The 57,671-nt window shown below is 39.3% G+C and carries 57 protein-coding genes (2 of these 57 running past the window's edge); 33 read left to right on the forward strand and 24 right to left on the reverse strand.

What is annotated here, in order from left to right:
- Positions 1–292, reverse strand: partial view of a CorC family transporter gene (locus AC5YD2_RS01890; protein ID WP_496124691.1) — the 5' portion only. 548 nt of this gene lie to the left of the window's left edge; 292 of the gene's 840 nt are visible here — the first part of the coding sequence; it begins with the start codon at positions 290–292; its stop codon lies beyond the left edge, outside the window.
- Between the two features lie 418 nt (positions 293–710).
- Here AC5YD2_RS01890 and tusA point away from each other — a divergent pair, with 418 nt between their 5' ends.
- From tusA to AC5YD2_RS01925, 7 genes are all read left to right on the forward strand, one after another.
- The gene (gene tusA, locus AC5YD2_RS01895; protein ID WP_496124692.1) at positions 711–968 is read left to right on the forward strand and encodes a sulfurtransferase TusA; all 258 of its coding nucleotides are present in this window, start codon (positions 711–713) and stop codon (positions 966–968) included.
- A 188-nt stretch (positions 969–1,156) separates the two neighbouring features.
- Positions 1,157–3,805, forward strand: a complete 2,649-nt coding sequence (locus tag AC5YD2_RS01900) for a type VI secretion system Vgr family protein (RefSeq protein WP_496124693.1) — start codon at positions 1,157–1,159, stop codon at positions 3,803–3,805.
- Between the two features lies 1 nt (position 3,806).
- A complete protein-coding gene (locus AC5YD2_RS01905; protein WP_496124694.1) occupies positions 3,807–4,511 on the forward strand; it encodes a hypothetical protein in 705 nt (234 codons plus the stop codon).
- A 4-nt stretch (positions 4,512–4,515) separates the two neighbouring features.
- Entirely contained in the window at positions 4,516–5,154 is a 639-nt protein-coding gene (locus AC5YD2_RS01910; protein WP_496124695.1) for a hypothetical protein, read from the forward strand.
- Position 5,155: 1 nt separating this feature from the next.
- On the forward strand, positions 5,156–5,632 hold the full coding sequence (locus tag AC5YD2_RS01915) for a hypothetical protein (RefSeq protein WP_496124696.1): 477 nt from the start codon (positions 5,156–5,158) through the stop codon (positions 5,630–5,632).
- 101 nt (positions 5,633–5,733) lie between these two features.
- Positions 5,734–6,099 carry a transposase family protein gene (locus AC5YD2_RS01920; RefSeq protein WP_496124697.1) on the forward strand — a complete coding sequence of 122 codons (366 nt, stop codon included), beginning with the start codon at positions 5,734–5,736 and terminating at the stop codon, positions 6,097–6,099.
- Positions 6,100–6,645: 546 nt separating this feature from the next.
- A complete protein-coding gene (locus AC5YD2_RS01925) occupies positions 6,646–7,023 on the forward strand; it encodes a hypothetical protein (protein ID WP_496124698.1) in 378 nt (125 codons plus the stop codon).
- Between the two features lie 226 nt (positions 7,024–7,249).
- Here the strand turns inward: AC5YD2_RS01925 and AC5YD2_RS01930 are convergent, their stop codons facing one another.
- Positions 7,250–8,962 carry an electron transfer flavoprotein-ubiquinone oxidoreductase gene (locus tag AC5YD2_RS01930; RefSeq protein ID WP_496124699.1) on the reverse strand — a complete coding sequence of 571 codons (1,713 nt, stop codon included), beginning with the start codon at positions 8,960–8,962 and terminating at the stop codon, positions 7,250–7,252.
- A gap of 202 nt (positions 8,963–9,164) precedes the next feature.
- Between AC5YD2_RS01930 and AC5YD2_RS01935 the strand changes: the two genes are divergently transcribed.
- The 5 genes from AC5YD2_RS01935 (at position 9,165) to AC5YD2_RS01955 (ending at position 13,604) form a co-directional block, all read left to right on the forward strand.
- Positions 9,165–9,776, forward strand: coding sequence for a DUF1285 domain-containing protein (locus AC5YD2_RS01935; protein ID WP_496124700.1), 612 nt, complete (start codon positions 9,165–9,167; stop codon positions 9,774–9,776).
- A 51-nt stretch (positions 9,777–9,827) separates the two neighbouring features.
- On the forward strand, positions 9,828–10,706 hold the full coding sequence (gene murI, locus AC5YD2_RS01940) for a glutamate racemase (RefSeq protein WP_496124701.1): 879 nt from the start codon (positions 9,828–9,830) through the stop codon (positions 10,704–10,706).
- 110 nt (positions 10,707–10,816) lie between these two features.
- Positions 10,817–11,833 (forward strand): DUF4062 domain-containing protein, encoded by a 1,017-nt coding sequence (locus AC5YD2_RS01945; RefSeq protein ID WP_496124702.1) that lies wholly within the window; start codon positions 10,817–10,819, stop codon positions 11,831–11,833.
- 76 nt (positions 11,834–11,909) lie between these two features.
- On the forward strand, positions 11,910–12,920 hold the full coding sequence (gene hemH / locus AC5YD2_RS01950) for a ferrochelatase (protein ID WP_496124703.1): 1,011 nt from the start codon (positions 11,910–11,912) through the stop codon (positions 12,918–12,920).
- A 39-nt stretch (positions 12,921–12,959) separates the two neighbouring features.
- The gene (locus tag AC5YD2_RS01955) at positions 12,960–13,604 is read left to right on the forward strand and encodes an MBL fold metallo-hydrolase (RefSeq protein ID WP_496124704.1); all 645 of its coding nucleotides are present in this window, start codon (positions 12,960–12,962) and stop codon (positions 13,602–13,604) included.
- Positions 13,605–13,630: 26 nt separating this feature from the next.
- Here AC5YD2_RS01955 and AC5YD2_RS01960 read toward each other — a convergent pair whose 3' ends face one another.
- Both AC5YD2_RS01960 and AC5YD2_RS01965 read right to left on the reverse strand, forming a co-directional pair.
- Entirely contained in the window at positions 13,631–13,816 is a 186-nt protein-coding gene (locus AC5YD2_RS01960; protein WP_496124705.1) for a hypothetical protein, read from the reverse strand.
- Between the two features lie 141 nt (positions 13,817–13,957).
- Positions 13,958–14,137 carry a DNA gyrase inhibitor YacG gene (locus tag AC5YD2_RS01965; RefSeq protein ID WP_496124706.1) on the reverse strand — a complete coding sequence of 60 codons (180 nt, stop codon included), beginning with the start codon at positions 14,135–14,137 and terminating at the stop codon, positions 13,958–13,960.
- Positions 14,138–14,226: 89 nt separating this feature from the next.
- On the opposite strand from AC5YD2_RS01965, the gene AC5YD2_RS01970 reads away from it, so the two are divergent.
- The 3 genes from AC5YD2_RS01970 (at position 14,227) to AC5YD2_RS01980 (ending at position 16,590) form a co-directional block, all read left to right on the forward strand.
- The gene (locus AC5YD2_RS01970) at positions 14,227–14,895 is read left to right on the forward strand and encodes a class I SAM-dependent methyltransferase (protein WP_496124807.1); all 669 of its coding nucleotides are present in this window, start codon (positions 14,227–14,229) and stop codon (positions 14,893–14,895) included.
- A complete protein-coding gene (locus AC5YD2_RS01975; protein ID WP_496124707.1) occupies positions 14,888–16,105 on the forward strand; it encodes a TIGR03862 family flavoprotein in 1,218 nt (405 codons plus the stop codon). Before AC5YD2_RS01970 ends, AC5YD2_RS01975 begins: the two co-directional genes overlap by 8 nt.
- Before the next feature lie 74 nt (positions 16,106–16,179).
- On the forward strand, positions 16,180–16,590 hold the full coding sequence (locus AC5YD2_RS01980) for a GFA family protein (protein WP_496124708.1): 411 nt from the start codon (positions 16,180–16,182) through the stop codon (positions 16,588–16,590).
- A gap of 108 nt (positions 16,591–16,698) precedes the next feature.
- On the opposite strand, the gene AC5YD2_RS01985 is transcribed toward AC5YD2_RS01980, so the two are convergent.
- Positions 16,699–17,031: a HopJ type III effector protein gene (locus AC5YD2_RS01985; protein ID WP_496124709.1), complete on the reverse strand. Its 333-nt coding sequence runs from the start codon at positions 17,029–17,031 to the stop codon at positions 16,699–16,701.
- A 181-nt stretch (positions 17,032–17,212) separates the two neighbouring features.
- Between AC5YD2_RS01985 and crcB the strand changes: the two genes are divergently transcribed.
- Positions 17,213–17,593: a fluoride efflux transporter CrcB gene (gene crcB, locus AC5YD2_RS01990; RefSeq protein WP_496124710.1), complete on the forward strand. Its 381-nt coding sequence runs from the start codon at positions 17,213–17,215 to the stop codon at positions 17,591–17,593.
- A gap of 78 nt (positions 17,594–17,671) precedes the next feature.
- On the opposite strand, the gene AC5YD2_RS01995 is transcribed toward crcB, so the two are convergent.
- Positions 17,672–17,920, reverse strand: coding sequence for a type B 50S ribosomal protein L31 (locus tag AC5YD2_RS01995; RefSeq protein ID WP_496124711.1), 249 nt, complete (start codon positions 17,918–17,920; stop codon positions 17,672–17,674).
- A 120-nt stretch (positions 17,921–18,040) separates the two neighbouring features.
- The gene (locus tag AC5YD2_RS02000; RefSeq protein WP_496124712.1) at positions 18,041–19,345 is read right to left on the reverse strand and encodes an ABC1 kinase family protein; all 1,305 of its coding nucleotides are present in this window, start codon (positions 19,343–19,345) and stop codon (positions 18,041–18,043) included.
- Positions 19,346–19,586: 241 nt separating this feature from the next.
- On the opposite strand from AC5YD2_RS02000, the gene AC5YD2_RS02005 reads away from it, so the two are divergent.
- Together AC5YD2_RS02005 and AC5YD2_RS02010 are read left to right on the forward strand one after the other, a co-directional pair.
- The gene (locus AC5YD2_RS02005; RefSeq protein WP_496124713.1) at positions 19,587–20,843 is read left to right on the forward strand and encodes an SfnB family sulfur acquisition oxidoreductase; all 1,257 of its coding nucleotides are present in this window, start codon (positions 19,587–19,589) and stop codon (positions 20,841–20,843) included.
- A 96-nt stretch (positions 20,844–20,939) separates the two neighbouring features.
- Positions 20,940–22,214: an acyl-CoA dehydrogenase family protein gene (locus AC5YD2_RS02010; RefSeq protein ID WP_496124714.1), complete on the forward strand. Its 1,275-nt coding sequence runs from the start codon at positions 20,940–20,942 to the stop codon at positions 22,212–22,214.
- Positions 22,215–22,483: 269 nt separating this feature from the next.
- Here AC5YD2_RS02010 and AC5YD2_RS02015 read toward each other — a convergent pair whose 3' ends face one another.
- The 9 genes from AC5YD2_RS02015 to AC5YD2_RS02055 form a co-directional block, all read right to left on the reverse strand.
- Positions 22,484–23,227 carry an ABC transporter ATP-binding protein gene (locus AC5YD2_RS02015; protein WP_496124715.1) on the reverse strand — a complete coding sequence of 248 codons (744 nt, stop codon included), beginning with the start codon at positions 23,225–23,227 and terminating at the stop codon, positions 22,484–22,486.
- An 11-nt stretch (positions 23,228–23,238) separates the two neighbouring features.
- Positions 23,239–24,663 carry an ABC transporter substrate-binding protein gene (locus AC5YD2_RS02020; protein ID WP_496124716.1) on the reverse strand — a complete coding sequence of 475 codons (1,425 nt, stop codon included), beginning with the start codon at positions 24,661–24,663 and terminating at the stop codon, positions 23,239–23,241.
- 26 nt (positions 24,664–24,689) lie between these two features.
- A complete protein-coding gene (locus tag AC5YD2_RS02025; protein ID WP_496124717.1) occupies positions 24,690–25,760 on the reverse strand; it encodes a branched-chain amino acid ABC transporter permease in 1,071 nt (356 codons plus the stop codon).
- Positions 25,761–25,762: 2 nt separating this feature from the next.
- Positions 25,763–26,644 (reverse strand): branched-chain amino acid ABC transporter permease, encoded by an 882-nt coding sequence (locus tag AC5YD2_RS02030; protein WP_496124718.1) that lies wholly within the window; start codon positions 26,642–26,644, stop codon positions 25,763–25,765.
- Positions 26,645–26,706: 62 nt separating this feature from the next.
- A complete protein-coding gene (locus AC5YD2_RS02035) occupies positions 26,707–27,504 on the reverse strand; it encodes an ABC transporter ATP-binding protein (protein WP_496124719.1) in 798 nt (265 codons plus the stop codon).
- Entirely contained in the window at positions 27,482–28,882 is a 1,401-nt protein-coding gene (locus tag AC5YD2_RS02040; protein ID WP_496124720.1) for a hypothetical protein, read from the reverse strand. The genes AC5YD2_RS02035 and AC5YD2_RS02040 overlap by 23 nt, the downstream gene beginning before the upstream one ends.
- A gap of 1,063 nt (positions 28,883–29,945) precedes the next feature.
- Positions 29,946–31,058, reverse strand: coding sequence for a sigma-54 interaction domain-containing protein (locus AC5YD2_RS02045; protein ID WP_496124721.1), 1,113 nt, complete (start codon positions 31,056–31,058; stop codon positions 29,946–29,948).
- Between the two features lie 224 nt (positions 31,059–31,282).
- Entirely contained in the window at positions 31,283–32,650 is a 1,368-nt protein-coding gene (locus tag AC5YD2_RS02050) for an MATE family efflux transporter (RefSeq protein WP_496124722.1), read from the reverse strand.
- A gap of 39 nt (positions 32,651–32,689) precedes the next feature.
- The gene (locus AC5YD2_RS02055; protein ID WP_496124723.1) at positions 32,690–33,151 is read right to left on the reverse strand and encodes a DMT family transporter; all 462 of its coding nucleotides are present in this window, start codon (positions 33,149–33,151) and stop codon (positions 32,690–32,692) included.
- Positions 33,152–33,265: 114 nt separating this feature from the next.
- On the opposite strand from AC5YD2_RS02055, the gene hemW reads away from it, so the two are divergent.
- Together hemW and AC5YD2_RS02065 are read left to right on the forward strand one after the other, a co-directional pair.
- Positions 33,266–34,420, forward strand: coding sequence for a radical SAM family heme chaperone HemW (gene hemW / locus AC5YD2_RS02060; RefSeq protein ID WP_496124724.1), 1,155 nt, complete (start codon positions 33,266–33,268; stop codon positions 34,418–34,420).
- Positions 34,421–34,562: 142 nt separating this feature from the next.
- A complete protein-coding gene (locus AC5YD2_RS02065) occupies positions 34,563–34,997 on the forward strand; it encodes a hypothetical protein (protein ID WP_496124725.1) in 435 nt (144 codons plus the stop codon).
- A 139-nt stretch (positions 34,998–35,136) separates the two neighbouring features.
- Here AC5YD2_RS02065 and yddG read toward each other — a convergent pair whose 3' ends face one another.
- The 3 genes from yddG to AC5YD2_RS02080 form a co-directional block, all read right to left on the reverse strand.
- Complete coding sequence (gene yddG / locus AC5YD2_RS02070; protein WP_496124726.1) at positions 35,137–36,054, reverse strand: aromatic amino acid DMT transporter YddG; 918 nt, start codon at positions 36,052–36,054, stop codon at positions 35,137–35,139.
- 90 nt (positions 36,055–36,144) lie between these two features.
- A complete protein-coding gene (locus AC5YD2_RS02075; RefSeq protein WP_496124727.1) occupies positions 36,145–36,765 on the reverse strand; it encodes an SRPBCC family protein in 621 nt (206 codons plus the stop codon).
- Between the two features lie 194 nt (positions 36,766–36,959).
- On the reverse strand, positions 36,960–38,783 hold the full coding sequence (locus AC5YD2_RS02080; protein ID WP_496124728.1) for an acyl-CoA dehydrogenase C-terminal domain-containing protein: 1,824 nt from the start codon (positions 38,781–38,783) through the stop codon (positions 36,960–36,962).
- 236 nt (positions 38,784–39,019) lie between these two features.
- Here AC5YD2_RS02080 and AC5YD2_RS02085 point away from each other — a divergent pair, with 236 nt between their 5' ends.
- Positions 39,020–39,247 (forward strand): hypothetical protein, encoded by a 228-nt coding sequence (locus AC5YD2_RS02085; RefSeq protein WP_496124729.1) that lies wholly within the window; start codon positions 39,020–39,022, stop codon positions 39,245–39,247.
- Positions 39,248–39,251: 4 nt separating this feature from the next.
- The gene (locus AC5YD2_RS02090) at positions 39,252–41,357 is read left to right on the forward strand and encodes a hypothetical protein (RefSeq protein ID WP_496124730.1); all 2,106 of its coding nucleotides are present in this window, start codon (positions 39,252–39,254) and stop codon (positions 41,355–41,357) included.
- Positions 41,358–41,423: 66 nt separating this feature from the next.
- Here AC5YD2_RS02090 and aroE read toward each other — a convergent pair whose 3' ends face one another.
- Both aroE and hemF read right to left on the reverse strand, forming a co-directional pair.
- Complete coding sequence (gene aroE / locus AC5YD2_RS02095) at positions 41,424–42,212, reverse strand: shikimate dehydrogenase (protein WP_496124731.1); 789 nt, start codon at positions 42,210–42,212, stop codon at positions 41,424–41,426.
- A 647-nt stretch (positions 42,213–42,859) separates the two neighbouring features.
- A complete protein-coding gene (gene hemF, locus AC5YD2_RS02100) occupies positions 42,860–43,804 on the reverse strand; it encodes an oxygen-dependent coproporphyrinogen oxidase (protein WP_496124732.1) in 945 nt (314 codons plus the stop codon).
- A gap of 246 nt (positions 43,805–44,050) precedes the next feature.
- Between hemF and hemN the strand changes: the two genes are divergently transcribed.
- Positions 44,051–45,424: an oxygen-independent coproporphyrinogen III oxidase gene (hemN, locus tag AC5YD2_RS02105; protein ID WP_496124733.1), complete on the forward strand. Its 1,374-nt coding sequence runs from the start codon at positions 44,051–44,053 to the stop codon at positions 45,422–45,424.
- A gap of 54 nt (positions 45,425–45,478) precedes the next feature.
- On the opposite strand, the gene ribA is transcribed toward hemN, so the two are convergent.
- Complete coding sequence (gene ribA / locus AC5YD2_RS02110) at positions 45,479–46,081, reverse strand: GTP cyclohydrolase II (protein WP_496124734.1); 603 nt, start codon at positions 46,079–46,081, stop codon at positions 45,479–45,481.
- A 329-nt stretch (positions 46,082–46,410) separates the two neighbouring features.
- Between ribA and dxs the strand changes: the two genes are divergently transcribed.
- The 8 genes from dxs (at position 46,411) to AC5YD2_RS02150 (ending at position 55,288) form a co-directional block, all read left to right on the forward strand.
- Positions 46,411–48,315 (forward strand): 1-deoxy-D-xylulose-5-phosphate synthase, encoded by a 1,905-nt coding sequence (gene dxs / locus AC5YD2_RS02115; RefSeq protein ID WP_496124735.1) that lies wholly within the window; start codon positions 46,411–46,413, stop codon positions 48,313–48,315.
- 119 nt (positions 48,316–48,434) lie between these two features.
- The gene (locus AC5YD2_RS02120; RefSeq protein WP_496124736.1) at positions 48,435–49,265 is read left to right on the forward strand and encodes an inositol monophosphatase family protein; all 831 of its coding nucleotides are present in this window, start codon (positions 48,435–48,437) and stop codon (positions 49,263–49,265) included.
- Between the two features lie 469 nt (positions 49,266–49,734).
- Entirely contained in the window at positions 49,735–51,642 is a 1,908-nt protein-coding gene (locus AC5YD2_RS02125) for a DEAD/DEAH box helicase (RefSeq protein WP_496124737.1), read from the forward strand.
- Between the two features lie 427 nt (positions 51,643–52,069).
- Positions 52,070–52,888 carry an ABC transporter ATP-binding protein gene (locus AC5YD2_RS02130; protein WP_496124738.1) on the forward strand — a complete coding sequence of 273 codons (819 nt, stop codon included), beginning with the start codon at positions 52,070–52,072 and terminating at the stop codon, positions 52,886–52,888.
- Complete coding sequence (gene mlaE, locus AC5YD2_RS02135) at positions 52,885–53,664, forward strand: lipid asymmetry maintenance ABC transporter permease subunit MlaE (RefSeq protein ID WP_496124739.1); 780 nt, start codon at positions 52,885–52,887, stop codon at positions 53,662–53,664. The genes AC5YD2_RS02130 and mlaE overlap by 4 nt, the downstream gene beginning before the upstream one ends.
- Positions 53,664–54,332: an outer membrane lipid asymmetry maintenance protein MlaD gene (gene mlaD / locus AC5YD2_RS02140; protein ID WP_496124740.1), complete on the forward strand. Its 669-nt coding sequence runs from the start codon at positions 53,664–53,666 to the stop codon at positions 54,330–54,332. Before mlaE ends, mlaD begins: the two co-directional genes overlap by 1 nt.
- A 17-nt stretch (positions 54,333–54,349) precedes the next feature.
- The gene (locus AC5YD2_RS02145; RefSeq protein WP_496124741.1) at positions 54,350–54,985 is read left to right on the forward strand and encodes an MlaC/ttg2D family ABC transporter substrate-binding protein; all 636 of its coding nucleotides are present in this window, start codon (positions 54,350–54,352) and stop codon (positions 54,983–54,985) included.
- Positions 54,986–55,000: 15 nt separating this feature from the next.
- On the forward strand, positions 55,001–55,288 hold the full coding sequence (locus tag AC5YD2_RS02150; protein WP_496124742.1) for a toluene tolerance protein: 288 nt from the start codon (positions 55,001–55,003) through the stop codon (positions 55,286–55,288).
- A 136-nt stretch (positions 55,289–55,424) separates the two neighbouring features.
- On the opposite strand, the gene AC5YD2_RS02155 is transcribed toward AC5YD2_RS02150, so the two are convergent.
- Positions 55,425–56,438 carry a CorA family divalent cation transporter gene (locus AC5YD2_RS02155; protein ID WP_496124743.1) on the reverse strand — a complete coding sequence of 338 codons (1,014 nt, stop codon included), beginning with the start codon at positions 56,436–56,438 and terminating at the stop codon, positions 55,425–55,427.
- A 156-nt stretch (positions 56,439–56,594) separates the two neighbouring features.
- Here AC5YD2_RS02155 and AC5YD2_RS02160 point away from each other — a divergent pair, with 156 nt between their 5' ends.
- Together AC5YD2_RS02160 and AC5YD2_RS02165 are read left to right on the forward strand one after the other, a co-directional pair.
- Positions 56,595–57,191, forward strand: coding sequence for an LOG family protein (locus AC5YD2_RS02160; RefSeq protein WP_496124744.1), 597 nt, complete (start codon positions 56,595–56,597; stop codon positions 57,189–57,191).
- Complete coding sequence (locus tag AC5YD2_RS02165) at positions 57,191–57,595, forward strand: NUDIX hydrolase (RefSeq protein WP_496124745.1); 405 nt, start codon at positions 57,191–57,193, stop codon at positions 57,593–57,595. Before AC5YD2_RS02160 ends, AC5YD2_RS02165 begins: the two co-directional genes overlap by 1 nt.
- Positions 57,596–57,637: 42 nt before the next feature.
- On the opposite strand, the gene AC5YD2_RS02170 is transcribed toward AC5YD2_RS02165, so the two are convergent.
- Positions 57,638–57,671, reverse strand: the end of a protein-coding gene (locus AC5YD2_RS02170; RefSeq protein ID WP_496124746.1) for a ComF family protein. The gene runs 611 nt beyond the window's last position; 34 of the gene's 645 nt are visible here — the last part of the coding sequence; its start codon lies beyond the right edge, outside the window; its stop codon occupies positions 57,638–57,640.

Genomic DNA, 57,671 nt, shown 5'->3' on the forward strand with positions numbered 1-57,671 from the left:
CTGTTGAGAAAACAGGGAAGCGTGAGTGAGCTGATTCAATTAAAACGGGCAATATATCAAGAAGATCATCATCTTCCTGTAAGCTGACCATTGAAGTGCGTGGAGTCATCACTTCACGAATTTTAGTTGCTGGAAGTTCAAAAATACCTTCAAGCATTGCAACGGTATCTGGCTCAAGTAATCGACGAGAATCTTGTACGATTTTTAATAGTTCATCTCGGGTTTCTGGCGCTGTACCTAACCATTTGCGTAAACCGCGCATACCCCATGATGTACCTGACTCATCTTGCATGATCTTTCCTGAAGACTCTTGAAATAAAAATAATATTTTTATCATACCTTAGAAAAAAAAGAAGTCTATGCATAAACTTCAACAGTAGTCGGAATGATTCAATTGCTTTGAAAAACAAGGTTCATTTCAAGTACACAATAAACTCATTTTAGAAAAGTACATGATTCATAATAAAAAATCTTTAGTTAAGTGGCTTAGGAAAGAAAGCATATCGAAATAAGTTTATCGATGAATATGTGGTTCATTCACTTAACAGTTTGCATGCTTTTATTGAATACTATGGAAATAGAAAATTTCATAATTCATTAAAATTTATTTTTAAACTCAATATTGCAGAAACTGATCAGCTGTAAATTGATGGAGTGGTTGTAGTGTTAGGCTATGTTAGAATAGTTTGATTTTTAATTTGAGTGAAACCATGACAGATTCAAATGCTACGCCTGCCATTCAAATCAATACACGTGGTTTACGTTGCCCTGAACCCGTGATGATGTTACATCAAGCGATTCGAAAATCTAAGTCGGGTGACATTGTTGAAGTTTTTGCTACAGATAATTCTACATCGTGGGATATCCCAAAATTTTGTATGCATTTGGGGCATGAATTGCTCCTTCAAGAAGAGCGTTTAGATGTTGATGGAAATAAGGAATTTCATTACCTGGTTAAGAAGGGATAATCAAATTATTTGTTATTGAGAAAAGGCACTCTTGAGATGAAAGAATAAGCCAATCAAAATCAGGATTGGTTGGCTTTTTGACTTTATTGATCTAATCAATTTACATAAAACTGTTAATTTTTAAGCTAATTCTCTTATTTTTTGTTTATACTAACCTCAAAATATTTCAATAATAATTAATTTGGCTAATGAATAGTTTTTTAAACAACATTAATAGCGTTTTAGATGGTTTGGGTATTGGCGTAAAAAAACGAGCAATACACGTACAATTTTCCAATCCAAGCTTAAATCAAGAAGTCTTTCTGCAACGCATAGATGGACAACACACGCTGAATGAAGGCATCCAAGCAGAACTGATCTGTCTATCGACTAATGCCACCATCTCCCTTAAAGCATTCATCGGATGCCAAGTCGCTGTGGACCAAGTTACCGACCAAGGCAAACTGTTCCGTACCACAGGCATTATCACCGAAGCAGCCCAAGGGCAAAGCGACGGTTCACTGACCCTCTACAAACTCAATTTAGCAGATGCAACCGCACTGTGGCACAAACGCCGCAACAGTCGCGTGTTTATGAACAAATCAGCCGTCGAAGTGATCGAAACCCTCTTCCAAGAATGGCAAAACAAAAGCCCACTGTTTGCCTCAAGTCTCAGTCTTGATTTGAGTGGACTGAAACAACAATACGACGTCCGTCCCTTCATCATGCAAAGCAACGAAACGGACTACGACTTCCTGACCCGCCTCATGCGCAGTGAAGGCATCAACTGGCTAGTGGACGAAGCACAACACCAAGTACCGGTATCCACAAGCCCGATCGAAGCCCAAAAACTCCGCCTGATTGACGACAACAGCCAATACCAAGCACTGGAACGCAGAAACATCCGCTTCCACCGCAGCAGTGCCACAGAAAAACAAGACAGCATCACCAGCTTTATCGGACAACGCAGCATCCAACCGACCGCAGTCCACGTACAACGCTGGCAAGCCGATGTACTCGAACAAGAAGAAGGTGCAGGTACAGTCCAAAGCAAACACCAACACAGCAGTAACCAAGACAATGCCAGTCTAGGTTTAGAACAAGCTTGGCACGTGAGTCCTGCCTGGATGCAAGACCTCAAAGGCGAAGACCAAGCCACAGCCTCAGGCAACAGCCAGATCGAAAAGCTGAACCAAAACCTCAGCAACTACTATGATGCCCAAAGCAAACAATTCATTGCCAGCTCCACCGTACGAGACACCCAAGTCGGTTACTGGTTTGAACTCAACGAACACCCAGAGATCGACCAACACAGCGGATCAGACAAAGAATTCCTGATCACAGGCAAACAATACTACAACCAGAACAACCTACCCAAAGACCTGACCGATCAAATCAACCAACTGCTCAAACAAAGCAATTGGAACAGCAACTTCAAACGCGAACACGACCAAGAAGAACGCCAAGGCAACAGCCTGATCTTGCAACGACGCAATATTCCCACAGTTCCAGAATACAACCCATTACAACACCGCCCAGCAGCCCACCCACAACGTGCCAAAGTGGTGGGACCAAGTGGTGAAGAAATCCATGTGGATGAATGGGGACGTATCAAAGTCCGCTTCCTGTTCAGCAGAGCCGAGGACAACCAAGCTAATGGTGGAGCAGGCTCCAACAACAACGACACCGACTCCGCATGGGTGGATGTACTGACCCCGTGGGCAGGTGAAGGCTACGGCGCACGCTTCCTACCCCGTATAGATGAAATCGTGGTGATTGACTTCTTTGATGGCAACATCGACCGACCCTTTGTGGTGGGACGCATCCACGAAGCCCAACGTAGTCCAACCAAATTCGACACCAAAGGACAACTGCCAGACACTAAGAAGCTGGCAGGCATCCGTTCCAAAGAAGTCGGGGGTGCAGGCTTTGGACAGCTCAGATTCGATGACACCACAGGGCAAATCAGCACCCAACTGCAAAGCAGTCATGGCACAAGTCAGCTTAATCTGGGGAACTTAAGTCATCCAAAAGAGGCAGAGACCAGTGAAGGACGCGGAGAAGGCTTTGAGCTGAGAACCGATCAATGGGGCGCATTAAGAGCAGGGCAAGGTTTATTGCTGAGCACACACGCCCAAGGCGAAGCCAGTGGCCATCATTTGGATGCCAATGAAGCCAAGAGTCAGCTTGAAAGTAGCTTAAACAACTCAAAAGCCTTAAGTGAAGTGGCGAAGAATCAGCAGACCGATCCTTTAGAGAACCTAGATCAACTAAAAGCCTTTGTTTCTCAGCTTGAATCTGATTCATCAGAGGGCGGTAAGAGCAAGGCTGATGCTTTTAAATCTGCGCTGATGTTATTGGCATCGCCAAATAGTATTGCACTGGCATCCAATGAAGATATTCATTTATCGGCAGAACGTTACTTAAATTTAAATGCGAGTGACAGTATTAATCTCAGTACGCAAAAGTCTTTGATTGGACATGCACAATCTAAAATTAGTTTATTTGCGGCGCAAGAAGGGGCAAGGCTTTATGCAGGTAAAGGGAAAATTGAGATTCAAGCACAAAGTGATGGTGCTGACTTGATCGCTCGTAAAGGCATTCAGATTATTTCGACTGAAGACAAAATTGAAATTAAAGCGAGTAAAAAAATTGTGTTAATTGCGGGTGGATCACAGATTGAGATTAGTAGTGCTGGCGTGCTACCAACGACTGCTGGTAAGTTTGAGGTGAAGGCGGGGCAGCATAATTTTGTTAAAGGTCAAAATATTGCGAATGAAATTAAGAGAATGCCAGATATATGCGTAGATTGTTTAATTAAATCAGCTAAGGAATTAAGTTTTTTTATACAAGGCTAAAATGAAATCATATGTAATTGTGGATATAATAAAGTATCCTAAAATAATTGAACAATTAGATGCATTTTGTGTCGAGTATCAAATGTTATTTGATGGTCTGAAAAATGAGTCAATCTTATCTAAGTCACCTATTGTATTTAATTATTTTGAAAATTTTCACTTAATTGATTGTGTAGTTGTTTATTCAAATCTGAATTTAAATGACTTTTGTATATCTTTCTTAGAAAGATGTTTTTTATTTGATTATTCTGAAAATTTGATGTGTAAACTATATGATCCATTTACTTTGTATAGTTTAATTTTTATTTTAGATTTTAGTCAAAAAAAAGTAATTTTTTCAAAATTTAAATATGTATTTGTTAGTTTTAAGGGGGAGTTTAGATTTTTTAAAAATCAATTTGAAGGTGATTTATTTAAATTAAGTATTAATGATTTTCAATTTAATTTGATTTTTGAAGCTAGACTGAATCTTTTAAAAATTAATATCTACGAAAAATATAGCTATCAGTATAAATACGATATTATTGCAGATTTGGTTGAATATGCAGTTGATTGTGACATAAGTGATTTTATTAAAATTCAGGAGTTTGTTGATTGTGGTTTGAGATTTGATTTAACTTATATTAAACAAAATCTTGGTGAAGTGTTAGAAGATAAATACACTCCTGATAGTATAAAAATATTAGAAATAAAAAACTTAGGATAGAAATATGTCAGATCCATTTGAACAGATTAGAAGAGAAATGGCTCAAAAGCAATCATCAATAACTAACTGTAAAAAAAATGAAGTTATTTTGGAGCTAGCGGCAAAACCATTGAGTAAGGAGTATATGTATATGTGGGCGTATCCTGAAGGTCCACGACATATTGCAATAAGAGTTCCATTATATAGGTTGCATATGTATACGAAGTGTCATACTGGGTATTATTTTAAAGTATGTAGATTCGGCCCAAGATGTCTATATGACAAAAATAATAATCCTATATTGTCGGTCGCTGGTTTAGCTGATCAACAAACCCATAAAATGAGATGGTATCCAGAATACAGATTACATAGTACTGATCAAGCTGAAAATGGAGCATGGATTGTTACTGGTAATTTTTTGATCCATGATGGTCCTGATTCTTTTTCTTTTGATGAAATGTATGGAACAGCTGGTTGTCTTGAAGTTTTTGGTAAGAATGGATTCTCTACATTTAATCAAAAAATGTTAGAACTTTCTGGGGAATCTAGCCTTAAGAAAGTTAAATCTAAAATTACATACCATAAATCCATCCGTCCAAAGTTTAATGATTACAGAATGATTGATGTTAGAACTAAGGAACTAGTAAATAAAGGGAGAATATAGAGTGTTAAAGTATTTATTATTATTTATTTTAATTATTGGTAATAAGTATGCGTATGCTGGATGTGGATTTAATTCAGAGGAGGTCAGATACTTAAATATATATAACTATACAATCTTGCAGAGCTATAGTGTTGGTCAAAATATTTCCAAATTAAATTATGGTAAATCAGATATAGAAAATAATTTTTTAAAAAGAATTTCATCCAAAACTTCCAATATTTGTCAAATAGATTATCGTTCATATTTATTCGAAAGTAATAATAAAGAAATAGGTGTGATTTCTATTAAATTTGAAAAATTAGCAGATAGAGATATTTTTTTAAGAGAAATGGAAAAAAGCCGAGGCCGTATAAATAATAAAATTATGATTTCTTTTGAAGTTGATGTTATTGATAAATCAGTATATATATATTATGGAACGTATAACTTTTTAAAAACTAATATTCAGCATAAAAATGCTAAGATGGTAGTTAATTAATTTTAATAATAGATTAGATCTCTTTCATAAATCAAAAAACGATCTTTCTTTTGCCGATTATTTGTACCAAAGAATTTTAAATAATCGAGCATAATTTGCGGATGAAATATATCGATTCAAAGAAGCTTTCTGAAACACAGTTTAAGCGATACACAGGCATCTCATGGTCAACATTTTATTTAATGGTTGAGCAATTACAGAAGCATATTCCTGCGAAAGGCAGACCCTCTAAATTGAGCATAGAGGATCAGATCCTTCTGTGCTTAAGTTATTGGCGTGAATACCGAACATTGTTCCATGTTGCAACAAGTTATGGTGTGTCAGAGCTTACTGGTTCAAGAATCGTCCACCTTGTAGATGATTACCTCATCAAGTCCAACTTATTTAATTTACCAAAGTATTTACCTGAAAGTAAAGGCACTCACTGGAATGTGGTGATCGTAGATGCCACAGAAATTCCAATATAAAGGCCTAAAAACAGAAGAAAAGCTAAAGTGGCAAGAAAAAGGTGCATACTTTCAAAGTACAAGCCATCATTCATTATCAAACTCAGCAAATTATGAGTTTATATATAGCTAAATATATTTCTATAGCTACATGATTAATTTATTTTAATTTTTAAATATCAATATCCTATGTCAATTAAAATGTAGTCTATAGTTTTACGCTAGCTATACGAATAGGGGTGCTGTACATGATTTTGAACTATTCAAACACAATTTAAAATAGGTTGCTGAAGGATCTTTTATCTTTGCAGATAAAGGCTATTAAGGAATTTATGCAGTGTATTCAAATAGCCTATTACCATGAAAAGCAAAAAGGCGCTGTAAACTGAATCCTGCGCTGAATTTTTATAATCAGGAAATTAATAAATGAAGAATCGGGATCCAGCATGTATTTGGCTGTTCGAAAACCTTCAAGATACTTGCTGAGCAATATCGTAAACGAGGAAAAAGACTAAGCTTAAGATTCAATTTAATTGCGGGAATCTATAACATGGAGCTGAGCAAAAAATGTATTATAAAAGAAATCTATTATTTATATTTTTAAGTGGCATTATTTTTATAAATATAGCTTGTAGTAATAAATTAGCTTTCAATAAAAATAATCTTAAGCAGGCAGAAGTAAATAAGTACTATGAGGATTCAATAAAAATTGAAGATATTAATATTATAGATATCAACTTTTTTACAAACTTGCCAAATAATTCTGGGCTTGATATTACGATAGAGGGAGAGCCTCCATTTGATAGAAATTTAATCAAGATACAAGGAACTCCTAAGGTTATCGGTAATTATCAAATTGAAATTAAAGGTGAGTTTAGAGGCGGGGTTATGGATGGTGTTACTGATTTTAATAAAAAATTTGATTTAGTGATTAGTGATAAATAGTTTTTCATACTATATAACCCGAATCGCGGATAAGGATTTTTCTTTAAAATCATAAGCTCAATGTAATTTTATGATTAGTTTTTAGTGTTATCAGACCAAAGAATAGACTTTTTTATGCTCAAAATGATGGATAAGTCTTAAGATTAATAATCTCATTTCTTTAAGCAGGATTCGGGTTATATAAACAAACCCGCACTAAGCGGGTTTATTTATATCTTAAAAGAGATTACATATTCGGATAGTTTGGACCACCCGCACCCTCAGGCACTACCCAGGTGATATTTTGTGATGGATCTTTAATATCGCAAGTCTTACAGTGCACGCAGTTCGCTGCGTTAATTTGGAAACGCTTCGAACCATCATCATTTTCCATGATCTCGTAAACACCCGCTGGGCAATAGCGCTGAGCAGGCTCATCCCATTTTGGTAAATTCACATTCACTGGAATCGATGGATCATTCAGTTTTAAATGCGCAGGCTGATTCTCTTCATGCACCGTATTCGATACAAACACTGAAGACAAACGGTCAAAAGTGAGCTTGCCATCTGGCTTTGGATAATTTGGTTTAAACGTTTCAGCATCTTGCGTTTTTAAAGCTTCATGGTCACGAACCAAGTCATGCAGTGTAAATGGCACTTTAAAGACATTTTGATCGATGAAGTTAAATGCACCACCCATCCATTGACCAAATTTATGCATCGCAGGGCCAAAGTTACGCGAGTTATATAACTCTTCTTTCAACCAGCTGTTGTTAAATTTGTCTTTATAAGCCGTGAGTTCTTTCACGAAGAAATCTTCGCCTTCAGTTACACGAGCAACAGCGATATCACCACCTTTCTCAGCACCTGCAGCAATGGCTTCAAATACCGCTTCACCCGCGAGCATTCCTGATTTCATTGCAGTATGAGAGCCTTTGATTTTTGCAAAGTTTAAGAAACCTGCATCATCACCAATTAAACAACCGCCCGGAAAGGTCAGTTTAGGTAAAGAGTTAAAACCACCTTTAACCACTGCACGTGCACCATAAGAAAGACGCTTACCGCCTTCAAGGAATTGCTTGATCAGTGGATGTGTTTTCCAACGTTGCATTTCCATGAAGGGATACATATGTGGATTTTGGTAAGAAAGATCTACGATCATTCCCAATGTCACTTGGTTATTCTCAGCATGGTATAACCACCAACCGCCAGAAGAACCTGTTTCACTTAAAGGCCAACCTGCACCGTGCATTACGGTCCCTGCTTTATGCTTCGCAGGATCAATTTCCCAAAGTTCTTTAATCCCAATACCGTAATGCTGTGGGTCAGCATCCTGGTCTAAGTTGAATTGAGAAATTAAGCGCTTACCTAAATGACCACGGCAGCCTTCAGCAAAGATCGTGTATTTTGCATGTAGTTCATAACCTGGGGTAAAGTTATGCGTCGGTTCGCCATCTTTCCCAATACCCATATCACCCGTTTGAATACCTTTCACCGTACCATCTGCATGGTAAAGGATTTCAGCAGCAGCAAAACCAGGGAAGATTGAAACTTCTAATTCTTCAGCTTTAGTCCCTAACCAACGAACCACGTTACCTAAAGAGATGACATAGTTACCCTCATTGTGCATGGTTTTAGGGACCATCCAATGCGGCGCTTCTTGAGATTTGGTATCAGATAGTAAGAAGAAGGTTTTGTCTTCAGTCACAGGTACATTTAAAGGTGCACCTTGTTCTTTCCAATCAGGGAAAAGTTCACTGATTGCACGCGGTTCAAGTACAGCACCCGACAGGATATGCGCACCCACTTCAGAGCCTTTTTCGACGACACACACGGACAAATCGTTTAGGTTATTTTCAATTGCAAGTTGACGAATTTTGATCGCAGCAGATAAACCCGCAGGGCCTGCACCTACAATTACGACGTCAAACTCCATCGATTCACGTTCGATGTGTTCCATAAAGGACTCCTCATACTGTTAGGGGTGGCAACCGCATTATCTGTTAACAAAAGTAACAAAATCGGTGCTGCCATGAGTGTTCTTAATTGCTAGATACGAATGAATAATCGAATCTTTAATATATTTTGCGCTAGTATAGTTTTAATCCTTGATCAAGCCAATTGGCTGAGTCGTTATATTTTTCGTCAGCAGGGCATAAACCATGGTAAAACAAAATGATTCTACAAAAGCAGTAACAGATACTCTTGTACCTGATGATAAAAATTTAAGCAATCTTTCACAATATTTAAAAAATGCACAGTCCAGTCACAAAAAGTCAATACCTCCATTGGATCAATGGCATCCAAAACATTGTGGTGTAATGGATTTAGAGGTTAAAGCCAACGGAGAATGGTGGCACGAAGGTCAACTGATTAAAAGACAAAGTCTAGTGGATTTATTTTCAACGGTGCTCTGGAAAGAAAATGATAAATTCTATCTAAAAACGCCCGTTGAGCAGATTGAAATTCAGGTTGAAGATGAACCTTTGTTTGTCAACCAAGTCGATCAAATTGAAATCGATGGTCTTCAATATTTGCAACTCAAAACAACCACACAAGATATTGTGATTGTCGATCAAGCGCATCCGATTTTTATGCGTGAATTTGCAGGTGAATTACGTCCTTATGTGCATGTGCGTTTTGGTATTAATGCATTAATTCAGCGCGCGAGTTTCTTTCATTTGATTGAAATGGGAGAGTTGATTGAAAATCAGCAGGGTGAATCGGTTTTATTGCTTAAAAGTGGTAATTTCAATTTGCAATTGGGCACTTGAGGTTTAAGCTTTGTTCTATCCAGTATATCTAATCAAAAAGTAGTCGCTAGCATGTCTGCAATATTCGCCCTTACTCAGATGAATGAACCAATGCCTCACGCAGACCCAAATGCGCCAATTGGTATTTTTGATTCGGGGATAGGTGGGTTATCAGTGGCTCTTGAGATCGCACGTTATTTGCCAAATGAGCGTCTTTTATACTATGCAGATACAGCAAACGTTCCCTATGGCCCACGAGATGATGAGAATATTCGTGAACTGACTGCAAATGCAGTTGAGTGGTTATATCGTCAGGGGTGTAAAGTTGCTGTGGTTGCGTGTAATACCGCCTCAGCATTTAGTTTGGATCATTTACGTGATCATTATGGGGATAAATTTCCGATTATTGGATTAGTTCCTGCGTTGAAACCTGCTGTATTACAGACCAAGTCAAAGTCTGTTGCTGTCTTGGCGACACCCGCAACTTTTCGTGGCAAGCTGATCAAAGACGTAATGAAAAACTTTGCTGAACCTTTAGGCGTGAATGTTTGTACGGTAACATGCTTAGATTTAGTCCCTTTAGTAGAGGCTGGACAGCAAAATTCACCCAAAAGCCATAAAATTCTTCAAGAACTATTAGATCCGATTGTGAATCATCGTGTGGATTTTTTAGTATTAGGCTGTACACATTATCCATTTCTAAAAGATGCGATTCAGCATGTCTATGGAAATAAATTAAGCTTGGTTGACTCTGGATTCGCGGTTGCAAGGCAGACAGCTCGAATATTGATAAAAAATGATTTAGTTGCTAATCAATTTGAAATCGATCAACCACGATTGGCTTGTTTTGTAAGTGGACAGAATGCAAAAGAATTAAAACCAATAATCAAATGCTTAATTGATTCAGAAATCTCATGGACAGTTGAAAATGTAGTTGAAAAATTCAACTAATTCGTTCAGCATACAAGGTGGAAAATAGAATAAAGAACAATTGGGTAGTGTAGCCTTTGAAAAGTCATGAAATGTTAGATATAAAGTTATACAAAGGAACGGGTTAAGCTATGCTCGACAAGCGTTACCAAGTTTTTATTATAACCTCTGGTAAAGAGATGCAGCCCGAGAGAATGGTCGTGTCTCAAACCCTGATCGGTATGGGGTATTTCTCTTGGGGATTAGAACAGAGGACGCCTTTGAGTACCGCTTTTGCACGACGTCAAATTGATGATTGTGACTATGTTCTATTGCTTTTGGGTAGCCAATACGGCGAGCAATCAGTTTCGGGTGTGAGTTATATGCATCTTGAATATATCTACGCAGTGACGAAACAAAAACCGATTATTGTTCTAATGCATGATAATCCAGATGCACGAGATCCTGAATTACAAGAAACACGTCAGGATTTGAAAGATCGTTTTAATGATTTTAGAAATCAGATTCAAAAAGAAATAGAACAAGTCATTCCTTATAAATCACTTCGTGAATTAGAGTTGGCCATTCGTTCACAGATGCCACAAATGCTTGAACGTTATCCTGTATTGGGGTGGGTACGTCCTCAAAGTATTCAATCTTTGCAAGATGAAATTGACCGTTTAAAATCTGAATTATCTCAAGCGAAAATGGGTAAAATTAATGGAGAGGTTGATCCATTTTTATCTTTGCCGCGCGTCAATATGAAGGATAGCTTTAGTTTTGATTACCGGATGCATGCTTATCAGGATGGTAATTTCAAAGATCTAAATGTTATTCGTGAAATGACTTGGGGTGAACTCTTCAAGGTTCTTTCTTCTTATTTTATTGAAGCAATGCCAGAAGAAAATTTCTCTAAGGTCATGAATCAGTATTTAAATGAGAGCGGATTAGCGGATGCACAAAAGCAGATGCCACGTACTCATGCCATATCTCGTGCTCAAATTAATGTGCGTTCCTTGCATATTATTAAACAGCAAATGCGTCAAAACGAATGGATCGTCCCTGTTGGACGTGACGACCGCCAAAGACTATTATGGAAAGTCACGGATAAATCGGCAATGATTTTAAAAAACAATGCTTTGATGGAAAGGCATTCCCGAATAATATAATTGGTTTTTTCATCCAACAGTTTTAAAGATTGTCTGCTAAAGTAACGCCATGAATTTTTGATTGCTGGTGTGGAAAATGACTCACTCTAAACCTAAAGTTACTGTGATTGTCGCCAACTTAGGAACGCCGGATGCGCCAACAGTCCCAGCAGTTCGTCAGTTTTTAAAAGAGTTCTTATCGGATCAGCGTGTTATTGAAATTCCATCATTTTTATGGAAAGTGATTTTACATGCTTTCATTCTGCCATTTCGTCCCAAGCGAGTGTCGGAAGCCTATGCATCAGTTTGGTCGTCTGATTCTCCTATGCGGGAAATCTTATTCGAGCAGGTCGAATTAATAAAAAAGCAGTTGTTGAAAAATAATCAAGATATTGAACTCGATATCATCCCAGCAATGACTTATGGCAATCCAAGTATCCACGAGGCTTTAAAAAAGATGAGCTTAGACCCTCAAGATCATCTGGTTTTATTTCCATTGTTTCCTCAGTATTCGGCAACGTCTTCAGCGCCCTTATATGATGCTGTTTCAAAATGGGTGCTTAAGCAAAGGAATTTACCTGGTCTAAGTATTATTCGAGATTATTATCAGCACCCTTTATTTATCGAAGCTCTTGCAAATAGTGTATTGGATTACCAAAAACTGCATGGTCAACCTGAAAAGCTGTTAATGTCATTTCATGGGATTCCACAACCTTATGCAGATAAAGGTGACCCATATGCGGATCGTTGTCGTTTAACGGCTCAAAAAGTTGCAGAAAAATTAGGATTGAATCAGCAACAGTGGGCAATTAGTTTTCAATCTCGATTTGGCAAACAGGAGTGGGTCAAACCATATACCGATCAGATTTTGAAAGACTGGGCAAAACAAGGTGTTCAATCTGTTCAGGTACTGAGCCCTGCTTTTTCAGCGGATTGTTTGGAAACACTTGAAGAATTGGCTGTTGAAAATCGAGATTTATTTTTAAGTCAAGGTGGGGAGTCATACGCATATATACCTGCTTTGAATGCAAATCTCGATCATATTGAAATGCTCAACTCGTTTATTCAAGCGCAGTTAGACGCGCTCAAAATCACTTTAGCGCACTAAATTAATTTTTAATTCGAATTTTTGATATTAGGTAAAACTATGCTTCAAGTTAAAATTGTTCCCGTAACCGCTTTTGCTCAAAACTGTTCCATTGTCTGGGACTCGGAAAGCAAAGAGGCTGTACTGATTGATGCCGGTGGTGAACCTGAAAAACTTCAAAAAGAAGTGGAAGAACTTGGATTATCGGTTAAAGCACTTTGGTTAACCCATGGGCATTTGGACCATGCTGGGGCTGTTGGAGCATTGACTAAGTTATGGAATGTCCCTGTGATTGGTCCGCATAAAGAAGATGCTTTTTGGTTGGATATGATTCAGGAGGTTTCAGCACGCTATGGTTTTCCAATCCCAGAGCCTGTTAAGGTGAATCAATGGCTAGAGGGTGGGGAAGTACTAGAGCTTGGTGATGAAAAGTTTGAAGTACGTTTCGCTCCAGGCCACACACCAGGTCATGTGATTTTTTATAATCAAAACTATGGCTTGTTATGGACTGGAGACGTGTTATTCAAAGGTTCGATAGGGCGTACTGATTTCCCAAAAGGTAATCATCAGCAATTGATTGATTCGATTCATCGGGAATGTTTTAGCTTGCCTGATGAAACTCAATTTATTTCGGGACATGGTCCAATCAGTACGATTGGACATGAAAAACAATACAATCCATTTGTCGCTGGGAAAGCTGGATAACTTATAAAATTATAAATGACTGATATTTAATACAATGTAATATCAGTTTCAATTTCTAAATGTTCCAAGCGGAGCAAAATTCCAGCCACTACAAATAAACCGGCAACAATCAATAAACTTAAATCCAAATGAAAAATTGCAGATATAAGGAAAAATGCCCCTAAAATGAAAAAAGCAAAAGTTAAACATAAAAGAAAAATATATAAAAACATGACACACCTTTCTGTTGTTATTTTGTGATGCGTGTCACTATAACATAAGTAAAATGTAAATTAATACAATTTATTTTGCTTAATGTGTTTGATTTATTGGTGGTTTTTTATGCTTTTAGTGAAATTTCATTAATTTAATATTTAGTCAATATAGTTATTCTGATCTGCCTGAGGAGAATCTTCGGTCGGAAGCTTATAATCATCATTTGCCCACGCACCTAGATCGATTAGTTTACAGCGATCAGAACAAAATGGACGAAATGGATTGTCGGTCCAAAAGCTAGGTTGACCACAACGAGGGCAAGGGAAGGTTTGAGTCATGATGGGCTCCAATAGAGGTGTTAGGGATCTGAACAATTAGTCAAATTCATTCAGAATTGCTAGACTTATGCCGATTTCCTTAGTTTGATCTGATTATGCCGATTCGTCAATTTCAAGCACAGCGTATGCATGCGCCACGCGATTTTAAAGTGATTCCAAATGAACCGATTTGTATTGAAATTGGAGCAGGAAAAGGCAAACATGCATTGTTATTTAGTGCTCAAAATCCACAGCACAATCTGATTGCAATTGAACGGACGCGAGAGAAGTTCTTGGCGATGCAAAAACAACATGAAATTGAGGGTCAGATCAATCTGAATCCAATCCATGCGGATGCCTTGCCTTGGGTGGTGCATGCGTTGCATCCGAAACAAGTTCAACATTTTTTTATTCTGTATCCAAATCCAGAACCGCATAATCCAGCACAACGTTGGTTGAATATGCCTTTTTTTGAATTTTTAATCTCAAGATTAGACAGTCATGGCACCGTCACTTTAGCGAGTAATATTCCTGAGTATATTGCTGAAGCAGAGCAGCAGCTGATCAATGTTTGGAAACTGCCTTTCGTGAAAGAAGTCATTCCAACCACTTCGGCGCGCACTCATTTTGAAGTGAAGTACTTAGAGCGTGGCGAATTATGTCAGCAACTCATTATTTCAAAACCTGAAGACTACAAGACACGTTTTGATGATTTTCAGCCTTTGCAAGGTCAAAATTTTAAACTAGATCCAGCTTCTGTTGAAACAGAACATGACTAAACCCCGTATAGCAATTGTCGGTGCAGGCCCTGCAGGTTTGATGGCAGCTGAGCGACTCAGTCAGTATGAATACGATATTCATGTGTTTGAACAAAAGCCATCTGCTGCTCGTAAGTTTTTAATGGCAGGTAAGACAGGTTTAAATATTTCTCATGCTGAACCTGTCGATCAGTTTATTCAGCGCTATGATCATTCAGATTGGTTAGCGCCTTGGGTGAAAAAATGGGATGCTGAATGGATTCAACAATGGATGCACGATTTAGGTATTGAGTCTTATGTGGGAACTTCAGGTCGTATTTTTCCGATTGAGATGAAGGCAGCACCATTATTACGGGCATGGCTGAAACGACTCTTGGAGCAACAGGTTCAATTTTATTATCGCCATCAGATTCTTCAGCTTGAACAAAATAAGTTGATGATTTTTGACCATAAGAATGATCAAAAAAAATCTGAACATTTTGATGCGATTGTGTTGGCATGTGGCGCTGTTTCATGGTCTCGGTTAGGTAGTGATGGTGCATGGCAACAGTGGTTAAAAGATGATGAAGTTGAGCCTTTTCTAGCCAGCAATGCTGGTGTAGAACGTTGTTGGTCTTCTTATATGCAACCTTCATTTGGTCAGCCTTTAAAGCGTGTTGAAGCTTGGGTAGGCGACGCTCCTAAGTCAGCAGGCGATATTGTCATTAGTCATTATGGTTTAGAAAGTGGTTTGATCTATAAGCATAGTCGCGCTCTACGAGAACAATTGAAAGTTAAACCTGCTGAGAAAAATCAGAACATGCATATCATTTTAGACTTATTACCTGATCTGAGTGTTGAGCAATTGGCTGATAAACTTAAACCGAGTAAAAAACAAAGTTCAAGTAATCTTTGGCGTAAAGCGGGACTAGATCAAACCAAAGCTGCTTTGGTCAGAGAGCTGGTTCCAAAGACGATATGGAATGATCCCTTAAGATTGGCAGCTCAGATTAAACATTTAATTGTCCCACTCGATGGTTTTAGACCGATTGAGGAAGCAATCAGTTGTGCGGGTGGGATTAAGCAATCAGTGTTAACACCGCAACTTCAACTCAAATCGAATCCACATATTTTCTGCTGTGGGGAAATGTTGGATTGGGATGCACCAACAGGTGGTTATTTGCTCACGGCATGCTTTGCCACAGGACGTGCAGCAGCAGAGGGTTTACATCAATTTTTAATGCAAAAATAATTGCTGATGTGTATTAAAAGTGAACATATTGTTGTGTTAGTCTTAGTTTGAATTCGTCATGCTAGAACAATAAAATGGCTCAACAAAAATACTCAGAACGTTGTTTATGTGGTGCAATTCGTTATGAAATTCATGGCGAAATTGGAGAAATTTTACATTGTCATTGCCAACGATGTCGTAAGTCGAATGGGACTGCTTTTGCCACCAATGCAGCTGTGAGAATTAAAGATTTTAAATTCACTCAAGGTGAGCATTTATTAAAAACATTCCAATCTACAGATACAACAAAACGATGCTTTTGTCAGGAGTGTGGTTCTCCAATCATTGGAATTAAGGCATCAGCCCCAGAGTTTTATCGTTTAAGGCTAGGCACTTTAGATTCTATCATTTTACAGAAACCAACTCGGCATATCTTTGTTGCGGATAAAGCGAGTTGGGATACGATTTGCGATGGTCTACCTCAGCATGATCAATGGCCACCTTAAAACCGCTTTAAAAACCACTATTAAGTTCTAAATGGTGACTATCGAATTTTTGTTGTACAGGATTGAAAAATATCCATTTAGTGAATAAAAAGATGGAAAATTGAAAAATTATTTCGCTGTTAAAGCTGTTCCATCAAAGTGAATGCCATCCCAGCCATGAATCATAAATTGGCGAATATTTTGATGGTCTGTTGCTTCTGGTGTATTGAGTACAGAAGCATAGTGCTCTGCGAATAAAGATAAAGTTTGCTCTTTGTCAAAGGCATTGAGTTTTGCAAAAGAAAATACTTTAGCACTGCCTTGGTTTTCAGTTGCGGCATTGGCTTGTTGACCATTTTTAAAGGCCGTTGGGGTGTACGTATATGTGGCTTCAATGAAAGCTAAAACGTCTGAAAATTTAGCTTCGCCTTGAGCGAGCTGTGCTAATAATGTGTGAGCCATAGTGGTTTCCTGGATTGTTAGATTTGGTATCTGAGCAAATGGTTTGATTTATAATTCAGATATATTAACGAATTATTTTATTGAGCTGTAGATTATCAATTCTTCAGTATTGAGCTTAAAACGATGTTCTTATTTTAAAAATCCATCATCAAAGTACGAAAGAAATGAACAAGGAAAAGGAATGAACTGGTTACTGGTAGCATGTGGTGGCGCAATTGGTGCGAGTTTACGTTATGGCGCTAGCTTATGGATTATGCCATCTCAAGCAGGATTTCCATGGGCGACTTGGCTCATTAACCTAGTGGGTTGCGTACTTGCAGGAATTTTTTTTGCGATCAGTATGAAGTTTCCAGTTCTACAACATGAAACACGTCTATTTTTAATGGTGGGAATACTGGGTGGATTTACCACTTTTTCTAGTTTTGGTTTGGAGACATTTCAATTATTACGTCAAGATCAAATGATGCTTGCAGGTGTTTATGCAATATCAAGTTTGATCATCGGTGTTTGTGTTCTTGGAATGGGGTATTACTTAACGAATTTGATGTTTTCTGCACAATAAAAAAGAAGCCTAAGCATCTGGAGTGGACTTAGACTTCAATGAGGAGCTAAAAATAAATCACTTTAAATATTGTTAAAATTAACGTTTAAAACGCCCAAAACGTTTATTGAAGCTCGCAATACGACCGTCATTACTGGTTTGACGCATTTCACCAGTATAGAAAGGGTGTGAAGCGCTTGAAATATCAAGAGTCATATACGGATAAGTTTTACCTTGATACTCTTTGGTCTGTTGAGGCTGGAGTGTACTTCCAATCACAAAGTACACATCTGCATTGGTGTCATGAAAAAGTATATCTTGATATTGGGGGTGAATATCGGTACGCATAAAGGAACTCTCCAGTTGAATCGCATGATTGAAAATATGGTTATGTTATAATATAACAATTAATATTAATCAAGTGGAGGTTTTGTAACTAGAACATTCGAATGTTCATTTTTTCAAGATTCAAGACTCATTGAGTGAGGGTACAAGTTCCTCAAACAAGTCATTCAAATTATCGTTCACTTTTAAATGAATCAAATTCCAATACTGCCCTGAAATAGTACGATTCACCATCAATGTGTCTGGGGATGGCTTGAAGGTGTCCCAATATTTAAGTGATTTTTTGACCAGTTTCACGCCATCATGATGTGCTGAGTTTTCGGCAAAATCATATTGCGTCGTCAAGGGACGAAGAAGTACTTCTAGCCATTCATGATAAAGCTCTACTGGAAAAACACCTTTTTCAGACAGCGCCTCTAATGCAGTTAAATGTTCTTCAATTGGTGCAATGTCGTGCTTACGTCCAGCTCGAACCAAAGCTTTAAATCGTTCTACGATGTCAATCGAAAGAGTTTTCACACCGCCAAAATCATAAATGATCACGCTACCATCTTCACGGAATGCAAAGTTGCCTGGATGTGGATCGCAGTGAAAACGTTTTAAATAAAACATCTGTTGTCCTAAAGCACGGACTAAACGACGTCCCATTGCATTACGTGTTGGTTGATCCCATGTACTTGCGGTTTCAATATTTTCACCTTTCTCCAAACTCAAGGTTAGGATTCTACGGCTTGAATAGTCTGTAAATACATTTGGGATAATAATTTTTGGATCAAGTTTTTCATGAAAGGTTTTAAACACGTGTAAATTTTGTGCTTCGATCTCGTAATTGAGTTCTTCATGCAAGCTGTCTTGAATTTCTTGGAAAATACGATCTTGGAGCTTACGATCTACTTTCAATACACCCATCAAACGCAGGGCTAAGCGGACTTGTTTCAGGTCGCTTTCACAGGCTTCATCGACTCCTGGATATTGGACTTTAACCACCACTTCTTTTCCATTCGAAAGCGTTGCTTTATGCACTTGTCCAATAGAGGCTGCTGCAAATGGTTGTTCATCAAAGTGCTTAAAAATTTGATCAAGCGGTTTACCGAGTTCTTTTTCGACTTGTTGTTTAATTTGAGCAAAGGGCATCGCAGGCGCTTGGCGCTGTAATTTTGCAATTGCCTTGGCAACTTCAGGTGGAAAAATATCTTTATATTGGGATGCAATTTGTCCCACTTTCATCACTGCACCTTTCATTTCCCCTAAAGTGTCAGCGATTTGAATACCAATATCTTGAAAAAGCTTACTCCGTGCTTCATTTTTTTGATCTTCATCGGCATTAAAATTGCGAATCTTATTAGATACGGTTTTGCTTGCAATACTCGCCGTCATACCTGCGAGTTTCATAAAGCGACGACCGGGGGTGCTCGCATTGTTTGCCATCAGTAAAAATCCTCAGAGAAGGGTGGATTTGCATATTTGATCATAGGTGACAAATCGCATTATGCCTATTTGAAATTGTTAATGAGTTGTAAGTAAGTGAAAAATAACTGCAAAAAAATAAATCATTTTTTATGCAAAAGTAATCAGATTCAACCTGATAAAGAATCCAATTAATCGTATAAATCGAAGAACATTTTAATGATACGTTGATTATAACTTATACAGTATTTGAGCTTCATTCATGGGTAATTTAAATCAATCACATGCGCATTTTCCACATGGGTATAGCATACCAGCTTCCGTTTTTGAACAAGAGAAGCATGCACATATTATTCAATCTGATGCAGAGGCAATTCAGATTGCAAAGCAATTGGCAGTAAATTTTGCCCAAGAAGCATCCCAGCGAGATCAAGAGCGCCGTTTACCGTTGACCGAAATTCAACAATATTCACAAAGTGGTCTTTGGGCGATCACTGTGCCGAAAAATTATGGCGGGGCTCAGGTCAAATACCGAACTTTGGCAGAGGTGGTGAAAACGATTTCGAGTGTAGACCCTTCTTTGGGACAAATTGCGCAAAATCACTGGGTTTTTGTGGAGCATATTCGCTTAGATGCCAGTGTTGCACAAAAAGGATTTTTCTTTGACTTACTATTAAAAGGGATTCGTCTTGGTAATGCCTTCTCCGAAAAAGGCAGTAAGACAGTCGCTGATTTAAAAACCACCATTCATAAAACGGAGCACGGCTATGAACTCAATGGACAAAAATTCTTTGCAACAGGTGCTTTACTCGCACATTGGATACCTACAGTTGCAGTGGATGATGCTGGCTTAGCTTATGCAGCTCTAATTCCTCGAGAAACAGTAGGTTTAACCATTATCAATGATTGGTCGGGTTTTGGACAGCGCACAACTGCCAGTGGTTCAGTTGAACTCAATCAAGTTGAAGTACGTGAAGAGTACGTTGTACCCATTTACAAAGCCTTTGAAAGACCTACACCAGCTGGGGCAATTTCCCAATTCATTCAAGCGGCGGTTGATGCAGGGATTGCTCGTGGTGCGATTCAAGAAACGATCGACTATGTGAAACAACATGCTCGACCGTGGATAGATTCTGGACTAGAAAAAGCCAGTGATGATCCTTATACGATTGCCAACATTGGTGAATTAAAAATTAAATTACGTGCTGCAGAGGCTGTACTTGATTTGGCAGGGGATGCGATAGACGAAGCCATTACGCAATGCAATGAAGAGACTGTGGCACAGGCAACCTTGCTGGTAGCAGAAGCTAAAGTGTTATCGACTGAAATTGCGATACTCGCATCCAATAAATTGTTTGAATTGTCTGGTGCGCGCTCGACCTTACAACATCTTAATTTAGATCGTCATTGGCGAAATGCACGTACCCATACCTTACATGATCCAGTACGCTGGAAATACAACATTGTGGGAAATTATTACTTGAATGGCGTGCTTCCACCACGTCATCCTTGGAGCTGAGATTCATTTTTTACGGTGATTAGAATCTTCAAAATACAAAGAACAAAATGCGAAGAACGTATTACAAATCGTTTCAGATATAAATGGGATAGAACCATGCCAAATACTCAAATTGATTATTCAGAATTATCAATTTCAGCACACTATGAATCGGTTGCTGAAAAATACCGTCCAATTTTTAGAAAGATTGCTGAAGGTACAGTACAGCGCGAAACAGAGATTATTTTACCTTTTGAACCGATTGAATGGTTAAAACAAGCAGGTTTTGGTGCTGTACGTGTGCCCGTAAAATACGGTGGTGCTGGTTTATCACTACCTCAATTATTCCAATTACTCACAGAATTAGCCAAAGCCGACTCAAATATTGTTCAGGCTTTACGTGGTCATTTTGCTTTTGTGGAAGATCGTCTGATTGCTCACCGAGATCAAAATCAACAACTTTGGTTTAATCGCTTTGTGCAAGGTGATTTGGTGGGAAATGCTTGGACAGAAGTTGGTTCAGTGAAGATCGGCGATGTCCTGACCCGTGTAACACGTAATGCTCAAGGTCAGCTTGAAGTGAACGGTTCTAAGTACTATTCAACGGGGAGTATTTTTGCAGATTGGATTGACTTATACGCCCATGACGATGTGAATCAGCGCCCTGTGATTGCTGCGGTGAATCGTCATGAACAAGGGGTCAGCGTGTTAGATGACTGGGATGGTTTTGGACAAAAAACCACAGGCAGTGGAACGCTTAAATTAAATCAAGTGCCTGTAGAAGAAGCTCATCTGATTGCATTTGAGGATCGTTTTAAATATCAAACCGCATATTATCAACAGTTTCATTTGGCGACTTTAACCGGTATTGCACAGTCCGCCGTTGAATCGTTTAGTCATGAAGTACGTGAACGCAAGCGTATTTTTAGCCATGGCAATGCTGATTTAGCACGCCATGATTCACAAGTATTACAAGTGATTGGTCAGGCATCGGCACAAGCCTATGCCAGTGAAGCCATTACGCAAAAGGTTGCAGTTAGCTTACAACACGCTTATTTAAGTCACTTCGAATCTACAGATGTTTTAGAGCATCAAGCCAATGTTGCAGCTGAGTTAGAGTCTGCGCAAGGTCAGGTAGTGGTGTCTAAACTGGTTTTGGATTTGACCAGTCATTTGTTTAATGCGTTGAGTGCTTCGGCAAGTAGTCGTACAAAACAGCTTGATCGCTTCTGGCGTAATGCACGGACCGTTTCTTCACATAATCCAATTATTTACAAAGAAAAAGCCATTGGTGACTGGGAAGTGAACGGTGCTGACTTACCCTTTGTTTGGCAGATCGGAGCCAGTCCTGTTGCAGATACTCAGACGCAGAATCATACAAAATTTGCATAAAAGCTAAAATTGTCTGAAAACTGAAATCGTGTCAAAACCAGGTCTGCTTAGAAACCATCATTAAAAAACCGACTGATGACAGTCGGTTTTTTATGGACCTTTTCATCATTTATTAGATCTCTTTCAAAAATTAAAAGGGACAATGTTGAATGACCTGCTATAAACAAGGATTTAAAATTAAATCCTTGTTACCTGATCTCTATCCTCAGCACTTAAGGCTAGGGTTATTGGGGCGAGCAGTTATTAAATGATCGCTTTAATGCTCATGATTAAGCAATTTCTCCTAGGTAAGCACGTTGAATTTCACCTGATTCATAGAGTGCTTGAGTATTTCCAGAGATACGGATTGTCCCATTTTCAATGACATAGGCAGTATCTGCATAATCTAGAGCCAACTGGATATTTTGTTCCGCAATCAAAAAACTCAGTCCTTCATTTTTTTGTAAATGACGAATGAACTGAAATATTTCATGTGTGATCTTTGGTGCTAGACCCATTGAAGGCTCGTCCAATAAAATTAATTTGGGTTGTGTCATTAAGGCGCGGCCAATCGCTAACATTTGTTGTTCACCTCCCGATGTATATCCTGCAAGGGTATTTTTCTTATCTGCAAGACGAGGGAAGTGGTGATATATTTTCTCAAGTTGTTGTGCCAGTTTTTTTGCAGAAGGGCGATGTAAAAACGCACCTGTTCTAAGATTTTCATCGACAGTTAAATGTGCAAAACAATGTCGACCTTCTAAGACCTGAACTAAACCTTGTTTGACTAAATCGCTGGGGTCGGTATGCGCAATGGACTTGCCATCATAACGAATTTCTCCATGAGAAATGGTTCCATTCTCTGAACCAATCAATTGTGAGATCGCTTTAAGTGTTGTACTTTTTCCTGCGCCATTCGCCCCAAGAAGGGCCACAACGGAATGTTGTGGCACAATCAAGTCGACGTGCTTTACTGCAAGAATACTTTGGTTATAAACAACTTCGAGTTTTTCAACTTCCAGTAAAGCCGCCATGATGTTTCCTCTTAGCTTTGTTCTGATGCACAGTCACGGATTTGAATACCTTGTTCTTTGGCATATTTCTGTGATGACTCTTCAATAATGGGACGTAAGAAAGTACGATCGGCTTGCACCCAATCACTGATGACATTCCACTTTGAACCATCCCATTGTTGGAAACGAACTGCGCCACCACCTTCATGATCTTCACATGACAGCTTCAAAGGTTGAACCAATCCCGTTGCACCAAGTTCTTTTAAGCGTTGATCATTTAAGTTCAGATTTTCAAACCCCCAGCGAACTTCTTCACCTGTTAAAGGGCGTTGACCAAATTTGGCTTGTGCGACACGAACCGCTTCAACATTGAGAATGCCATTGACCACACCCAGGTTGTAATACACTGTACCAAAGCGTGTGACATCGCTTAGATCAGACTGTTTTTGATCTATGACGAGTTGCTTGATGTCTTGAAGAACTTTGAAGTTTGTTCCAGAAGGATGCGTGGTAATCGAGATAAACCCTTTTGCTGCATTGCCTGCAGGAGCCGCGTCTTCTTCCGAGTTACTCCAAATATTACCAATCACTTTGTCGACTGGGTAACCGACTTTTTGTGCAGTTTTGAGTGCAACAGGATTCATGACACCCCAACCACGTAAAATCACCCAATCGGGTTGAATTCGACGAATGTTAAGCCATTGTGATTGTTGTTCATTACCTGGATGAGGGACTTCAATATGGTGTACTTTAAAACCATATTTTTTAGACAGCGCATCAATGACAGGAATGGTTTCTTTACCGTATGGAGAGCCGTGATAAAGCACCGCAATGCTCTTACCTTTTAAATTCGCAACACCCCCACTTTTTTCGCCCAAATAGTTAATGATCGCAGAAACCTCACTATACGGATTTAACTGTAATGGGAATACATAGGGGAAAACTCGACCATCAGTAGAGTCGGTACGACCATGGTTGATGGTGATAAGAGGAAGTTTATCTTTGGTTGAACGTTCAAGTGTCGCGTATGCGATACCGACTGAAAGCGGATTGGTCGCAGCGGCAGGTGTTCCATTTAGGCCCTTTTTCAGGCGTTCATAGCATTCAACGCCTTTCTCGACCACATATTCGGTTTCACATTCAGACCAAACCAATTTCACGCCATTAATACCGCCTTGTGCATTAATCGATTTCATATAGTCAATAAAGCCACCATAGAAACCTGTTCCACCTGCTGCATAAGGCCCTACGCGATAGCTTTGCAAAGGGAAATATTGCGCTTTACTGTCTGAAAGTTCACGGGTCTGATTGGCTCGTGCTGTTTCAGAGGCTGGGTTTTTCGCTTCAGGCTGTGTTTTTTGCGCATCTGTTTTCATATTGGATGTAAGCAAAACAATAATCGCCAAGATGACGGCAATGCTAATCAACCAAAACCACAATAATTTAAATATTTTCATTTGGATTCTCTTATTTAATCGTATTGTTAATGACGTAAAGGCCATACTCTTAACCGTCTATACAAACGTGTGTATAGACGAGCAATTCCTTCGGGTTCCTTAATCAGAAAATAAATAATTAAGACCCCGAATATAATTTTTTGAATATTTTGTAATAGTGCTTGGTCGAAGCTTTGCCCAAAAAAGCTACTGCCGATTAAGCTCAAAACGATAGGTAAAAGCACAATAAACGCCGCCCCAAAAAAACTCCCTGCCAAGCTGCCTAAACCACCAATAATGATGATGAATAAAATCTGAAATGAGCGATTAAGGTCTAAGCCATCAGCTTCGACGGTTCCTAAGTAGGCAAAAGCCCACAGTGAGCCGGCAATACCGAGATAAAAGGAGCTTATAGCGAAAGCCAAAAGTTTTGTTTTTACGACTGGCACACCTATACTGATCGCAGCCGTTTCCATATCACGAACCGCTTGAAAGTTACGTCCGTGTTGGCTGTTGAGTAAATTTCTGGCTAGAAAAGTAAGACCGACCACAATGCCTAGTGTGAGTAGATAGTGTCCAACAGGTGAATTGAGTGAAATGCCCAATATGTCAAAGTGAGGTGCAGTAATCACACCTGAAGCGTTGTAATTGGTAAACCATCCGTATTGGGTAAAAAGCCAAGGCACAAAAAACTGGGCTGCAAGCGTAGAGACAATTAAGTAAAAGCCTTTGATTCTTAAACTGGGTAAGCCCACCAGAATGCCGAAAATCGCAGCGATCAGTCCACCCAAAAATATACTGATCAATAAAGGCAGTTGGGGAATACGCAATTCTAAGTTATAGGTTGCAAATGCCCCGACAGCCATAAAAGCCGCTGAACCTAAAGAAAGCTGTCCGGTATAGCCAGTTAAAATGTTGAGTCCTAATCCAGCCAGTGCTAAAACCAAATAAGGCACCAAAATCGCATTAAATACGTAGTCATTTCCTACAAAAGGAATGAATAGAAATGCCACTGCTAATGCAAACCAGAACAAAATGCGATGTTGTTGTATTTTAAAGATGTGTTTTTCATCTTGATAATTCAGAGCGAACTGACGTGCTTGTGAAAATAAAAACATGGCTAGACCCTCGCGACTTGTTGTTGCCCAAATAAACCTGTTGGACGGATCAATAAGAAAGCAATGGCAAGCAGATAGGGAAACCAGTTTTCAATACCCGAACCGATGATGGCACCCAAATAAATTTCAGCGAGCTTCTCTGTTGCCCCAATAATCAATCCCCCCACAATTGCGCCTGATATGGATGTAAATCCCCCAATAATCAGTACGGGTAATGCTTTAAGTACAATGAGTGATAATGAAAACTGAACGCCCACACGCGCGCCCCAAAGTAAGCCTGCAATCAATGCAACAAAGCCTGCAACCGTCCAGACCATAATCCAAACATGATTGAGTTTGATGCCCACCGACTGTGCCGCTTGCGGATCATCGGCCACAGCACGAAGCGAGATACCAAAACGAGTTTTGCTAAAGAGTAGGGATAAAATAATGACCAAAGTGCCTGCGATTGCGGTCGCAAATAAATCAAATTTGCTGATTATGATGCCGTGAAAATCAATAGGGACATCTGCAATGCCAAGATCTAAGCCATGTACTTGAGTCCCCCAAACTGTTTGTGCAACCCCTTCAAGCACATAGCTTAAACCTAAGGTTGCCATGAACAGCGTGATGACTGAACGATTAATCAAATGCCTCAAAATCAAAGCATCAATGAGCAGCACAATAATAAAAATTACGAATAATGTGACCATGAAAGCCACGGCAAAAGGCACACCTCGTTCAGTTAAATTAACAAAAGTGAGTGCTGCAAAAAGTACCATGGCACCTTGGGCAAAATTAAAAACGCCTGATGCCCGATAAATAAGCACAAAGCCGACGGCAACCAATGAATACATTACTCCAGCTAAGGTGCCACCGAGTAAAACTTCCAAGAAAAATGACATTGAATAAATCTCTTATTTTTTTAGATCAAATATGAATCGTGGGTGTATGGGCTCGGTATGCTTTAACTGGCTTGAGCCTGAGCAATACCCAAATAGGCACTTAATACTTCTGGATTCGCTTGAATTTCAGCCGGTGTACTGTCCGCAATTTTCTTGCCATAATCTAAAACAATGACGTGATCTGAAATATTCATGACCACAGATAAGTCATGTTCGATCATCAAAATGGTGATGCCGAATTGTTGATTAATACGTTTTACAAATTTTGCAATATCTTGTTTTTCATCATGGTTCATCCCAGCCATAGGTTCATCTAAAAGCAGTAACGTGGGTTCTGAGACTAAAGCACGGGCTAATTCGACACGCTTTTGTACGCCATAAGATAATGTGGAAACCATACTGTCGCGATGCAGTTGAAGATCAAGTAGAGCCAGAATTTTTTCAACGGCTAAACGTTGTAAATTTTCATCTTGTTTAATCGATGGCAAGCGCAATAAAGCCCCAATCAGTGGATAATGACTCTTTAAAATCCGACCTGTTAAAACATTATCTAAGACGGACATTTGCTTAAATAATGCAAGATTTTGAAATGTACGTGCGATACCCAAATGCGGTGAGTGCTTTGCTTTGTAACGCTGAAGTAATTTTCCTTGAAAGAAAATTTGTCCCTGCTGAGGATGATAAATCCCATTAATAGTGTTAATGACGGAGCTTTTCCCCGCGCCATTCGGACCAATCAAGGCACAAATCTCGCCCTGTTTTACTTTAAGACTCAGATCTCTTAAAACCTCAGATGCAGCAAAAGACAAATGTATATGTTCAAGGATGAGTACGTCTTCATGGGTGATGGGGATGGACATGCAACTCTCCATAAGCTGAATGATGATTGAATGTTGTTAAGTCGCTCGATAGATCATTCTTGAGATCAAACTGCTTGTTTTTCCAATAGGTTTGAGACTGCCAAGAAGAAAGTTTGATGCCTAAACGGTGATAAAATTGACGTGTTCGCGCTGAGCTTGATTCACCGACAACAATTGCAGTACGCAAATTTGAAAAGCCTAATGAAGCCAAAATAGATTGTTTAAAAAATGCATTGAATAATTTTTCAAATGGCCCAGACGTGTCGGACTGTTGACTTGAAAAATTGCTATGCCAATTTTTTAAATTTGGAAAGATTTTAAACATCCAGCTGTTTGGGTTAGGCAGCTTCTGCTGCACAATATTTTCAACCCGTGCATAGGTCGATGATGTCCCCATGATCAATGTCGGAGAAATCATCTGACGGTCTTGATCACGAGTTTCGAAATTTTCAGGAATATTCAGACAAAAGCCTGCGATTAGCCAACTCGTAAACAAATAACGAATATGATCATGACTGGCAAAACCACGAGTAATAAATGCCTGTTCGTCATGATTGAGATGATGGGTTTCAATCAAATTTTCTGCTTCTTCAATCAAGCTTTGAGCATGATAAAATGCATAAAAATGTTGACCATTTTGAAACTTGTGGAAAATGAATGCGATGTGCTTTTCATCAAATTCATTTGTTTCGGCTGGATGTTTAAGAGCTTTGCTATTTGGTTGACTAAATTCAAGATCATTGAATTGAAGATCATTAAGTTCAAAATTATTAAATTCAAGATCATTAAATTCAAGATCATCAAACTGATTTATTCTGTCTAAAATGGAGTAAGTACGATCGAGCTGTCTGGGATTTAAACGGTTATCTTGCAAATAAAAAATGATGCTATTTAAATTGAGCGTTGGATTCAGCCCCAGTGTTGTTTGATCATCGAGTTGTTTCAAATCTTCAATGAAAATCAAATCAGGTTGGATGATCTGGAGTGATTGAGATAGATTTGAATCGTGTTGTTGTTGTTGTTGTTGTTGTTGTTGTTGTTGTTGTTGTTGTTGTTGTTGTTGTTGTTGTTGTTGTTGTTGTTGTTGTTGTGAGTCAATCAACTGAACAGAAATCCCCAATATCTGTGACGCAATGCTGAACGCGAAAAAATGCACATTCGGAGCACTTGAAATCAGAAGGCTTAGATTTTTCTCGCTTTCAAAGTCACTTTTAAATTCGTTTAAAATCGCGACATACTTTTGAACGACGTGAGCTAAATCTAGCCATGTCCATTCCTGCCAAATCCCGAGTTGCTTATGGCGTAATGCAACCTTTTGCGCTTTGGACTGAACATTTTTAGCAAAAATAGAAACTAAGCTTTGTGTAGAAGCAGACATAAACTGAATAACTCTAAAAATAGTGATCTTCAAAAATAGTGATCTTTAAAAATAATGATCTTTAAAAATAATGATCTTTTTCAAAAATGCCTCATTCAAAAATGCGACAACATGGATTTACCATTTCATTTTTTATGCCAGTTTTTTTATTTAAATAACTTCAAAGGCTTAGTGTTTTTTTTATTTTAACTGGTGATTTATCAACATATTTTTCTCAAGCACATGTTGCTTTTTCAACAGTTGTTTATGGCTAGATTGAATAAGTTTAAGATTTTTTGAGATGAGGCTGTGACTGTCAGAATTTAATTTTACTTTGAACACCACTTTGAACATGATCAAAAAAATATGTCTTTTTTCAAAAATGCTGTGTTGTTGAATTTTAAATGGATTGTTGGAATATCAACAATTGAGGATCAGTATAGCGTTCTAAATTCAATATTTTATTATTAAAATTTTATTTAAGTTAAATATATCAATCATTTATTGTTTTATTTTGTGTTGGTATGCTGTTTACAAAGGACATCCCAAGTCATTTTTAATCTTAAAAAATCAAGGCTTAAAACATTTAAATAAATGATGGGATTTTAAAATTTTATGAATAAGTTTAGAACTTTATCAGCAACATTGCTTATTTCAACACTCTCCATTTCAAGTTCTGCCGTCGACTTAGATTCAGGTGATTATGATGCGGCACCTTTTTCCTCAATGAAAAAGCAGACCTACCTGCAGGACTTTTTTATAGTGATGCAGGTGATACCGAAGTGAAAGGTGTGGATGCTGATAGCACGACACAATCCAAATTTTGGTTAGGTGGAGGATATTCTCCAACTGCGACAACCCATCTGTTGCTGACCTGTAGACGCGATATTGATGTGGAAAATGGTTTCAAAGAAGACAATCGCGTGAATTTTAGATTTTTAAAAATATTTTGATTTAAAACCATGTCCTGACTTACTACGTTAGGAAGATGCAGAAGCAATGCAGAACCGATGCAAAATACAGGCGGTATTTGAACCCGTAGAGCGCCTTTTTTCCAGCATTTCAAATAAAGTGAAATAACAATTTAGGTGTTTTGTTCAATATTAAAATGTCGTCTTTCATGCAAAAGGTGATGTCGTTTTAATAAAGTTCGGATGACATTGCGCGTGATGCCTAAAAGCTCGGCTGTTTTGACTTGGTTTTGATAACAGTAATCATATGACGTCGCAATAATCATACTTTCCAAACGATCCCAAATGTTTTCAGGAATGTGAGAAGAAGAAAATATTTTTTCTAACTGTGCTTCAATAATGTCATAAGGGCTTAGGTCACATTGATCCAATTTTGCAGATGCTACTGGAATATATTCAAAATTTTCAAAAATTTTATTGAACTTTAAATGTTCTTTTTTAATGGTATTTCCTTCGGCAACCAATACCGCATAGTGTGCGATATTTTCAAGCTCACGAATATTACCTGGCCAAGGATAACGATATAACAGTGCGATTGCCGTTGATGATATCTTGAGCGGTTCAATGCGTTGGGCCTTTTTGCTGTAGAGATCAATAAAGTGTTGAAATAAAGGTAAAATATCACCTTGTCGTTCTCGCAGAGGTTTCAGTTCTAATTGAGCAATATTGATTCGAAACAATAAGTCTTGTCTAAACCTTTTCGCACTCACTGCTTGATCCAGATCAATGTTGGTTGCGGTGAGTAGCCGAACATGAATGGGAATTGCCTGTCTTGCACCGACACGAACCACCTCTTTTTCTTGCAGTACACGCAGTAATTTGACTTGTAATTTCAGTGGTAAATCACCAATTTCGTCTAAAAAAAGCGTTCCGCCGTCTGCTGATTCAAACCAACCTTTACGCTGTCCAGTTGCACCGGTAAATGAACCTGCTTCATGTCCAAAGAACTCGCTTTCAGCCAACTGATCATTGATTGCACTACAGTTCACCGCCAGAAAAGGACCTTTACGCCCACTCAATTCATGTATATGTCGTGCCACTAACTCTTTGCCTGTACCTGTTTCACCTCGAATTAAAATCGGAGCATCACTGGGGGCTAATCGTTCGATCAGATGGAACAGTTGCTGTGAAATAGGATCATGAAATACAAATGCTTTTGCACGAATAGTATGCGGTTGAGCATTGTTGCCATCTAAAGATAAGATGCGAGTGGTCGCATTATTCATGATTGAACCAGATTGATGAATTGTGATTTAGTTTAAATATTAAGCGATAGTTGATGTGTGATTTATATCAATTTTTCGCAAGTTTATATGTTTTGTTTATTATAGAAGTACTTTATTTATTCGATATACAAAAAATGAGCCTGATCATTCAGGCTCTATTTTAGATTCTAAGCAGGTCGATCCATCATCACTCAATCCTGCTTTACATCATTTTAAAAATGTTTTTAAGCGTGGGGTGATGAGGCTTCTAAGCGTTTATTATTCATATACAGTCGTGTGAGTAAGAGCACACATGCAATGCTTAAACCGACAATCAGTCCAATCCACACACCTGCAGGTCCCATATCAGTAAAGCGAGACAAATAAACACCCACAGGGAAGGCGATGACCCAATATGCAATCATGGTGATCCACATAGGACCTTGAGTATCTTGCATACCACGAAGACATCCTGCGGCACTGATTTGCCATGCATCCATCAGTTGATACGCCACAGCAAATAGAACGAGATAAACCGCAATTTGAGTCACGACTGCGTCAGATGTATAAAGCGCCACGATTTGATGTCTGAACACCCACAGTAAAATCATGGTCATCAATGCCAAAATGGTAGCTGTTGCCAAACCAATCCATTGCACTTTGCGCATAGCCCCCCAATTTTGCTCTCCATAATAAGTACCAATACGGATGGTCAACGCAATCGCAAGTGACATGGGAATCATAAACAGTTGTGAGGTAATCGAGATGGCAATTTGATGTGCAGCCACGATGGTTTCGCCCAAAGGACTTAAAACAATTGCAGCAGTACTGAAAATACTCACTTCAAAAAAAATAGCTAAACCAATAGGAAAGCCGAGCATTAAAATACGTTTTAGCCAATAAGGATTAATTTTCTCCCAATGGGTCAGCGGTTGCGTACTTTGGTAAACCTTATTTTTAAAAATATAAATTGCTAATGTAATAAACATCATCCATTGCAAAATCGCTGTTGCAAAACCACAGCCAGCACTACCTAAAGCAGGAATTGATCCTAAACCATACATAAAGAGATAGTTCATCGGAATCAGCACCAATAGCGACAATAAGCTGATGACTGTCACAGGTCGAGGATGTCCAATGGCTTCAGAGTAGCCACGCAATGCTGCATACATCGTCACTGCAGGCATACCAAAACCAATCGCATGTAAGAACAACCCGGCTTTAGGTTGTAATGATTCAGGGACGCCTAGAATCGGTAGGGTTGCAGGGAGTAGTTGCAAAATTAATCCCGCGATAATCCCCAATACCAAAGCGACCCATAATGATTGACGTGTAATGGTCGCGATTTTTTCAGGTGTTCGAGCACCATATGCTTCAGCAACCAGAGGTGTGGTTGCAATCATGATTCCACTAAAAAGTAGCATCACAGGAATCCAAAGACCCACACCCACAGCAATCGCAGCAAGGTCGGTTGCAGACAAATGCCCCGCCATAATGGTATCAATAAGTCCCAAACCCGCTTGAGAAAATTGCGTAATTAAAATGGGGATCATCAAATGAAATAATTTTTTTAATTCATAGCTCAATGATGTCGCAGATGAAACATTAGACACAAAAAGTACTCATATATTTTATGTGCTTAGATGTAAGGTTTAGCGTTGTAAAGTGAGAAGCACACCAATAAAAATCACCACGCCACCCAGTAAGCGTTGCCCATTAATCGGTGTTTGATCAGCCCCTAAAAAACCAAAATGATCGATGATCATAGAAGTCAGAATCTGTCCAAAAATAATTAAAGCGGACAATGTCAGAAAGCCTAAATGGGGAGCAGTATATAAACTCATACTGATCGCATAAACACCAAGTGATCCACCGATCCACAAATACCAAGGGATTTGTGAGATCAGTTCAAGACTTGGTTTTTCCACTTGTTGAAAAAACACCATGACGGCGAGCAGTATTGTACCAATGAAAAATGATAAAAGGGCAGCTTGTAAGGGTGAATATAAAAATTCGCGAAGTTGTGTATTGATCGCTGTTTGAATGGACATAGCAATGCCAATTCCAAAGGCGAGCGGCAAAAATAAGAGCAAATGATTTGATATTTTTAACATCCATATTATCCATTTATTGCTTATAAATTAGTCTAAAGTAAATTTAAAACAATATCGGCAGTGTAGTGATGTAGACATGTTAAAATGTGATTTTGAAATTTTTGAGCTTGTTCCTTGGCTGATTTAAATCCTGCATCTATTCCTTTGTCTCTATATATCCATATGCCGTGGTGTGTGCGTAAATGTCCATACTGTGACTTCAATTCTCATGCAGTGCCGAACGGTGCGTTATCTGTGGAGCTTGAACAGGAATATTTACAGGCTTTGGTTGAGGACTTTAAAACGCAGGTTGATTTTACTCAAGGTCGCCAAATTCATAGCGTCTTTATTGGTGGGGGAACACCATCGCTTATTTCAGCAATAGGCTATCAATGGTTGTTCGAACAACTCCAAGTCATCATTCCTTTTGAAGATGGCTGTGAAATCACTTTAGAAGCCAATCCAGGTACAGTGGAACATGATCCGTTTGCCGATTATTTAGCGGTAGGGATCAATCGACTGTCGATCGGAGTACAAAGTTTCGATACTGATCATTTAGAGAAATTGGGTCGAATTCATTCGAATAACGATGCGATTTCTGCGATTAAGAATGCGCATGAGGCAGGCTTTGAGCGTATTAATGTGGATTTAATGCATGGTTTGCCAGAGCAGTCACTTGAACAGGCACTTTTAGATTTAAGGCTTGCGGTGGAAAGCGGGGCAACGCATATTTCTTGGTATCAATTGACCATTGAGCCCAATACGGTGTTCTTTAGAACTCAGCCCATTTTACCTGTAGATGAAGTGCTTGAAGACATTCAAGAGCAGGGTGAGGCATATTTAAAAGCCAATGGTTTCATCAATTATGAAGTATCCGCTTGGCGTAAAGAAAAGCCATCTGCGCATAATTTAAATTATTGGGAATTTGGAGATTATCTGGCGATTGGAGCAGGGGCACATGGCAAAGTCACTCTGAAAGATGGTGTTTATCGTTTTCAAAAAACACGTTTACCCAAAGATTATCTGGCTAAAGTTCCTGCTGAAAACCTGCAGTTCAAAAAAATTGAAGCTGAGGAAATGCCTTTTGAATTTATGATGAATGCGCTACGTCTGAATGAGGGTGTAGATGCTAAAATTTATACAGAACGCACAGGATTAAATTTATCTCATATTGAGCCAGTTTTAACCTCTCTACGTCAAAGACAGTTAATGGTGGATGATGAGAATCGTCTTGCTTGCAGTGAACAAGGGCATATATTCCTCAATTCAGTGTTACAAGAATTCTTATAAGGGCTGAACTGAATGTAAGGAATTGATGAAGAAATCTGTTGGTACGTTAAAATTTATACTTCGAATGTAAGCAAACCTGATTTTATCGACATCTGTTGAGAGAATGATCAAATACATTTTTTAATTCTTTCAAGGTGATGACATGAAATATTTTTTAACAACCGCATTATTAGGTTTTGCACTGGTTGGTTGTGCAGACAAGAAAGAAGCGACTACCCCGACTTCTGCTGAACAAGCGACGAGTCCCGCTACGTCAACAAATACAGCAACTAACACAGCAAATAATGAAACAGCAACTGCGATCGAGCAAACAGCCCAAGCAGAACAAGAGATTCACTTTACAGGACCTAACGATCTTACGATCGGATTAAAAACCACTGATAATTTTGAAACAGCACAGTTAACGGATAATTCGGATCAAACCTACCAACTTAAACGCGTTGTTTCAGGAAGTGGAATTCGATTAGCAAATGAAGCGGGTGTCTCAATCCACTTTAAAGATTTTAATGGTATAAAGGAAGGTACTGTTGAGCTTGTGAAAGATAAGCCCATTGAAATTAAAGAATTTAAAAAGTAAGTTAAGTGAAAGATCTGTAATTTAAAGATGAGCTTTAACTAGTTGAAAATAAGTCATTGATGCTTTATTTCTGAATGCTGTTAGGAATGAAAGACTTCAAGTTATAAAATTTGAAGTCTTTTTATTTGAGCGATATCTTCTAAGGTGGCGGTGTTTGGGATTTGGTGGCAAACCAACATAGAATTGCGCCTGCAGTCACCATAAATACACCTTGCCAGAAGGCAAAGGACAGTGATGTGTTTAACAGGATTGCAGCGATCACAGCGGATAGCACAGGTGTGAAATAGGATGCACCCGCAAGTAAGGTCAGATTGCCTGAAATAATTCCAACATTCCAAGCGGCGTAGCCTAAACCTAATGCACCCGCAGCCATAAATAGCATCATGCTAGATTGGTAGGTGAAATGTAGTGTTGCTTCACCTATGAATAAATACTTAATCCAGAGTACAACCGCGGCGAGGGCAAAGAATAAAGTCACCACATTTTTGCCTTGCGACATTTTGACGGTAATGGAGCAATAGGCGGCCCAAATCATCGCAGCCAGGAAGGCAAGTCCATAACTGATCGGATTTAGTCGTACATTTTGGTACATCTGCATGGGATCAAATCCAGCCTCGCCACCTAAAACCCAGCAAATGCCGACTAAAGCTAAAATACAGCCAGGAAATATCAAGACATTACTTTTGACGTTATTAAAGATGATCGCAAAAATTAGGGTAAACGTTGGCCAAAGATAGTTCACCATACCCACTTCAATGGCTTGGCGATTATTTTGTGCATAACCAATGGAAAGGGCAAAACACAATTCATAGCTGACGAACATTAGGCTACCCCACCATAGATATGGCTGAGGTACACTAGATAGTTTAGGTAGTCCAACAGTCATCCATAAGATGACTGAGGCAACACTATAAATGAGCGCTGCTCCACCTACGGCTCCAAAGCTTTCACTGACACTGCGGATAAGACCGACATTGGTACTCCAAAAGAGAATCGCAGTCAGACCAATCAATGTTGCCATTTTCCGATTGAGCGTTGGCAATGCATTTAAAATCATAGAGCGACTCATCCATTGAGTGAAGTATTTTTAACCGTATTTCTCCTTAATATATGTGGGATAAATCAAAATAGATAGGGATCAAACTCACTATTTTACAAGTGCTTGAGCTTCAATATAGTGTTTTAAATGATTCGCCATCTCCCATTGAGAACCTATAAAACGATACAGTGCTTCAACTTCAACTTTGGTTGAACCCTGAATAAATTTTTCATCTAAAGTAACCTCAATGGTACGTTCAAATTCAGTCGTTTTGGAGTCAATACGCTCAAACTCGTAAGTAATTTTTGAGTGAATCGGAATTTGCGCGAATTGCTCAATTCCAGCAATGACGAACTTTTTATTTTTTTCAAACTCAACCACATGCCATTCATTGGTCCAGTTTTTAATTCCTGAGATTGGACTGGCGATGGATTCTTTAAACACGGTGTTTTTTCCAACTTTAATATTTTTTGGCTCGATGGCCTGAGTCACACCTTGATTAATCTTAGGCCATTGATTCACATCAGTTAAGATTTGAAAAACTTCATCTACTGGACGTTGAATCTTGACTTCAGCAGATCCGCTTGCACTGTAATTTAAGTTTTGAGTTGGATAAGTAGCTTTGTTTGTTAGATTCTGAGTATCTGTTTTGGCATAGCTGAGTGAACTAAACATGAGGCTACTCAATGTAAATGTAGTAAACATCGATGCGATGAGTATCTTATTCATATGATTAACTCTTCAATTAAAGGTTTTGTTTTAAAAAGGAAATATTTTTAATGAACAGTAAAATATGACTGGGACACTTTTATTTAGCTGTTATTTTTTTGTATAAACATGAGATTGTTTAACGTATAAGCAATATACCTCAATAAAAAAGACCGCATTAGCGGTCTTTTTGATCACATTAGCAATACTAAGAATTAGTAATCAAAGCTAAAGTGTTCAGGCGCAAGTGAAGTCAAAGTCTTCGATGGATTGACCATAGATTCAGCATGACCTTGCGTACGAGGCAACAAACGCTCGAAATAGAAATCTGCGAGTTTGATTTTAGCTTTATAAAACTCAGGTGTTTCAGAACCTTCACCTGATGCCAATTTTGCTGAAGCAACAGCCGCTTGTTGAGCCCAGTAGTACGCCATCATCACATAGCCAGAGAACATCAAATAGTCTACAGATGCAGAAGATACGATGTCACGGTCTTTACGTGCTGCAAGCATGATACGAACAGTTAACGCATTCCATTGAGCACACGCTTTGGTCAAGTCCCATGCAAAACGACGCATGTATTTGTTACGTGCATGTTGACCACAGAATTTTAAGATTTCAGCGGTATAGTCACGAACCACTTTACCTTTAGAAGACAAAAGCACTTTACGACCGATTAAATCAAGCGCTTGAACACCTGTTGTACCTTCATACAACGTCGAGATACGTGCATCGCGTACGATCTGTTCCATACCGTGTTCTTTGATATAACCGTGACCACCAAAGATTTGCATACCGTGATTTGCTGCTTCTAAGCCAAGTTCGGTTAAGAAACCTTTAAGGATTGGGGTATAGAAACCCAATTTATCATCGTAATCATCGAATTTAGCCTGATCACCTTGAGCTAAAGCATCTGTCATTTTGTCTGCAAGCTGTGCAGCATGATAGATCATTGAACGACCGCCTTCGGCAATCGCTTTTTGTGTCATCAACATGCGACGTACATCAGCGTGGTGAATGATTGAATCCGCGACTTTCTCTGGTTCTTTTTTACCTGAAAGTGCGCGCATAGACATACGTTCTTTTGCATACGGTAAAGAGCCTTGGAATGCCAATTCAGCATGCGCTAAACCTTGAACCGCTGTCCCAATACGTGCAGTGTTCATAAAGGTAAACATGGCATGTAAACCTTTATTCTTCTCACCGATCAAGTAGCCAATCGCTTCATCGAAGTTCAATACCGCTGTCGCAGAAGCACGAATCCCCATTTTGTGTTCAATTGAACCACAAGTCACAGGATTACGTTCACCGACACCACCATCTGCTGTTGGAATGAATTTGGGTACAATGAACAATGAAATGCCTTTTGTTCCTGCTGGTGCATCTGGTAGGCGAGCAAGTACAATATGAATAATGTTTTCAGTCAGATCATGTTCACCTGCCGAGATGAAAATTTTCGTCCCTGAAATTTTGTATGCACCATCTGCTGTCGGTTCGGCTTTGGTCTTCACTTGACCTAAGTCTGTACCACATTGAGGTTCAGTGAGACACATCGTACCTGACCAAGTGCCCGCAGTTAGATGAGGCATATAAGTATTTTTTTGCTCTTCAGTACCAAACTGCATGATGGTATTCATACAGCCCATACTTAAACCTGGATACATGGTAAATGACCAGTTCGCCGTTCCCATCATTTCTGATTTAACCAAATTCAAAGACATGGGTAGTCCTTGACCGCCGAACTCTTCAGGATAGGACAGCCCTTGCCAACCACCTTGAACAAATTGGTCATAAGCTTCTTTAAAGCCTTTTGGCGTTGTGACTTCACCGTCTTTAAAGTGACAGCCTTCTTCATCACCTGATTGATTCAGTGGTGACAGAATATTTTCACAAAAGTCTGCTGCACCTTCAATGATCATATCAATCGTATCTGAATCTGCAGATTCGCCGTTGCTTAGCGTTTTATAGTGCGCAGGGTAGTCGAAGACTTCGTTCATTAAGAAACGAATATCACGGACGGGCGCTTTATATGCTGGCATGGGTATATTCCTAATTTGAAAAATTTGGACGATTAAATCGATATATGCATTATTGGCGTTATATAACGAAAATACATTGATAATTGCGATTAAAAAAAATGTCAGAAATGCAAGTAATACTTTAATTTTCCCATGAGTATTTATTCTTTTTTTTGTTATAATTATCCTCACTTATTTTTCTTGTTGATAACAAAAAAATGACTAAATCTATATATAATAAGGCTTAGAGATACATAATGAAATTAAGATATTTAACTATTTGCGTGGCGGGTTTTACTTTAGTAGGTTGTAGTTCTCATGTCATAAAATCCAATTCAACTCAGCATAATGCGAATACAGTACAGCGTCTTATCGACGGAACTAACGCTATTTATGATTATCCTGAATTTGATTATCGCGGCAGTATGGCGATTCAGTTGTCTATAACTGAGCCGAAATCTAAATTAAAAAAAAACAAAAAATAGTGCAGTGCTAGATCATCAACTGCAAAAAAAGCTCGATCAATATTTACTGCGACAAAATATTAAATTAAATAATCAACAAAAAAAGGCAATCTTTCATTCGATTACACAGTATCAAACAGGTATATCACACCCGTCGAGTGATGAGGATGAAACCTACAGATACGTCCAAAATATTTTTAATAATTTACAGTTCGATTATGATGGTACTGTGAATTATCGTCAGCAAATGGCGACATTCAACATCGCTGCAAAATATCAAAAAGACAATTTATTGGTTCAAGCTCGTATACCATCCGTCTTAGATTTTAAAAATTTTAAGTTTTATACCAATATCAATTCTGTCTTACCGTTTCTGACTGATCCATCGCAAAGCAATCGATTTGCTTATTTTGATTTTTCTGAATTTGCGCCATTGGTATCCGATCTTGATCAAAAAGCATTGATTCAATTTCTCAAAGAAATTAGTGCTGTGTCTTATCTGCTCACACCTGATCGTCAATTTGAACAATTACCCCTAAGTGCTGAAGAAATCAAACAAGGGGGTGTTGAAAAAATAAGGATTCGTGCTACAGCTGAAGAATGGCTATTGCATTCAGAGTTATTTACTTCGGTGAATCGCACCTATCTGATGAACTCCATTTTAAAAATAGATCAATCGAAAATTGCAAAGTTGCAGGATAAAAAATCAGATGTAGAGCGTGAGGCAATTGATGCTGCTCATGAAGCAGCAAAAGAGATTGATTCACATCCTGAAGTTATGGCAGAGCAAGCCATGCTGGCGTTATATGATGTAGTGAATAACCATTTCAATGACAATCCTAATTCGGATGATGTGATTGAGGCTGAAGCAGAGCGTGAGAGTGTAGGTTCAGCGCCAGTGAGTCAAGTCGGTGCCACGACAGCTGAATGGGAAGATGAAGAACATGCGTTAGCACTGGAAGCGCTCTCAGAAGAGAAATGTTCTACGTTGGCTGAATCAAAGCAACAGGCAAAAATAGGTGATATTGAATATTGTAAGCAGTTTTATGCTGTTGATTTAATCAGTCATGAAACCGCTGACCAAAACAAAGGGATTAAGGGTGTACAAGCAGAATTAGAACAAGTTTTCTCGGTCTATAACAATGGTGATTTTATTAATGCTGAGCATTTTAAACAGCTATGGACCACACATTTGCCTGAAATTAATCAAGCTTTAGGTCATTCACAGCAGCGTAATCCAATTGTTGTAGATGTGGTACTGGATGCTCAAGGTCGTGCCATAGATCTGGATTATGATATACAGATGAATGCCGAAGAGATTCATCCATCGACCAAGTTTAAAATGAATTTAAGTATGGAGTTATTTAATTATGGTCAGGCCACCAAAATTGATCGACAGCAACTTCGGGAAGCTCAGCCTTTTGCGAAAGCATTTAAAAATAGCTCGCTTGCTCAGTTATTGAATTCCACTAAAAAGGTGAATTCAGAAGGCACCTCTAGCATGAGTTGGGATGAACAACTGGCTCAGTTGGCTGAGCAAACTTATGCAAATACAGGTTCTTATGAAAAAACTTATCAGGCGGTGTTCATTGCTAAATTGGCGGCTGAACAGCCAGAAGTTGTTCAATATTATTCTGCCCAAGACTTGCAAGAGATTGCGGCTGTGTATGCGTATAGATTTTCAGATGAAGAGCGGTATAATTTAGAAGGTACAGCACTTCAACAAAATAAAGCTTTGCAGAAAAAACATCACTTAATGCTTGAGGCTGAAAATGTTTTTGATGAAGCATTAGGCAGTGGTGTGGATGAGCTTGTGACAACCGTGATTGATGCGCAGCAACCTCAATATGACATTGAACAGCTCCAAAAAAAATACAAATCAACTGAGACAGTCTTTTCGCACTACTATCAAACGCAATTTAAACTGACACATGACTTGGCAGATGATGAGGTTGATCTGGTTGCAATGAAAAAGACCGCTGATATCTTAGGTCAAGCTTATGTGGCATTTAATCAGCGAAAATTTGATGAAATGGTCATCCAGCATTTAGATCAAAATACGCTGATCTATATTGATTACGATCTGTTTAAACAGGTTTACCAAGTGGTATCTCAAGCGGGTTTAAAATAACGCAAACACCCAAAAAAAAGAGCCTGATTCAGGCTCTTTTTTTATTACATTCAATGCTTAAAGTGTTTAGATAAAATCATTTAAATCGGGTTTAACGCCATTCCAAATCGAAAATGACTCAATCGCTTGCCCAACTAACATGCCATAGCCTTCTGAATAGGCAACGCCACGTTCCTTAGCTTGATCTATAAAGCTTGAAGGCTTGCCGTATGCCATTTCATAAGCATGTTTAAATTGTAACGCTGGTGGGAGAATCAATGCTTCACCCGAAAGACTTGCAGAGGTGGCATTGATAATAAAATCAAAGTCACCCGCCAAATCATTTAAAGAAATTGCGGATAATTCACATTCAGGAACAGCGCTCTGAAGGTCTGCAACCAATTGCTCAGCACGAGCTATAGTACGATTGGCAATCACAATTTTTTTTACGCCAGCTTGAAACAATGGGTAGATTACACCACGAGTTGCGCCACCTGCGCCAAGAATCAGAATCGAACTGTTTTCTAATGACCAGTTTAGAGCCTGAATTGCATCAACTAAGCCTTGTCCATCGGTATTATCACCATGGAGTTTGCCATTTTGCATCCATAATGTGTTTACAGCTTTGGCAATTTTTGCACGCTCTGTGAGGACATCACATTGTGCGAAAGCTTGTTCTTTGAAAGGGACTGTGACATTCATTCCGACGCCATGATTTGAAAAGAAATCTTGAATGCTTTCAACAAATCCATCGATAGGAGCAAGGCGTTTTGAATATTGTAAGTCGATCCCGACTTTCTGGGCGAACGCATGGTGAAGTTCAGGAGAACGAGACTGTTCAATCGGATGACCAATGACTGCAAATTGTTTGCTCATTACGCAAAGTCCATGTGCTGAAAATGGTCATCAATATACGTCAAATTGGAGATGTACTAAAGCCAGAACTATAAAATGAAACATTCAAAAAGGACTAAAGAGTCAATTGCAGATTAATGTGTCGGATTACAGATATCGTTAAGGGTGCGGATACATAAATAAGAAATATTTATAATCAATCCAACGGTTGTAAAAACGATAAGGCTAATTCCAAAACTATCATTGAAGAGACTTTCAGAAAATATAGTTGTAATAATTGCACTAATAAATGCGATGAGAAGTACCCAAAAAATGAGAGCGGTAGAACTGATTTTGTTGCTTGGCATGAGAGTTCCCTCAAAGATGGAACCGAAAAATCTGCCATTGAGATGCAAATTGTTCTAACCATGTATGAATATAATGTCGACTACAGTGTACGCTATTTCGACACATAATATGCGGTCAAGCATGTCAAAAATGTGACAACATATATTTATTTTGCAAATGAATCGGAATCTAGCATGCAGTCATGTCAGTATTTTTTATTTATGAAAACGGGATGCAAGCTTTGTTAAATTTGTCAAATACGCTAGGTCCTAATACATTATAAATATAAATCCCATGATGAGCATGGGATTTATATGGCTAATGATAGTAATCATTATGGATTATTTATTCAGCTCAGATAACCAATCTCTTGGTTTTAGATAATAATCTGTTAAGCGTTTCTCAGGTGAATCTTCCTTCCATTCAGGGCGATAAGACCAACCCGTTAGCGGTGGGAGACTAACCAAGATGGATTCAATACGACCACCTGTTTGTAACCCAAATAGCGTACCGCGGTCATAAACCAAGTTGTATTCGACATAGCGTCCACGACGATACAGTTGGAACTCACGTTGCGCCTCGGTATAGGCTTTATCTTGATTGCGTTTAAAGATTGGTAAGATGGCTTCTAAGTAACCATTGCCAACGGCTTGAATGTACTTGAAGCAAGTTTCAAAATCCCATTGATTTAAATCATCAAAAAATAAACCACCGACACCTCGTTGTTCGTCACGATGTTTTAGGTAAAAGTAATCGTCACACCATTTTTTATGTTCAGCATAGACGTCTTCACCAAAAGGCGCACATAGATCATGTGCGGTTTGATGCCATGACAGCACATCTTCATCATTTGGATAGAATGGGGTTAAATCAAAACCACCTCCAAACCACCAAATTGGATCTTGTCCTTCTTTTTCCGCAACAAATAAACGGACATTTGCATGAGAGGTAGGGACATTCGGATTTTTGGGATGGATCACCAGTGATACGCCCATGGCTTGGGCTTTGGCACCTGCAATTTGAGGATGCCGCTCAGTTGCGGAAGCGGGGAGCTTTGAAATATTAATGTGAGAGAACATCACACCACCTTTTTCAATCACAGTTCCATTTTGCAAAACACGTGAGCGACCACCGCCACCTTCTGGACGTTCCCAATCATCAATTTCAAAGGTTGCAGTGCCACCGCCTGCAATCTCTTGTTGTTCTAAGCTTGCACAAATCCGTGCTTGTAAATCAAGAAGAAATTCACGGACGCGTTGAATATCTACAGAAGTAGGGTTCGACATGGCAAGCCTCTTGGCTAAAAGAAAAACTGAATACATCAAACCATAAATTAACTTAAAAATTAAGGTGATTTTCTCGATCTTTGTGATCGTTAGCGCATGAATTTTTCATATCCACAAGCGATTGAATAATGAAAATAGAACTTATTCCGACTGAGTTACTAGGTTGAATTGATTGATAAAGCTCAGCACAATGAGTCAAAGCATATTCATGCTGCTGTTATATTTAACTGTCATGGGGCCATTGCAATGTCGAATCCACTGAATTATCTCATTCAGAAATATAATGTTCCTGGGCCACGTTATACCAGTTATCCAACAGTACCTTATTGGGATGAGCATCGTTTTTCATTGGATTTGTGGAAGCAGTCGCTCAAGCGATCATTTGATGAATCGAATACAACACAAGGCATTAGTCTTTATATTCATTTACCTTTCTGCGAAAGCTTGTGTACTTTTTGTGGCTGTCATAAAAAAGTCACTAAGCGGCATGAGGTTGAACAGCCTTACATACAAGCTGTTTTAAAAGAATGGGCCTTGTATTGTCAGCTTCTTGTTGATCAGCCTATGATTAAGGAAATTCATCTGGGTGGTGGAACGCCGACATTTTTCTCAGCGGAACATCTTAAACGGCTCATTGAAGGCATATTATCTAAAGCAAAAATTGCGGATAAATATGAATTTAGCTTTGAAGGACATCCAAATAATACAACAAAAGAACATTTGCAGACCCTTTATGATTTGGGTTTTCGCCGTGTCAGTTATGGTGTTCAGGACTACAACGAAAAAGTACAAAAAGCGATTCATCGGATTCAGCCGTTTGAGCATGTAAAGCAAGTCACTGAATGGGCGAGAGAAATTGGATACACCTCGATCTCGCATGATTTGGTGTTTGGTCTACCATTTCAAAACTTAGACGATGTTTTAAATACGATTGAGCAAACCCGTTCTTTAATGCCAGATCGTTTGGCATTCTATAGTTATGCGCATGTGCCTTGGATTAAAGGCAATGGACAACGTGGCTTTAAAGATCACGATGTCCCTAAGGATGAAATGAAACGTCAATGCTATGAGGAAGGCAAAAATAAACTGCTTGAGCAGGGCTATCATGAAATTGGCATGGATCATTTTGCTCTGAAAGAAGATCCTATGTATCAGTCATTTCACTCAGGCTCATTGCATCGCAACTTTATGGGTTATACCGCATCTAAGACTCAAGTTATGATTGGGCTAGGTGTGTCATCGATTAGTGATAGCTGGTATAGCTTTGCGCAGAATGAAAAGAATATTGATGATTATTATGCGTGTTTAGAACAAGGACAAATCCCAGTTTATCGTGGACATCATTTGTCAGATGAAGATCTGGTGATTCGAAAACATATTTTAAATCTAATGTGTAGTTTTGAAACGTCATGGTCTGATTCGAAAATGAACTTTCCAGAATTGCCCGATGTGCTCAATCAATTAAGCGAGATGCAACAGGATCAATTGCTTGTCGTTAAAGAAGACTCGATCCATGTGACTGAGGTAGGAAAGCCCTTTGTACGGAATATCTGTATGGCATTTGATTTGAAACTAAAACGACGTATGCCGGAGAATCGAATATTTTCGATGACCATTTAATAGAAAATCTCCCTAATTTGATGGGAGATTTTTTTAATCAAGATTGATTTAAGCTTAGAAATCTTCTTTATCGTACATGTGCGACATGCGTTCATGCTTGGTTTTTAAGTAATCTTCATTAAATTTATTTAGCCCAACTGTTAATGGGACGCGATCAACTACGTCAATGCCTAGATCTGTTAATGCTTTAATCTTCAAAGGATTATTGGTCAGTAGCTTGACTTGTTTGATTTGTAAGTGATCCAGCATGATACTGCACATATCATAGCGACGTGCATCTGCAGGCAAATTCAGCAATAAATTGGCATCTACGGTATCGTGACCTTGATCCTGCAGGGCGTAGGCACGGATTTTATTGGTTAACCCAATTCCTCGACCTTCTTGGCGTAAATAAAGAATCACGCCTTGACCTGCATCATTAATCAGTTTTTGAGTGGCTTGTAACTGTGGACCGCAGTCACACTTCAACGAAGCAAAGGCATCACCCGTTAAGCATTCAGAGTGAATACGAACCAAAACAGGTGAGTTGGGTGCTGTTTCTAAACCTTTTGAGAGTGCTACATGTTCTTCGCCTGTTTGAGGATCCTGGAAAACTGTGATTTTGAAATCACCAAAAGCAGTAGGTAATTGTGATGTAGCAACAAACTCGATAGGCACAGCGACTTCCATTACATGTTCATAATTTAACTAAAGTATAGCTTAATGTTACGACCTTGGTGGTAGTAGTGTGAGTAAATTTAATCAGAACATTTTCTTTTTTTGTATAATGCACATAATAGTAGTTGATAAGTACCAAGGTTATTCAGGATAATCTACTTTACCTAACGACGCCCGATTAAGCAGCTGCTTAATAATGCACCAATATAAATGTGGTTGATTGACGGTAATTTTTTTTGATTCTTTGTATGTTCACATACGATTAAGAATCGAGTTAACCCATTTTACCTAGCTTAGGATTTGCCAGGCTTTAGAAGGCATTGCTACATATGTTGTATACCGAGATTCCTACTCAACGCCCAGTGACAACTTTGTTGGATGCTATTGATCATCCATTACAATTGCGCGAGCTAGCGAAAAACCAATTGGTTCAAGTCGCGGATGAGTTACGCCAATTTATTTTGTATGCAGCTGGTCAAAGCGGTGGACATTTTGGCGCAAATTTAGGTGTGATTGAGTTAACCGTTGCATTACATTATTGCTTTAATACGCCACATGATCGCTTGATTTGGGATGTGGGGCATCAAGCTTATCCACATAAAGTCTTAACAGGTCGCCGTGAACAGCTTACAACAATTCGTTCTAAAAATGGTTTAGCTGCTTTTCCAGCACGTGAAGAGTCGGAATTTGATACCTTTGGTGTAGGTCATTCATCCACTGCAATTTCGGCAGGCTTGGGCATGTCTTTGGCTCGTCGTCATTTAAAAAATCCTTGCGAAGTGGTTGCAATCATTGGTGATGGTGCAATGACAGCGGGCATGGCTTTCGAAGCGATGAATGATGCAGTCGCACACAATGCTGATCTGATCGTGGTGTTAAATGACAACGATATGTCGATCTCATGTAGCACAGGTGGTTTTGCTCAACATTTGGCTGCCATTTGGGAAAAAGGACATTCGGTACAGATTGATGAGAACGGTGTGCCTTATATCGAGCAACATCCTGAGTGGTCTTATAATTCTCGTTTACATCAATCTGCAACCGATGCGGCAGATAATTTATTCAGCGCTATTGGTTTTGATTACTTTGGCCCTTTCGATGGTCATGATGTCGATGGTTTGGTCAAAGTATTGAATGCAGTAAAAAAACGCAAAGGTCCGCGTCTGGTCCATATTTATACCAAGAAAGGCAAAGGCTTCGCACCGGCTGAATCTGAACAAATTAAATATCACGCCATTTCTAAAATCAATGCGACTGCATCATCAAATACAGCACCTAAATATTCGGATGTCTTTGGTCAATGGCTGTGTGATGAAGCACAATCAGATGATCGCTTACTGGCGATTACACCTGCGATGTGCGAAGGCTCTGGGATGGTTCAATTTGCGAAGCAATTCCCTGAGCGATTCTTTGATGTCGCGATTGCAGAACAGCATGCCGTGACTTTAGCTGCGGGTATGGCATGTGAAGGACTCAAACCTGTTGTTGCAATCTATTCAACATTCTTGCAACGTGGCTATGATCAATTCGTTCATGATGTCGCTTTGCAAAATCTAGATGTGACGTTTGGTATTGATCGGGCAGGATTGGTAGGTGAGGATGGCCCAACGCATGCAGGAGCATATGACTATGCCTTTATGCGTACTGTACCGAATATTGTGATCATGGCGCCAAAAGATGAGAATGAATGTCGCCAAATGTTACATACCGCTTATCAGTATAATGGTCCAGCGGCTGTGCGTTATCCGCGTGGTAACGGCTTAGGGGTTGAGATTCAATCTGAGCTAAGCACTTTAGAAATTGGTAAAGCTGAAGTTGTTTTAGAACTAAACTCAGAACATGATGATGGAATTACCATTCTGGCATTTGGTAGCCGAGTCAGTGTGGCTGTTGAAAGCGCGCAAGTTTTAGCGAAAGAATTAGATGTTGCAATCCGCGTCATCAATATGCGTTTTGTGAAACCGCTTGATGAACAAGTCATTCAACGCTTTGCAGAGAAAACCCAATTGTTTGTTACTGTTGAGGAACATGCAGTGATGGCAGGTGCGGGTAGTGCGGTGAATGAATATTTAGCTAAAGCACAGATTGTGAAACCAATATTGAACTTAGGCTTACCAGATCTATTCCAAGCTCAAGCCACGCATAGTGAAATGTTAAAAGAGAGTGGACTTGATGTGCAAGGCATTGAAAAATCGATCAAACAAACGTGGTTAAATACCATACAATTGGTTTGATTTAATTGACTTAAAATTTTAAAAACATTTTTCCCCTAAAAGCGTCGATATTTGTTAAAATGCCGGCGCTTTTATGCATTATTCTTTATCAGTTTCTTCAAATTTGTAGTGGGTGTTCAATGGAACCTATGGTGGTTATGGCTGCGCGTGCGGCTCAAACAGTTGGTCAAGAGCTTTTAAAAGCACATCAGAATCGTCATAAAATCGATCTGCAGGTTGAAGAAAAAGGTATCGATGGCCCTGTAACGCGTGTTGACCGTTATTTAGAAGAATTGACGATTGCAACACTGAAAAAAAGCTATAAAAATCACAGCTTCTTAGGTGAAGAATTTGGTTTGCAAGAAGGCAATGGTCACGATGCAGACTGGTGTTGGATTATTGATCCTTTAGATGGCACATTGAATTTTATCAATGGTGTACCACATTTCTGTATTTCTATCGCGGTTCAGCATAAAGGGATCACTCAGCATGGCGTGATTTATGACCCTGTGAAAGATGAGTTGTTCTCTGCAAGCCGTGGTCGCGGTGCAATGATGAATCAACGCCGTATCCGTGTGAACACAAAAGATAGCTTAGCAAACACTTTCCTTTCAGTCGGTCATGCTTATCGTAAAATTCGCAACGGTGAAGTGGTTTCATATGCAAAAAATCATTTTGAATCATTGCTCAATGTGACAGAAGCGGGTGCTCAATACCGTCGTACGGGTTCAGCTGCACTGGATCTTGCTTATGTTGCAGCAGGTCGCTTTGATGGATATTTCGAGCTTGGTTTGAAGCCGTGGGATATTGCAGCAGGCGAATTACTTGTGAACGAAGCGGGCGGAACAATGGTTGATGCTCGCGGTGGTACAGATTCAATGGAAAATGGCCAAGTATTGGCTTGTTCTATGAAAATGTTAAAGCCGTTAATGCAAGCAGTTGTACCTGCTTGGGGCGAAGCTGCTAAATAAGCAACTCAAATTTGAAAAAAATATTTCATGTTTTTTGTCTCATGAACTAAATAAAAGCTCTTATTTATAAGGGCTTTTCTTTATTTTGAATTATGATTTTAAGGAAGCAGAAGTTCACTAATAAGATTAAATCATTTATATAAAATGTAAAAAGTAGTAAAACTTAATGACATTATAAAAAAATCTGTTATACTCCGCTCACGCACTAAATTTCGTTCATTACCTGAACATTCTCTTCTATATTGTGTATGCGCGTCCGGTCCATCGAGAGGACACTATTTCGCGCCCCACCCAATCGCTAAAGCGATTCCTTCAGGTTCAGGCTGTAATCATGTGTGCGTTATACGCATCGTCGTTCTCGGATCGCCGCTGATTCTATATTTTCAGCGATTATTGCTGTGCCGCTTTTTGCCGATGTCCATCAGACTTTATATTTAATGGAGCACCCTATTTTCGGGTGAAACACTCTATGAGCAAAACTTTTGCTGATTTTCAACTACACGAATCCCTTCAACAAGCACTTCAAACTTTAGGCTTTACTGCGCCTACTCCTGTTCAGGAACAAGCAATTCCTGCTGCTTTAGAAGGTAAAGACCTTCTTGTATCAAGCCAAACAGGTTCTGGTAAAACTGCTGCATTCTTATTGCCAACATTACATACATTGGCAGGTGATGAAGATACGCTTCTTTCTTTTAAAGATCGTATGCGTGCTGTAACTGCACCTTCAATTTTAGTTTTATGCCCAACGCGTGAATTGGCTCAACAAGTAAGCCAAGATGCAATCGGTTTCGTACGTCATATGAAAGGTATGCGTATTGCTGCGATCATGGGTGGTATGCCTTTTGGTAAACAAATTCAACAGTTAAAAGGTGCACAAGTTGTTGTAGCGACTCCAGGTCGTTTACTTGACTTAGTGAACCGTCGTCAAATTAAACTTGATCAAGTTAAAGCATTAATTGTCGATGAAGCTGACCGTATGCTTGATTTAGGTTTTTCTGAAGACCTAGAAGCGATCAGTGATTTAGCGGGTAACCGTGGTCAAACATTAATGTTCTCTGCGACATTTGCGGGTCGTATTGTTAGCCTCGCTGAACGCATGATGAACGATCCAGTTCGTATTGCAATCGAAACAGGTCACTCTACAAATACTGATATTACTCAGACTTTGCATTGGACTGATGGTTTTGAGCACAAGAAAAAATTATTAACGCATTGGTTAAACGGCGAAGACGTTGATCAAGCAGTTGTATTTGCTTCAACTCAAGAAGATACAGACATGTTAGCTGAAGAGCTTGCTGAAGCTGGTCTTTCTGTTGTAGCGCTTCATGGTGCTATGCCACAAACTGTACGTAACCGTCGTTTACGTAGCATCCGTGAAGGTCGTGCAAAGATTTTAGTTGCAACTGACGTTGCTGCACGTGGTCTTGACGTTCCAACGATTTCTCACGTCATTAACTTTGGTCTTCCGATGAAGAACGAAGATTATGTACACCGTATTGGTCGTACAGGTCGTGCGGGTCGTACTGGTAAAGCAATCACGTTAGCGACTTACCGTGAACGCGGTAAAATCCGTGCTTTAGAAGATTTCTTGGATGCACGCTTAAATGTATCTGAAATCGAAGGTCTTGAGCCATCTCCACCTCCTGCACGCGGTAGTCGTGATGGCGGCGGTCGTGATGGCGGTGGTCGTGGTCGTGGCGGTTTCGGCGGTGGTCGTGGTCGTGATGGCGGCGGTCGTAGCTTTGGTGGTGGTCGTGGCGGTGATCGTCCACAACGTTCATTTGATGATAAACCACGTGGCGATCGTCCACAGCGTACATTCGATGACAAACCTCGTGGCGAACGTCCAGCATTTGGTGCTGATCGTGCCGCGCCACGTCGTGACTTCGGTGATCGTCCAGCGCCACGTCGTGAAGGCGGTTTTGGTGATCGTCCACAACGTTCTTTCGATGATCGTCCAAAGCGTGATTTCGGTGATCGTCCAGCTCCACGTCGTGAAGGTGGTTTCGGTGATCGTCCTCGCTCTAACGATGATAACCGTGGCAACCGTGTAGATTACAAACCACGTGAAGGCGGTTTTGCTGATCGTCCAAAGCGTGATTTTGGTGACCGTCCAGCGCCACGTCGTGAAGGTGGTTTTGCTGATCGTCCAAAGCGTGATTTTGGCGACCGTCCAGCACCACGTCGTGAAGGTGGTTTCGCTGATCGTCCAAAGCGTGACTTCGGTGATCGTCCAGCGCCACGTCGTGAAGGTGGTTTCGGTGATCGTCCACAACGTACATTGGGTGCAGAAGATCGTCCACGTCGCGAATTCAATCCTGACCGCCCTCGTCGTGAAGGTGGGGAAGATCGTCCACGTCGTAAATTCAACGATTAAGACTTTCTAAATAAATAAAAAAACCAGTCCTCGGACTGGTTTTTTTATTGCTTTTAAAAAACGGCATGTTAAAATAATGTTAACCAAGTCATATTTTAAAAATAAAAAGTAAATTATGAACAACCAAACACAGACTTTGTCGCTTACTTTAAATGTAGGTTCTATAATGATATATATATTTTCACTACTTGTTATTGCTAATATTTCTTACTTTTTATATAGCATTGCTATTTAGAGTTTTCGTTCTTCAGCTTTAACCCTGTGATCTGTCTGAACAATCTTAACTTTTTATAAACTAGTATAATTATAATAAAATCAGAATACTGCTATCATAGTGCCTAAATTTTATTAACCTTTCATAACATCAAAATTCAGCTAATTAAGAGTATAGTATGCGGGCTGATAAATTGCAGGAACTCGCTCAGCTATGAATAATCAAACGCTGCCTGATGCTCAGGCGCTTATTGAAGTTAAGAATTTGAGTTTTAATCGTGGTGAGCGTGTCATCTACGATAATGTCAATTTAAAAATACGTCGCGGACAGATTACAGCCATCATGGGACCATCAGGCACAGGTAAAACGACTTTGCTTAGACTGATTGGTGGACAGCTCAGCCCAGATCAAGGGCAGATTTTACTCGATGGTAAAAACATTGCAGAAATGAGTCGTCCTGAGTTGTTTGCATCACGTGCACGTATGGGCATGCTTTTTCAAAGTGGGGCTCTATTCACAGATATGTCTGTTTATGAAAATGTCGCATTTCCAATTCGTGCTCACACGGCACTCCCTGAACATTTAATCCAAGAATTAGTTGCATTAAAATTAGAATCCGTGGGTTTGCGTGGTGCAGAACAAATGATGCCTTCAGAGTTATCGGGGGGGATGAACCGCCGTGTTGCTTTGGCACGTGCTATTGCACTGGATCCAGATCTGATCATGTACGATGAGCCTTTTGCAGGCCAAGACCCAATTGTCATGGGTGTTTTGACACGTTTAATTCGTTCACTGCGTGAAGCTTTGGATCTAACCACCATTATCGTGTCGCATGATGTGACGGAAACTTTATCTATCGCAGATTACATCTATGTGGTTGCTGAAGGTAAGGTTCAGGGTGAAGGTACGCCTGAGGAGTTGCGTCAGCATGCATCGCCATTTGTAAAACAGTTTTTAACAGGCTCTGTCGAAGGACCTGTTGATTATCAATTTAGCCATCAATCTTATTTGCATAAAGAGGTGCGTTCATGAATGCTATTGCCTTATTAGGTAGACGCGTGATTGAGCGTGTGCAGGGAATTGGTGTTGCGACCATCATGTTACTCAGGATTTTATTTTCAATGCCAACTTGGATTGGTGTGAAATTATTCATCTATCAGATGTATCGTGTTGGTGTCATGTCATTGCTGATCATTGTGGTGTCAGGTTTATTTATCGGTGCTGTTTTAGGTTTGCAGATGTACAGCATCTTGGTGACCTTTGGTAGTGAAGCGATGCTGGGTGCTGCTGTGTCATTAACCTTGTTACGTGAACTTGCACCGGTAGTCGCTGCATTACTTTTTGCAGGGCGTGCAGGTTCCGCATTGACCGCAGAAATTGGTTTAATGAAGGCGACAGAACAACTTTCGAGCATGGAAATGATCGGGGTTGATCCACTTAAACGAATTATCTCGCCACGCTTATGGGCTGGTATTTTTAGCTTACCTATGTTGGCTGTCATTTTTGCAGCCGTTGGTATCATGGGTGGCAAGATGGTGGGTGTCGATTTTCTAGGGGCAGATGAGGGTTCTTATTGGAGTGGAATGGAAAATGCTGTTCAATTCTATAAGGATGTCTTTAACGGTACCATTATTAAAAGTTTTGTATTTGCCTTGATTTGTACATGGATTGCCGTTTATCAAGGTTATTCTTGTGAGCCAACGTCAGAAGGTATTGCAACATCAACAACTCGCACAGTGGTGTATTCATCTCTTTGCGTATTAGGTTTTGATTTCGTGTTGACTGCGGTCATGTTCGGAGGTGTTTAATGAAATCACGTACTAGTGAGCTAGCAGTCGGTATTTTTGTCATTTTATTTGGTGTGGCATTATTTTTCTTGGCGATGAAAGTCAGTGGCTTGATGGGAACTAAACTTCAAGACAGCTATAACATGACAGCGACTTTTGATAACGTCAATGGCATTAAACCTCGTGCGAAAGTTGCTCTAAGCGGTGTGAAAGTGGGTGAAGTTGAAGATATTAAACTTGATCCAATGACGCGTTTAGCCACGGTACATCTCAAGCTTGATGGTACTTTAACTTCATTTAATGCGGAGCAATTAAAAGAAGTACAAAAGAATGCGCTTGAAGAGTTACACTACAGTTCAGATTATGAAGCAGCAGATCCAGCACAACAAAAAGTAATGGAAAAGCAACTGATAGATAACATGAAATCCATCACTAACATTGATGAAGATGCTTACATAATGGTCGCAACCAATGGTTTGTTAGGTGAGAAATATTTAAAAATCGTTCCAGGTGGTGGTATCAACTACTTGAAGCGTGATGGTCAAATAAGCAATACACAAAGTACGATGGAAATCGAAGATCTCATTTCTAAATTCGTTACAGGTGGTGCAGGTGAGTCGAAGAAAGGCGCAGATGCTGATTCAGTGCCATCTGAAACAACAGATGAACAAACTTCATTTGTTGAATAATTTTTGAGGAAAATGTAATGAATACTTTATTAAAACAAACTTTAACTGCAAGTGTGATGGCTGCAATGTTTGCTGGTACAGCAATAGCAGCTCCAGCTGAAGCACCGCCTGCATTTGTGAAAAAAGTGGCTGATGGTCTTATTTCACGCTTAAAAGTGGATCATGCAAAATTACAAAATAATCCAGCAGCAGCAAATGCGATTGTCCGTCAAAACCTTGATCCGTACATTGATTCACAAGGCTTTACACGTCTAGTGATGGGTACATACGCGAACAACCAATATAGTAATGCAGCACAACGTGCTCAGTTTGAAAAGAATTTCCGTGAAACATTGATTGAAAACTACGGCAGTGCTTTTGCTAAATTCAGCAATCAGACTTATACCATGCGTCCTTATAAAGCAACGACGAGTGCTAACCCAGTGGTGACGATTGACTTCATTCACAAGGGTGAAAAAATTCCAGTGTCTTTCCAATTGGCGGATAAAGGTAGCCAATGGAAAATTCGTAACATTAACGTTTCTGGCATCGATCTAGGTCTACAGTTCCGTAATCAATTTGCAGCAACTGTTAAACGTAATGGTGGTGATATTAATAAAGCAATTGCAAACTTTAAGCCTGATGCTGAAGCTGCAATTGATAAGAAAAAATAATCGAGCGATATCTTTGTGATTACGCTGAAAGATCAAGAAGTTCAGGTTTCAGGTAAAATTAGCTATGATAATGCTGAAGCTTATTATCAGGCAGGTTTAAACCAAATTCGTCAATTGAATCAATTTCCTTTGATTGTTAATTTGGCTGAACTCGAGCAGGGTAGTACTTTAGCTTTGGCAGTCATGGTGAGATGGTTACGTCAAACACCTGATGCACATAGCTTACATTTTAAATCTGTGCCTCAAAAAATGATGAAGATTATCCAATCTTGTCATTTGGAAAATGACTTAAAGTTGATTTAATACTTTTCGATGATTAAAGAAAGCACACATAAGAAAAGCACCGAAAGGTGCTTTTTTTATGTGTAGATGATGTGAAAGATTTACTCGTTTGCAAGGGGCTATGCATAAAGTATATTTCTTATACTGCAAAGTTTGCTCAAATCCATTTCTTCCAACGGAAATAAAGCAATGGTCCAACAAAAAATGCCACCAAAATTAGGCTCACAATAATAAAGCTGGTTGTTCCTTTGGCATAAGGCAACACATCAGTATTCATGCCATAAATACTGGCGATGAGCATAGGTGGTGCAAGCATACTGGGTAAAATCGAGAATCGACGAATCGTATCGTTCTGCTCAGTATTAATGAATCCTGAGGTTGTATCGAGTAAGAAGCGAACCTTTTGGAAGAGGAATGCATCATGTTCAACCAGTGATCGAACATCCTCACTGAGCTCTCGAATATCAGCATCATAAATATGACTGCCCAATGCTCTTGGACGTGCTAAGAAGGTGAGTACACGGCGTAAGTCGATTAAGCAGAGTTGAGCTTTACCTAGAACGTCTTCTTTCTGAGCGAGACGGGTAATCATGTCGTCCAAATCTAAGATTTGTTCACGATGGCGTACGTTCAGTACTTCAGTCGAGTAGAGTTCTAAGTCTTTGTGGATATCTTCTAAGATATCCGCAAGTTCATCAAGTTTGGCTTCGAGTAAGCCTAAAAGAATCCACGTCGGATCTTTATAGTCGATGTCATAGTCATTGCGTCGAGCACGTGCACGGAAAGCACGGAATGCGACCAGCTTTTCACCGCGCAATGTAAATAGATGATCCTTGTGGAGAATAAAAGCAACAGTTTGTACTGTGGCTAAAATATTACTATTTTCATCAGAATCATCCTCAACTTGATAGTTTTTATTTTTCGTTAAAAAATATGTACTGATATGTAAAATACCATCATCGTCACGGTAGAATCGTGCTGAAGAGGAAATATCTTCTAAAGATTTTAATGTAGGTAAATTCTGTTGATAGGCTTCTAGAACCCATTCTTGCTCTTCTTGTGAAGGCGCAATTAAGTCAATCCAAACCAACTCTGGATGTAGGTCAAAACCGCCATTAATTGTTGCGTCTTCTAAGCTACCGCGCTCTGTGGGGTAAAAGGCTTCAAGCATTTTATCTTTTCTCCTTTGCGCAGTATGGTTGATTTGATGAATGTATTTTAGACAAGCTTTGCTCGAATGAACACAGCTTACATCACTAATTATTTTAAAAAAAAGTGCTTCGTTTAGTTTTAAAGCATCTGTATATGACAACAAGGTTAAATTTGTATGAAATCAATCGCTATATTTTGTGGTTCAAGTTTAGGAACGGATCAAATTTTCGCTCAAACAGCAGAACAAACAGGACGTTTGATTGCGGAGCGTGGTCAAACCTTGGTGTATGGTGGTGGGCTTTCTGGTTTGATGGGGATTGTTGCAGACAGCGCTTTGAAAGCGGGTGGTAAAGTCATTGGCGTCATTCCACAAGGCTTGGTTGATCGTGAGTTGGCTCACCCAGATTTAACCGAACTGCATGTTGTCACTAGTATGCATGAACGTAAAACGCTGATGGCCGATCTTTCCGATGGCTTTATTGCATTGCCAGGTGGCGCTGGAACGATTGAAGAAATTTTTGAGCAATGGACATGGGCGCAGCTCGGGATTCATTTAAAACCATGTGCATTTTTAAATGTTGAAGGCTTTTACGATAGTCTATTGCAATTTATTCAACTGACCACGGATAAGGAATTTACACGTAGCCGTTTTAATGATGCTTTAATTCAGTCAGATTCGATTGAAGATATCTTAAAACAGTTTGAAAGTTTTACACCACCAGAGCCGAAATGGGGTGTAAAAGATCATAATGATTTGGTGAAAGTAGATTAATGAACATCATAACCGTCGCTGCTGCGATTATTTTAAATGAGCAACAACAACTCCTCGTGGTGCGTAAGCAAAATACTCAATTTTTTATGCAAGTCGGTGGAAAGCTAGAGCCTGATGAATTGCCTGAGCAAACCATGCTTCGTGAAATTAAAGAAGAGATTGGGGTAGATGCAAGGATTGAACAATTTGTAGGGCGCTTTGAAACGCGTGCTGCCAATGAGGCGGATCATCTCTTGGTCAGTTATGTTTATGAGGTGAGTATAGATGATGTGCCATGTATCGATGCAGAAATTGCCGAAATGAAATGGATCGATTTAGAGGGTGATGTTTCGAATTTAGCACCTTTAACTGTTGAAGTTGTGATCCCTTGGGTAAAGGAGCAACTGGCTATTGAATTTATCTAAGTCAGCGTTTTTCTTATTATAAATGCTTGTTATAAATGCAATTTAAATTTTAGCTGCCGAGATACACGCCAATTCA

Source organism: Acinetobacter sp. CY73, from assembly GCF_059515865.1.

What these genes read in the sequence shown, in the direction of transcription:
- tusA (WP_496124692.1), top strand. Translation starts at nt 711, where the DNA reads ATGACAGATTCAAATGCTACGCCTGCCATTCAAATCAATACACGTGGT.
- AC5YD2_RS01900 (WP_496124693.1), top strand. Translation starts at nt 1,157, where the DNA reads ATGAATAGTTTTTTAAACAACATTAATAGCGTTTTAGATGGTTTGGGT.
- AC5YD2_RS01905 (WP_496124694.1), top strand. Translation starts at nt 3,807, where the DNA reads ATGAAATCATATGTAATTGTGGATATAATAAAGTATCCTAAAATAATT.
- AC5YD2_RS01910 (WP_496124695.1), top strand. Translation starts at nt 4,516, where the DNA reads ATGTCAGATCCATTTGAACAGATTAGAAGAGAAATGGCTCAAAAGCAA.
- AC5YD2_RS01920 (WP_496124697.1), top strand. Translation starts at nt 5,734, where the DNA reads ATGAAATATATCGATTCAAAGAAGCTTTCTGAAACACAGTTTAAGCGA.
- AC5YD2_RS01925 (WP_496124698.1), top strand. Translation starts at nt 6,646, where the DNA reads ATGTATTATAAAAGAAATCTATTATTTATATTTTTAAGTGGCATTATT.
- AC5YD2_RS01930 (WP_496124699.1), bottom strand. Translation starts at nt 8,962, where the DNA reads ATGGAACACATCGAACGTGAATCGATGGAGTTTGACGTCGTAATTGTA.
- AC5YD2_RS01935 (WP_496124700.1), top strand. Translation starts at nt 9,165, where the DNA reads ATGGTAAAACAAAATGATTCTACAAAAGCAGTAACAGATACTCTTGTA.
- murI (WP_496124701.1), top strand. Translation starts at nt 9,828, where the DNA reads ATGTCTGCAATATTCGCCCTTACTCAGATGAATGAACCAATGCCTCAC.
- AC5YD2_RS01945 (WP_496124702.1), top strand. Translation starts at nt 10,817, where the DNA reads ATGCTCGACAAGCGTTACCAAGTTTTTATTATAACCTCTGGTAAAGAG.
- hemH (WP_496124703.1), top strand. Translation starts at nt 11,910, where the DNA reads ATGACTCACTCTAAACCTAAAGTTACTGTGATTGTCGCCAACTTAGGA.
- AC5YD2_RS01955 (WP_496124704.1), top strand. Translation starts at nt 12,960, where the DNA reads ATGCTTCAAGTTAAAATTGTTCCCGTAACCGCTTTTGCTCAAAACTGT.
- AC5YD2_RS01960 (WP_496124705.1), bottom strand. Translation starts at nt 13,816, where the DNA reads ATGTTTTTATATATTTTTCTTTTATGTTTAACTTTTGCTTTTTTCATT.
- AC5YD2_RS01965 (WP_496124706.1), bottom strand. Translation starts at nt 14,137, where the DNA reads ATGACTCAAACCTTCCCTTGCCCTCGTTGTGGTCAACCTAGCTTTTGG.
- AC5YD2_RS01975 (WP_496124707.1), top strand. Translation starts at nt 14,888, where the DNA reads ATGACTAAACCCCGTATAGCAATTGTCGGTGCAGGCCCTGCAGGTTTG.
- AC5YD2_RS01980 (WP_496124708.1), top strand. Translation starts at nt 16,180, where the DNA reads ATGGCTCAACAAAAATACTCAGAACGTTGTTTATGTGGTGCAATTCGT.
- AC5YD2_RS01985 (WP_496124709.1), bottom strand. Translation starts at nt 17,031, where the DNA reads ATGGCTCACACATTATTAGCACAGCTCGCTCAAGGCGAAGCTAAATTT.
- crcB (WP_496124710.1), top strand. Translation starts at nt 17,213, where the DNA reads ATGAACTGGTTACTGGTAGCATGTGGTGGCGCAATTGGTGCGAGTTTA.
- AC5YD2_RS01995 (WP_496124711.1), bottom strand. Translation starts at nt 17,920, where the DNA reads ATGCGTACCGATATTCACCCCCAATATCAAGATATACTTTTTCATGAC.
- AC5YD2_RS02000 (WP_496124712.1), bottom strand. Translation starts at nt 19,345, where the DNA reads ATGGCAAACAATGCGAGCACCCCCGGTCGTCGCTTTATGAAACTCGCA.
- AC5YD2_RS02005 (WP_496124713.1), top strand. Translation starts at nt 19,587, where the DNA reads ATGGGTAATTTAAATCAATCACATGCGCATTTTCCACATGGGTATAGC.
- AC5YD2_RS02010 (WP_496124714.1), top strand. Translation starts at nt 20,940, where the DNA reads ATGCCAAATACTCAAATTGATTATTCAGAATTATCAATTTCAGCACAC.
- AC5YD2_RS02015 (WP_496124715.1), bottom strand. Translation starts at nt 23,227, where the DNA reads ATGGCGGCTTTACTGGAAGTTGAAAAACTCGAAGTTGTTTATAACCAA.
- AC5YD2_RS02020 (WP_496124716.1), bottom strand. Translation starts at nt 24,663, where the DNA reads ATGAAAATATTTAAATTATTGTGGTTTTGGTTGATTAGCATTGCCGTC.
- AC5YD2_RS02025 (WP_496124717.1), bottom strand. Translation starts at nt 25,760, where the DNA reads ATGTTTTTATTTTCACAAGCACGTCAGTTCGCTCTGAATTATCAAGAT.
- AC5YD2_RS02030 (WP_496124718.1), bottom strand. Translation starts at nt 26,644, where the DNA reads ATGTCATTTTTCTTGGAAGTTTTACTCGGTGGCACCTTAGCTGGAGTA.
- AC5YD2_RS02035 (WP_496124719.1), bottom strand. Translation starts at nt 27,504, where the DNA reads ATGTCCATCCCCATCACCCATGAAGACGTACTCATCCTTGAACATATA.
- AC5YD2_RS02040 (WP_496124720.1), bottom strand. Translation starts at nt 28,882, where the DNA reads ATGTCTGCTTCTACACAAAGCTTAGTTTCTATTTTTGCTAAAAATGTT.
- AC5YD2_RS02045 (WP_496124721.1), bottom strand. Translation starts at nt 31,058, where the DNA reads ATGAATAATGCGACCACTCGCATCTTATCTTTAGATGGCAACAATGCT.
- AC5YD2_RS02055 (WP_496124723.1), bottom strand. Translation starts at nt 33,151, where the DNA reads ATGTTAAAAATATCAAATCATTTGCTCTTATTTTTGCCGCTCGCCTTT.
- AC5YD2_RS02065 (WP_496124725.1), top strand. Translation starts at nt 34,563, where the DNA reads ATGAAATATTTTTTAACAACCGCATTATTAGGTTTTGCACTGGTTGGT.
- yddG (WP_496124726.1), bottom strand. Translation starts at nt 36,054, where the DNA reads ATGATTTTAAATGCATTGCCAACGCTCAATCGGAAAATGGCAACATTG.
- AC5YD2_RS02075 (WP_496124727.1), bottom strand. Translation starts at nt 36,765, where the DNA reads ATGAATAAGATACTCATCGCATCGATGTTTACTACATTTACATTGAGT.
- AC5YD2_RS02080 (WP_496124728.1), bottom strand. Translation starts at nt 38,783, where the DNA reads ATGCCAGCATATAAAGCGCCCGTCCGTGATATTCGTTTCTTAATGAAC.
- AC5YD2_RS02085 (WP_496124729.1), top strand. Translation starts at nt 39,020, where the DNA reads ATGAAATTAAGATATTTAACTATTTGCGTGGCGGGTTTTACTTTAGTA.
- aroE (WP_496124731.1), bottom strand. Translation starts at nt 42,212, where the DNA reads ATGAGCAAACAATTTGCAGTCATTGGTCATCCGATTGAACAGTCTCGT.
- hemF (WP_496124732.1), bottom strand. Translation starts at nt 43,804, where the DNA reads ATGTCGAACCCTACTTCTGTAGATATTCAACGCGTCCGTGAATTTCTT.
- hemN (WP_496124733.1), top strand. Translation starts at nt 44,051, where the DNA reads ATGTCGAATCCACTGAATTATCTCATTCAGAAATATAATGTTCCTGGG.
- dxs (WP_496124735.1), top strand. Translation starts at nt 46,411, where the DNA reads ATGTTGTATACCGAGATTCCTACTCAACGCCCAGTGACAACTTTGTTG.
- AC5YD2_RS02120 (WP_496124736.1), top strand. Translation starts at nt 48,435, where the DNA reads ATGGAACCTATGGTGGTTATGGCTGCGCGTGCGGCTCAAACAGTTGGT.
- AC5YD2_RS02125 (WP_496124737.1), top strand. Translation starts at nt 49,735, where the DNA reads ATGAGCAAAACTTTTGCTGATTTTCAACTACACGAATCCCTTCAACAA.
- AC5YD2_RS02130 (WP_496124738.1), top strand. Translation starts at nt 52,070, where the DNA reads ATGAATAATCAAACGCTGCCTGATGCTCAGGCGCTTATTGAAGTTAAG.
- mlaE (WP_496124739.1), top strand. Translation starts at nt 52,885, where the DNA reads ATGAATGCTATTGCCTTATTAGGTAGACGCGTGATTGAGCGTGTGCAG.
- mlaD (WP_496124740.1), top strand. Translation starts at nt 53,664, where the DNA reads ATGAAATCACGTACTAGTGAGCTAGCAGTCGGTATTTTTGTCATTTTA.
- AC5YD2_RS02145 (WP_496124741.1), top strand. Translation starts at nt 54,350, where the DNA reads ATGAATACTTTATTAAAACAAACTTTAACTGCAAGTGTGATGGCTGCA.
- AC5YD2_RS02155 (WP_496124743.1), bottom strand. Translation starts at nt 56,438, where the DNA reads ATGCTTGAAGCCTTTTACCCCACAGAGCGCGGTAGCTTAGAAGACGCA.
- AC5YD2_RS02160 (WP_496124744.1), top strand. Translation starts at nt 56,595, where the DNA reads ATGAAATCAATCGCTATATTTTGTGGTTCAAGTTTAGGAACGGATCAA.
- AC5YD2_RS02165 (WP_496124745.1), top strand. Translation starts at nt 57,191, where the DNA reads ATGAACATCATAACCGTCGCTGCTGCGATTATTTTAAATGAGCAACAA.